We start from the raw sequence: 45,049 nt of genomic DNA on the forward strand, positions 1-45,049 counted from the left end.
TTCGGTTTTTTAGACAGGTGCCCTGCCATGGCCATGCAGGGGGAGCCTGTTTTTTAGTTGTTAGTTTTTGGTTTTTGGTTTTTGGTTTTTGGTTGTTGGTTGTTGGTTGTTGTTAACTGCTTGTTAGCTAGACGAATATAGAATATGGTTTTTAAAATTCCAAGAAAAATATCGATAAAGTGTATTATTTGTTCGATGAAGTGTAGTAAAAATGGGGTGACGTTTTTTGTTTTGCTTGTAATGACTTATTCAAACCCTCCGTCTTATCTCACTGCGTTTCGATAATCCACCTCCCTTCATCTGAAGGGAGGAGCTTTTTGTGAGATTAGCTACGCTGAACCTGAGGGTTTCTTTGCTTTGCTTAGAATGACAGTGGGAAGGTGTTTGTTCTTTTGTCTTGATACAAAAGAAACAAACCTGCCCGAATGCTAAATTAATAATGTGGCAGGCAGGAAATCAAAACTGGTTTTAAGGAAATTACTCCGTTGCTCTTCGTAACGTTCGCTTTTTTCTTGTGGTTATTTAGGAGGGTTTAGTACATTGGGTCCATAACTCCCTTGTTTTGGGATGGTTTATGATATGTTGTGGCTCACTATTTCTGAAAACAGTTGGGCAGGGTTGTGTGGTTTTGGAATTTTATTGAAACAGATGCTTTTTAAGGAAAGTTTAAATTGAGATTTTAAATTATAAAAACAATAACAAAATTTAAATTTATAAAAGGTGTTTGTTCTTTTGTCTTGATACAAAAGAACCAAACCTGCCCGAATGCTAAATTAATAATGTGGCAGGCAAGAAATCAAAACTGTATATTAAGGAAATTACTCCGCTGCTCTTCGTAACTTTCGCTTTTTTCTTAAGGTTATATTGGAGGGTTTAGAACATGTGGCTCATAACTCCCTTGTTTTGGGATGGTTTATGGTGTGTTGTAGCTCACTATTTCTGAAAACAGTTGGGCAGGGTTTTGTGGTTTTGGAATTTTATTGAAACTGATTTGTTTTAAGAAAGTTTAAATTGAGGTTTTATCAAGTTAATAAACTAATTTTAATAACAATAAAAACTCTTCTTTCATTCTCCTTTTCAACTGAAGGGGGGAGCTTTTTGTGAGATTAGCTACGCTGAAGCTTACAGATTCTTCGCTTTGCTCAGAATTACAGGCTTGCCTTAATATGACAGTGGGCAGGGTTTTATTCTTTTGTCTTGATACAAAAGAAACAAACCTGCCCGAATGCTAAATTAATAATGTGGCAGGCAGGAAATCAAAACTGGTTTTTAGGAAATTACTCCGTTGCTCTTCGTAACGTTCGCTTTTTTCTTAAGATTAATTAGGAAGGTTTATAACATGTGGTTCATAACTCCCTTGTTTTGGGATGGTTTATGGTGTGCTGTTGCTCACTATTTCTGAAAACAGTTGGGCAGGTTTATGTGGTTTTGGAATTTTATTGAAACAAACTCCCCTTTTTCATTAACAATCATCTAATATAATTATTAATATATTTATCCTTTTGCAAACATAGGATGACAGGTTGCGTAGAATGACAGTGGGCAGGGTTTTGATGTCTTTAATAAAGGAAGTTGGTTTTGGTGCTATACTGTTCGTAATATTTTTTCCATTTTACGGCCTTTGGCGAGTTCGTCTACCAACTTATCTAAATATCTTACCTGTCTATAAATTTCAAATTCATCATCAATATCTTCAATTCTATAACCACAGATAACTCCTTTAATTAAATGTGCGTTTGGGTGTAATTTTGCTTGTTCAAAGAATGTTTCAAAGCTTGCTTTATTGTGAATAAGTGCTTGGAGACTCTTTTCATCATAACCGGTTAACCATTGAATGACCTGATGAAGTTCTTGTTTTGTCCTCCCTTTTTTTTCGACTTTTGTGACATAATGTGGATAAACGGAGGCAAAGGTCATTGTTGCAATTTGTTTGTTTTTTTCTGCTGTTACTTTCATTGCGTATGGAAGGTTTTGTTGTAAAAATTTTATTGGTTTGTATTGTTAGGCAAGGGAGAGATCATGATGTGGGCTCTGTGCGTTCCTGGGTCCATAAGCCATGGGTGGTTTGGTGCGATGGGTTTTTCTGGCAATCCGGTGGATTTGGCTGTAGCATATGGCACATACACCACATAGCGGTATTGGGCATCTGCCACTTTTGAGGTTTCTGGATCATAAAGCTGATTTGGGCCATAATATATGTGCAAGGTTAATCCTGGTTCCCCCATACTTAGTTTCCCTGAGGCTACCTCTTCTTCCCTAATATCGAATATTTGTGCTGCATTCAATCCTTGTTCTCTTAAATCCCTTCCCCTAGCCATAAATGGTTCGAGGTCTTTGTGGTAACAGGCTGCATTAAAGCCTTCTTTTCTTGGGTCGTCTGCTAGCACAATAAATTCGTTGTCGCCTTCCTTCAGGGTCACAAACTCGCCATCCATATTGTAACCTATTACTTTACAACCGTCCCTACTGGCCTCTGGTGCAGCCATTAATGCTGTTGCTATTAAGGCCTGGTTGGTGTTTATGGCAACAAAAGTGCTGTTGGACTGCTGGGCAGTGCTATCTGTTGGCGTTTCTTCAACAGGGGTTTCTTTGTTGTTTTTGGTTTTATCTGAAGAGTTACAAGAGATCATGATTCCTGCTAATGCCAGTGCTACTATAAGTTGTTTCATTTTTTAGTGTTTTGTGTGTATGTTTTATTTTTCGAATTTTCTTTTTATGGCATTTTCCACACGCAGCAATAAGGCCAATACCGTTAAAGCCAGTAATGTGATGCCCATATACATTGCTACTGCTGTTGCTGGATGGTACCACAACCCCAAAATTCCTATTAAAGACAATAAGGCTCCCAGTTTTATGGATTCCATAGCTGAATAGGTTTGGGCGAAATCCCATCGTTCTTTGTTTTTCATAGAGCTATTTGTACGATAACCATATATGGAGTTTATGTTTTTGGGTGGAAATTTCAACATAACATACCCAGCTAAAATAAAAATAAGCCCAGATACTACTGGAACTAAAAAAAGTGGATTGTTTAAAGGATTGGTCATGAACCGTTTACTTATGTGTGTTTTTGGTTTTTGTTTTGATTACAGCTTTAAAAATACAAACATTTTAAAGCCATAAAACTAGTTTGACATTGTATGTGCTAATATAACAAATTTGTTGGCAAGTGCTGTTGCTTGTATGCTTAAGCTTTAAATTTAGCAATTATTATTGAAACCCAAGGCTGCAAGTTTTACCAAAAAAGGTGTTATGTAAAAGTGACTTTAGTTCTCTTAGCATAAGGCATGGTGGTTTGTTGTGTAAGGTGCTTATTTTGTGATTTACAAGTGAATTTTTTTTGATAGAACCATTAACCTGTTTATATTGAATGATCTCCTATTTAAATTTTCTTTTTTTAAAAGGTTACCGGTTAAATAATTTAAGTAAAGCAGTTGGTTTTATAAAAAAAGCCGGATACTTCCGGCTTTACTAGTTGTTTTTTAAAGACATGTACTATAATGTTTGATTTTCTTTTTATGTATTTTAAAAAAAGGTTCCTTACTCTGGGATATTAAGGGCTTTACAAACTTCTTTATATGATAATTGTTTCCATTGGTTAGCCGTTTTTGCACCTGTTAGTGGAGTGCCACCAGGAATAAGTACATATTTGTATTGCGCATTGATACCTGCACCAGTACCATTTACTTCATCATCGGTTAAGGTTGTGCCATCTGTGCTTTGAATGTTAAAACGGATTTGACCATAATCTGTAAAATGAACGGGTATGAAAGTTCGGATTGTGTTACGTAAAAAATCCTGATAAGGAAGTGTATAAGGCACATTGTCTGTATAGCGGAAAAAACCTAAGACTATGCCTCCATTTTCCAAGAAACTATCGTTAATATTTTCATTTTCAACAAGCATGGTTTTAAAAGTGGTTCCATCTGCAAAGTTCCAATCTTGATCCATCCAGTCGCTGTACATGACATTAGCAGTACCTGGGTCCCCTTGTTCGCCCTGTTCTCCTTGAATTCCCTGTTCACCCTGGATACCTTGTTCTCCATCTTCTACAGAGCATGAGATAATTGCTGTAAAAAGGCATAGACATAATAAAGACTTAATGATGTTTTTTGTTTTCATATTTTTTAGATTTAAAAATGATTATATGTAAATTTTAAATGATTGTGTTTTTTGTTTAATAAATAAAATTTGAAAAGGTTAACAAAAGTAGTAAAATTTGTTTATGCTGAATTTTGGGGATGCTTGAAATATTAAGACATTCCATTTGAATTCCAAAAAAAGAAAACTTAAACCCTATAACCAGACACTGAGTTATTATAAAAGTATTACAAAAAAAACCCCAAGTGTGCCTGTTTACAGAAAGGCTTTCACTTGAGGTTGTTTATAGATTTTTAATTGTGGATTAAGAATCTGGATGCATAAAACGTTGTTTTGCCAACAGTTCTTCTTCGGTTTCCACATGGGCATCGTCTGGAACACAACAGTCCACAGGACATACGGCAGCACATTGTGGCTCGTCGTGAAAACCTTTGCACTCTGTACACTTGTCTGGCACTATGTAGTATATTTCGTCGCTTATAGGTTCCTGGGCCTCATCGGCATCCACTTCCTTACCGTTTGGAAGCACAATTTTTCCGTTTAAACTTGTTCCATCTTTATATCTCCAGTCATCTGCACCTTCATAAATGGCCGTGTTGGGACATTCCGGTTCGCAAGCGCCACAGTTTATACATTCGTCTGTTATAATTATTGCCATAACAATCTTAGTTTTTAATCTTAGGATTTAGGTTATAGTAAAAGATCTTGTTCCATTCTGGTTGAAATTACCTTTACAATCAGATTCAAAACCTTTTATTGCTCATTTGCTTTATGTAAATTTGCAGTTGCAAAAATAACGCCAAAACAATTCATAACCAAACCATATAATGAATTTAGAAGAAAGAATAAAAGCCTTTGCGACTTTAGGGACTTTTTTAGGTCAGTTTTCCAGGGAAAGCTACATTAAAAAAGATTCGGTACCACAAAATGAGCTGTTTTTTGATGGCTTTAAGCACCAGATAAAATTGGCCAAAGAACACAATGGTTGGTTTACCGAAGAACAAGTAGGTTTTGCTTTGGAGAATTGGTCTAAAGCTTTGACATACAATAACATTAAGCAGTTTGCGGATACGTATTGCTTTAAAGATATAAATCCTAAAAAAGTAGCCGTAATCATGGCTGGCAACATTCCCTTGGTAGGGTTTCATGACTTTTTTTGTGTGCTGTTGGTTGGCCACAAGGTTTTGGTAAAACAATCCAGCAACGATAAACATTTGTTGCCGTATCTGGCCATATATTTGGAACAGGTGGCTCCGGGTTTTAAAGGACAGATTGAGTTTACTGAAGAAAAACTTAGGGATTTTGATGCTGTAATAGCCACAGGAAGTGACAATACGGCACGCTATTTTGAGTATTATTTTAAAGGGAAACCGTCCATAATTAGAAAAAACAGGAATTCTGTGGCTGTGTTGACCGGAAATGAAACCGATGCGGAGTTGGAGCGATTATCCCATGATATCTTTAGGTACTATGGTTTGGGTTGTAGAAATGTGTCTAAATTGTTTGTGCCTAAAAATTACGATTTTGACAGTTTTTTTAAGGCCATGTATGCTTGGCATCCCATTATAAACGAAACCAAATACGCCAATAATTACGATTATAACAAAGCCGTGTACCTAATGAGCGAGTTTGATATGCTGGAAAATGGTTTTTTAATGGTAAAGGAAGACAGCAGCTACGCCTCTCCTATTGCCACGGTATTTTATGAACAATATGAAACCCTAGAAGCATTGCAACACAAGCTGGAAACAGATGCCGAAAACATTCAGTGCGTGGTTTCCAAAGGCTTAAATAAGAGTCATTTAGCATTTGGTGAAACACAGCAACCGCAACTTTGGGACTTTGCTGACGGTGTGGATACCATGGATTTTTTGTTGAAAATTTAGTGAAAAAAAACCAGGAATAGCCCCTTATATTTTATAGGAAATTATCACCTTTGTTGTTGAAATGGATGAAGACACTCTTGGTAATTTGATATCCATGGTTTAAAACAGAAACAAATAAATTCCACACTTGTTTTACCTAGGCAGGTTTTGGGAATGTTAAAATACATTTTCTATGAAAAAACATAATTTTAGTGCAGGTCCATGCATCCTACCACAAGAAGTACTTTTAAAAGCATCGGAAGCAGTCATGGATTTCAATAATGATGGTTTATCCTTATTGGAAATTTCCCATAGAAGCAAACCTTTTGTAGATGTCATGGAAAAGGCCAGGTCTTTAGCCTTGGAGCTATTGGGTCTGGAAGGCAAAGGTTATAAAGCCTTGTTTTTGCAAGGTGGTGCCAGCACCCAGTTTTTAATGGTAGCCCTTAACCTATTGGAGAAACGCGCTGGATATTTAAACACAGGTACCTGGAGCGACAAAGCCATTAAGGAAGCCAGGATTTTTGATGATGTGTATGAGGTGGCTTCTTCCAAAAGCGCCAATTACAACTACATCCCAAAAGGATATGAAATCCCTTCGGAGTATGATTATTTTCACTGTACCTCCAACAATACCATTTTTGGCACACAGATGAAATCTTTTCCTTCCTGCGACATTCCTATGGTTTGTGATATGAGCAGTGATATCTTTTCCAGAACCTTAGACTTTACCCAATTTGATTTAATTTATGCAGGAGCCCAAAAAAACATGGGTCCAGCTGGAACCACTCTTGTAGTAGTAAAAGAAGATATTTTAGGAAGAGTATCCAGAAAAATCCCATCCATGATGGATTACAAAGTGCATATAGATAAAGGCAGCATGTTCAATACGCCTCCTGTATTTGCAGTATATGTTTCTATGCTAACCTTGGAATGGTTAAAAAACCTTGGAGGCATTAAAGCCATTGAAAAACAAAACGAAATGAAAGCCAGGGTCATGTATTCTGAATTGGACTTAAATCCCTTGTTTAAAGGATATGCCGTAAAAGAAGACCGATCGCTTATGAACGCCACATTTAATCTAACGAATGACAATTTAAAAGAAACCTTTGAAACCATGCTAAAAGAAGCAGGTATCAGTGGTTTAAATGGTCATAGAAGTGTTGGTGGCTATAGAGCTTCCATGTACAATGCCTTACCTCTGGAAAGCGTTAAAGCTTTGGTGGAAGTTATGAGCGAACTGGAAACAAAAGCATAGCTGTTATTGCAGGCAGTTTTTCATATTATAATTAAAAAAACAAAAAAAGTTTCCCTAATAATAAAAGGGAATGAAACATCAATTTTTCAATGAAAGTATTAGCAAACGACGGAATTTCAAAAAGTGGAATTGAAGCCTTGGAACAAGAAGGTTTTGAAGTGTTAACCACAACCGTAGCACAAGAACAGTTGGTAAATTACATCAATAACAACAACATAGCCGTATTGTTGGTAAGAAGTGCCACCAAGGTACGTAAAGACATTATAGATGGCTGTCCGAGCCTTAAGATTATAGGTCGTGGTGGTGTTGGTATGGACAATATAGACGTGGAGTATGCCAGAAACAAAGGCATACACGTAATAAACACTCCTTCGGCTTCTTCACATTCGGTTGCCGAATTGGTATTTGCCCATTTGTTTGGAGGGGTTCGGTTTTTGCACGATTCCAACCGAAACATGCCTTTGGATGGTGACACCCAGTTTAAATCCCTAAAAAAGAATTATGCGCATGGCGTGGAGCTAAAAGGTAAAACCTTAGGGATTATTGGTTTTGGACGTATTGGGAAAGAAGTGGCAAAAATTGCTTTGGGAATTGGCATGAAAGTGATTGCCAGCGACAAATATGTTGGCAAGTCGAATATTAAGGTGGAGTTTTATAACGGACAGTTTATTAATGTGGAAATTGAAACTGAGCCAACCAAAGAAATATTGAAACATGCCGATTTTGTGACCTTACATGTACCAGCGCAAGATGATTATGTGATAGGAGAAAAGCAATTGGAGATCATGAAAGATGGTGTTGGTATTATAAATGCAGCACGAGGAGGTGTTATAGATGAAGTGGCCCTTGTTAAAGCCTTGGAAAGTGGCAAAGTGGCCTTTGCTGGTTTGGACACCTTTGAAGAAGAGCCTACGCCAGCCATACAAGTATTGATGAACGGTAGAATTTCTTTAACACCACACATTGGTGCTGCCACAAACGAAGCCCAAGACAGAATTGGTACCGAATTGGCAACTCAGATTATCAGCCTGTTAAAGACAGAAAATGCATGATCCTGTTAACAAAAAATCCATAAAAAGCCTATAAGTTTTATTTTTCTTTTAGGCTTTTTTGTATTTTAACCCTTCAATTAAAACCAAATTAAAATGGCAGGAATTTTAGATTTATTACAAAGTGATATGGGTAAAACCATTATTAATGGTGTGGCTGGACAAACCAATCAACCAGAAAGCAAAACCAACGATGTCTTGACCATGGCACTCCCGGTATTAATGCAAGCCATGAAACGCAACGCTACTTCCCAACAAGGTGCAGAAGGGTTGCTAAATGCACTAAACAGCAAACATGATGGCAGTATTTTGGACAACCTTAACGGACTTTTTGAAGGTGGTGTGGATGCCCATGTTATGGACGATGGAAGCAATATTTTAAAACACGTACTAGGCAACAAACAACAGCATGTGGAAAACGCCATAGGCGCCCGTGCAGGTATGGACTCCAGCGCTGTGGCCAACATTCTTAAAGTGGCTGCGCCTTTGCTAATGGGTATGCTGGGAAAACAAACCAGAGAAAAACAAGTGAACAGCGCTTCTGGTATTGAAGATTTACTAGGAGGCTTATTGAGCAGTAACTCCCCTAAAAATGAACAGAGCTTTCTGGAATCTATTTTAGATGCCGATGGCGATGGAAGTGTGGTAGACGATGTTGCAGGTATGGTTTTAGGAGGAAGTAAAAAGAAAGGTGGTCTTGGAGGCTTGCTTGGTGGACTTTTTGGGAAATAATTAAACTAATCCACGATAGGAAAGTCAAACGGAAGTTTGGCTTTTTTTGTTTTAAATAATGATTTAAAAGAAAGCTTGTTACATCGCTTTTAATAAAACTGAGCTTAAAAGCAAATATACTTGAGAATAAACACCATATTCATGCTCTTTTTATCATTAAATGCAAACCTTTTATGTTTTGGGCACATACATAAAAATATACTTATTTAATTTTAGGGGAATAAAAATACTAAATCATGGAAGCAGACAGAGAAAACCCAAAAACCGAACACGAAAAAACCTTATACCAAAACACAACAGATGAGAAAGGGGCTCAAAAAAAAGAGCACTACAACCAATATGGCAAACAAGATTATCAACCTATAGAAAGGTCTAGTAACAACCTAACGGAAACAGATACAGAAGACCAATAATCCATGTCAGCATTTAGGCGAATGTTAAAGCCTTTCAAAATCAAGGAAGTAAGGCATGATTTTTGTATCTTTAAGTATAAAATACAGCGCTATGAAATCTTTACTTTCACTTTTAATTTTCTGTGGCTTTTTGTACAGTTGCAAGTCTGCGCAATCCATGGAAACCCCTTCCAACAAAGAAGAAGTTGCTATTGCCGCCAATGATACAGTGAGCATAGCAAACAACGACTTGGAATACGAAATACTTATTATTGAACCCGGATTTAATTTATGGCTGGAAACACGTGCAAGACCTAGAGGATATTATGAGCAAGACTTTATGGAAACCAGAAACAAACAATATGTTGCTGCCTGGAATGAACGTGCCCAACAACCCTTAAGGTATCCATCTGGACTTTACGACTCACTAATTTATTACGATCCAACAGTAGATTATGGCTATGAAGTAAATTACAAATTGTATAACTATTTTATATACTTTCAGTTAACTTATAAACAACAATTAACTTCATATATTCCTAGAATTTAAAGTATCTTTGCAGCTTTAAAAGTCTGCCATGGAAACTTTCAAAAAAAACTGGGACATACAACAAAACTGGCAACTGATTTTTCCCCTATTGGGACTTGTTGGGTTGCTTTACAGTTCTTTTAAACTTGCCAATGCACTTATAAAAGACATGCATATCCTTATAGTTTTAGCACTTACTGCCATCCTTTTTTTTGTTTTATTGAAGTTCACCCTTTTTTTGTTTAAAAAGTTGGAAAAAAAATGGGATGTTAATTACAAATGGGAACTGATTCGGATTTTTATAGTTTTTGCCATTACTGGAACTTCTTCCCTGTTTGTAGGCAAACCCATTATTAAATTGTTGGGAATTACTAAAGAAAACTTAAATATTGTGGTTTATTGGGTTTTATATATTATTATTGGACTCATTTTTTACCAAATACTCTTGTTGTGTATTGGTTGGCTGTTTGGTCAGTTTAAATTCTTTTGGGAATTTGAAAAGAAAATGCTTCGTAGAATGGGTTTTAAACGATTTTTAGATTAGTGCTGCACTTAAAACAACATATCCTTTTTAGAGTTTTCTCTTTAGTCTTGGTACTGACTGTGTTGGCGCCTTCGGTAGATAAATTACTGCATGCTTTTGATCATTCAACACACAAGCATGAAGTATGTCTGGGAGAAAAACAAGCTCATTTGCACACTTTGGACCTAGACTGTGAATTTCATAAGTTTCAAATAAATACAGCTTTTACGGTTCCAACAAATCAATTTGAACTGCTGGAACAACAAGAAAACCAACAGGTTATACTGTCGCAATATCACTTTATCAGTGATTTTCAAAAACTCCATTTTTCCCTTCGTGGTCCTCCAGTTACTAGTTAATATCCTTCTTAAGCCTGAACTGTTCAGCATTTATTAACTATTAAATTTTTTACATGAAAACAATTTTATACCTATTGTTTTTTGTGAGTATTCCTGTAATACAAGCTCAAAACAGCATACAAGGCTCTCTAACGGACAGCCAAACCAACGAACCCATTGCCTTTGCCAGTATTTATATCCCACAATTGGAAAAAGGAACCATAACCAACGAACAAGGGACATTTACATTGCATAATTTGCCTACAGGACATTACAAAATAGTATGTTCTATAATTGGCTACGAAACCTATTCCAATACCATTTCCATTCCAGCAACAGAGAGTTTGGATATTTCACTATCGGCTTCAGCCATAGAGATGGAAGAGATTATCATTTCAACACCATTCCATAAACTTCAAAGTGAAAACGTAATGAAAGTGGAACAGGAAAAAATGTCTGACTTAAAAGCCAAAGGAGCCGTAACACTTGCGGAAGGGATTACAAACATTGCAGGAGTTGAAAGTATTAGTACTGGATTAAGTATAGGAAAACCCGTGATTAGAGGGCTAAGCTCCAACAGGGTTTTGGTTTATACACAAGGTGTCAGGCTGGAAAACCAGCAATTTGGTGACGAACACGGATTGGGCTTGAACAGTTCTGGCGTGGAAAGTGTGGAAGTAATAAAGGGACCTGCTTCCCTACTCTATGGTAGCGATGCCCTTGGAGGCGTTCTTTACATTAATCCTGAAAAATTTGCTCAAGCAAATACCAACGAAGCCGACCTGGAAGCCACTTATTTTGGAAACACTTTGGGTTATTCTGGCAATGTTGGTTACAAAGAATCCAGCGACAAGTGGAAGTTTCTTATCAGAGGAAGTGTTACGGAACATTCCGATTATGATACAGAGGACTATAGAGTAACCAATTCGCGCTTTAAGGAGCAAGATTTTAAATCTGGTATTGGGTACCAAAGCACACAGTTTAAAACGGAATTCCGTTACAATATGAACCATTCCAAATTAGGGATTCCAGAAACTATTGGAGCGCAGAACACAAACAAAACACCAGAATTACCATATCAAGATATCACAAACCACGTGTTTAGTTCCAAATCCAATATCTATTTTGACAAGTCCAATTTGGAAGTTAATTTAGGTTATATCTATAACGATAGAAAAGAATTTGAAGAACATCATCATCATGGTGAAGAAGATCATGACCATGAAGAAGATCATGACCATGAAGAAGATCATGACCATGAAGAAGACCATGACCATGAAGACGCTTTGGAAGCTGCGCTTCATATGAAGTTGAAAACCTTTAATTATGACCTGAAATACCATTTACCTGTTTATGGTAAATTTGAAACCATAGTTGGCACACAAGGCATGAACCAAGTAAATACCAATTACGGAGAAGAGCAGTTAATACCTGATGCCACCACAAACGACTTTGGTCTTTTTGTTATGTCTCACATCCATTTTGAAAATGCAGACATACAAATTGGAGCCAGATTTGATAACCGAAACATACAAGTGGTAAATGGTTTCACAAAAGATTTTAGCAGTTTCAATGGGGCTTTGGGAGTTAAAACAAAACTGTTTGACAAAATTACTGCCAGATTAAATTTAGCTTCCGGCTTTAGGGCTCCCAATTTAGCAGAATTAACATCTTACGGAACCCACGAAGGTACCAATAGATTTGAAATTGGTGATGAAAACCTAAACAATGAACAAAATTTTCAAACAGATGTTTCATTGGAATTTAAAAACGAACATGTTGAGTTTTATGTAAATGGCTTTTACAATTTGGTTAACGATTACATTTTTCTTCAACCAGATGGCACTTTTATAGATGGCACACCTGTGTACAGTTATGTTCAAGAAGATGCTAGTTTATATGGTGGTGAAATTGGTTTTCATTTCCATCCACATCCACTGGATTGGCTGCATGTGGAGAGTAGTTTTGAAACCGTAACAGGTAAACAAACAAATGACACTTACCTACCCTTGATTCCCGCCAATACGCTAAACAATACTTTACGCGTGGAACTGGACAGTAAATGGATGGAGCAGCTTTATGGTTTTGTAAAGCTTCAATCCACCTTTGCTCAAAATCATGTTAGCCTAAATGAAACCAAAACAGATGGATACAATTTGTTGAGCGCTGGTTTTGGTGCTACACTTCCAGTGTTAAATAACAATTTATCCATTGCTGTTTCTGGAAGCAATTTAACAAACAAGCAGTACATTAATCATTTATCAAGATTAAAATCAGAAGGTATTTACAATATGGGAAGAAATATAAGTGTGAGCTTAACCTATAACTTGTAATACTTTAATAAATTAAACCTTAAAGCCTCTTTAACTTTAAATAAAGGGGCTTTTTTTATTTTTCTATTTCGATGGTTGTTTTAGGTTTTTGTTTAGAGAACACATAGGTATAGAGCCACATCATGGTAAATGAAGGTATAAAATCTATCATTGGCAAGGCCTCTTCAATAAAACTTACAACGGCAGCTATCCTTCCTTTTTTACCAGGATACAATTTGGTCATTAAATATGCCGATAAAGGAGCCCAGATAAAATCGAATGGAGGAAACACATAAGAGACATATCCTAAGAGATCAAAAAAGATGCCTATTATTAAAGTTTTGGTTTTTGAATTTTTTTCGAAAGTCATATAATATATTAATTCATAGCATACTAACAAATAATGTTCCAAACTGAAAGTATAAAAAAAAACTGACATATTAGGACACCATTTCAAACAGGATCATCCTAAAAATAGCACTTTAACGTCTTTTTTAACTTTTAGTTAGCATAGTTTTTAATGGGACACGCTTAGATTTGTCGGTAAAAGTGTAACAAAGTGTCATTTTTATTGTCTTTTAACCAACACCAATCCATAATCATATTATAATGAAATTTGTTTCATTTATACTATTCATTCTATTTTTCAATCTTACCATACATGCTCAAGATAAAAAATCGCTTAACATACAAAGGGCAAGCATAGCACCAAAAATTGATGGTGAATTAAACGATCCGGCTTGGCAAGATGCTGAATTGGCTGAGAATTTCATTCAATTTAGACCAGATGTAGGCGTTTTGGAAAATGAAACTCAAAAGACTGTTGTTCATGTGACTTATGATAACGAAGCCATTTATTTTGGCGCGTATCTGTACGACAATCCAGATAAAATCATGAAACAGTTTCAAAGTCGGGACAATTTTGGTATTAACGATTTTTTTGCTGTGGTATTGAACCCCAATAACGATTCTCAAAACGATACAGAATTTTTTGTCTTTCCTACAGGCAATCAGGCAGATGCCATCCTATCCCCAAACATAGGAGAAGATTTTGGCTGGGACGCAGTTTGGGAAAGTGCCGTGAAAATAGTGCATGATGGTTGGATTGTTGAAATGAAAATCCCTTATTCTGCCCTAAGGTTCTCCAACAAAAAAGAACATGTTTGGGGATTGCAGTTCCATAGGCATTTTAAAACCGATAGATCGCAATACAGTTGGAACCCCATCAACCCAGAAGTTGGCAGTACCAGTTTGTACCACGGCGAAATTATTGGAATTAAAGACATTGAACCTCCTGTAAGACTCATGTTATACCCTTATGCTTCAACCGTTATTAGTAAAAAAGGTGATGAAGATATTACCGATGAATACCATATGGGAATGGACTTGAAATATGGTATTACAGAGAATTTTACATTGGACGCCACACTTATTCCAGATTTTAGCCAAGTAGGTTACGACGATGTAGAGTTGAACTTGGGTCCTTTTGAACAACAATTCTCTGAACAAAGACAGTTCTTTACCGAGGGAGTTGACTTATTTACCAAAGGCAATTTGTTTTATTCCAGACGTGTTGGTAATGCTCCCACAGGCAATCCAACTTTGGAAACCAATGAAATAATTCCTGATTATCCAGACAAAGTAAAAACATTAAATGCTTTTAAAGTGTCTGGAAGGGCCAAAAATGGTTTGGGAATTGGGCTTTTTAATGCCATAACACAAAAAACCTATACAACCGTTAAGGATACGGTTACCAATGGTTCCAGGGAAGTCCTGGTGGAACCTTTGACCAATTACAATATTTTTGTGGTAGACCAACAGTTCAACGGGAACTCATCTGTAAGTTTAATCAATACCAATGTGACACGTAATGGCCATTTTCGCGATGCCAATGTTACGGCAGCACTCTTGGATTTTGCCAATAAGAAAAACACACTTGGTATAGATGCTGCCGTAAAACACAGTTATTTAAATTTGGAAGATGACAACCAAAGTGGTTTTAACACCCAATTTGAAATTGGAAAAATAAGTGGTAACTACCAATATAGCATAGGACACGAACTTGCTGACAAAAATTACGATATCAACGATTTAGGAATAAACTTTAGAAACAATTACAGCATTTTCAGTGCCGATTTTTCCTATAGGATTTTTGAGCCAGTTGGCAATCTAATGAATTTTAGTTATAATTTTTGGGCAAATTACAACATGTTATACAGCCCAAGTACCTATACAGGTAAAAACATTGGAGGAAGCATCTCTTTTCAGGAAAAAAGTATTTTGGGTTATGGCGGACGTTTTAATTATGAAATGGGTAAACAATACGATTATTTTGAAGCCAGAACCGAAGGCCGTTACTTTATTTATGAAAATTGGGTCGATGCCAGTGCCTGGATTTCTTCCAACTACAATAAAAAGTATGCCTATGATGCCAATATAGGTTTTGGGACCATGTTTGAGGAAGGACGCGACATGTTCAATTTTGATTTTGGTATAAGCCCAAGAGCAAGATTTAATGATAGATTTACTTTAATTTACAGTTTGGACTTCAGCAATTCCAATGGTGGTAGAGGTTATATACAAAATATTGGTGACGATATTGTATTTGGACAACGTGACAGAACAACCTTGGTAAATACCATTACCGGAAATTATAACTTTAATGTGTTTCATGCCCTATCTTTATCCTTTAGAAATTATTGGAGTGTGGTAACTTATGAAAATCAACTGTATACTTTGGAAGACAATGGACGTTTAAGTACAGATGATGGTTACACCTTGGACGATGTAAACAATCCAGACGTGAATTTCAACACTTGGAATTTGGATTTTGGTTATTCATGGCAATTTGCTCCAGGAAGCATGCTTACAGCCTTATACAGAAATAGCTTGTTCGATTTTTCAAATGCTTCCAGAGACACGTATTTTAATAGTGTGGGAAATCTTTTTAAACAGCCTATTGATCACAATTTTTCAATAAGAGTGGTTTATTTTATAGATTACAACCATGTTAAAAACATTTTTAACAAGAAACACAGCTGATCATTGTACAGAACAAGCTATTGTATTAAATTCACCTCAACATTACGTTAAATATGATTCAAGCAAAAAATATCCATAAATACTTTAACGATTTACACGTTTTAAAGGGTGTGGATTTAAATATTAAAAAAGGTGAAATAGTCTCCATAGTTGGTGCTTCAGGTGCTGGAAAAACAACCTTGTTACAAATTTTGGGTACTTTGGACAAGCCTGAAATGAAAGACACTTACCAATTTGTAATCAACAACACAAACATCGGTTCCTTAAATGATAAAGCGTTGGCCAAATTCAGAAATGAACATCTTGGGTTTATTTTTCAGTTTCATCAATTATTACCGGAATTTACGGCTTTGGAAAATGTTTGTATTCCTGCGTACATAAAAAAAACCAAGAAACCTGAAGCAGAAACCCGAGCCAAAGAACTGTTGGATTTCTTGGGATTGAAAAATAGATACCATCACAAACCTAACGAACTCTCTGGTGGCGAGCAACAACGTGTTGCTGTAGCCAGGGCTTTAATAAACAATCCGGAACTAATTTTTGCCGATGAACCTTCTGGAAACCTAGATAGTGAATCGGCTGAAAATCTACACCAACTATTTTTTAAACTTCGAGATGAATTTGGGCAAACCTTTGTTATTGTTACGCATAACCAAGAATTGGCAGATATGGCAGATAGAAAACTTACCATGGTTGATGGAAAAATTATATATTAGGGGTTGTAACTAAAAACATTAGACAAAACCAACCGTAATATTTCATGTTATTAATCCTTCTTTCTTGGGTCCTTATTTTAACCTTTGCGATAGTGGTTGGAGTTAGTGTCAATCGGTTATTGAAATTGCAAGAAGTCAATCCCGTTTTGGTTATTTTTCATGGATTCTTTACCTTAACATTATTGGCTGGTTGTTGGGCCATATTTGCAGCCATAGATTGGAAGTTCTTTATCTTTCTATTGATTGTTTTAGTTTGTTTTATTTTTACAAACCATTCATTAATAATCAATTACTTAACTTTATTTAAACAGGAATTTCAAAAAACATCCAATTTTGTTAAAATTATATTAGCCGTAATTTTGGTATTGATTTTAGCACAATCTGCTTCAGCTCCATCCTTATTGGACAACGAATCGTATTACATACAAACCATCGCGTGGTTGAATGAGTTTGGGTTGGTAAATGGCCTTATAAACCTACATCTCTTTTTAGGACAAAATAGTGGTTGGCATATACTACAAAGTGCTTTTAATTTTATTTTTATATATGATCGTTTTAACGATTTAAACGGACTGTGTCTCTTGCTTGCAAATTATTATGCACTTATAAAATTGAACCATTATTTTAAATTTAAAAACAATCCTTTGGATTTGGCAATAGGCCTCTTCCCTATTTTTAATGTCTTTTTGTTTCAGTTTGTTAGTTCTCCTTCACCCGATTTAGCTGTCTATATTATTTCATTATTTCTTTTTTATGGATTTTTAATGAATTACCATGCCTGTAGTAAAAATGGTTTGATATCTTTGGTCATGCTCACTTCTTTTTTGATTCTCATTAAAGTAACAAGTATAGTTTTTGTACTTTTTCCAATGGTAATTTACATAAAACACTATAACCATGTAAAACAATATTCGTTCTTGGTTTGGCTTGTTGCGTTGGCAACTTTAAGCCTTATTGTTACGAAAAACATTTTAATAACCGGAAATGCCATCTATCCAATGGTTGGAATAGGATCTTTAAAAGCCAGTTGGAGTTTGCCGGTACATATTGAGACCTATTTTTATAAGTATGCCAAAGCTTATGGCTATGCTGTAACTCCAGAAGTGTATAGCAATAGCACCTATTTAGATTTAATTAAAACATGGATGTTTCAAACTGGAATGGATGGTGTGTTCAATAAAATCATGATCCTGGTTTTATGCTTGTTTATTATTTTCATAAAGAAATTTAAGAACAATAAAGCCATTCTATTTATTTATGGCATTGCCTTATTGCAACTTGTTGTGTTATTTATAACCTCACCTCAATTTAGGTTTTACATGCCTTTTGTATTTATACTCTCTCTTTTATTGATATCTAAAATCATCACCTCTGAAAGCTTGGCAAAACGTTTTTTAGTGCTTAGTGTTTTAGCCGTTTTGGTTCCATTGGTTTTTAATATCCCAAACCTGAAAACAAGTACTTTTTCCACAAGTTATTTGATTGAGCCACATGGAAATAGTCGGTTTGCTAAAGATTACCAAACCATAAACCTTGGAAACACGCACATTAACACACCAAAGAACATCAATTTTTTCTGGGGAACCGGAAACACACCTCTACCTGCTTTAAACGCTCAACAATTGGAGTATTTTAAAACGAACTTTAAAGTGATCCCTCAGCAAAGAACTGAAGATTTGAAAGATGGTTTTTATTTTAAAACAAAGCATTAAAAAAAATTAAGACCTGTATCACAGGTTTTGCAAGGTTTTCGAACCTTTGGCTTAGAAATTCCTCATGAAATCTTCATTAAAAATCTGTTCCAGTCTGTACAATAATTCGTCTGCATGATTTCTTGAAAAAACCAATGGAGGCTTGATTTTTAAGGCATTGTTATCCTTGCCATCTGTACTCATTAAAATACCAAAATCCTTCATTCTATTGGCTAAATACGTTGCCTTTTCTGGTAAAGGGCGTTTGTGCTTGTCTGTTAATTCAAAGCCTAAAAATAAACCCTGTCCTCTTACATCACCTATTATGGAAAATGTTTTTTGAAGTTTTATCAATTTATCTTTTAAGTAGCTGCCAACTGTGAAAGCATTTTCTTGAAGTTTTTCTTCTTTGATTACCTGTAAGACCTTATTTCCAATAGCGCAAGACACTGGATTACCACCAAAGGTGTTAAAGTATTCCATACCATTTGCAAAAGCATTTGCCACCTCTTGGGTACAAACAACTGCAGCTAGCGGATGCCCATTTCCTATGGGTTTTCCAATGGTTACTATATCTGGAACCACACCATGCAATTGAAATCCCCAAAACGTCTCGCCTACTCGTCCGCAACCTGTTTGTACTTCGTCTGCAATACAAAGACCTCCAGCTTTTCTAACAGACTGGTAAGCCAATTTTAAATAGTTTTCAGGTAATTCTATTTGTCCACCACAACTAATGATGCTTTCACAAATAAAACCAGCTAGTTTTCTTCCTTTTGAATGAATGACATCAATTTGTTCATCTATATGTTTGGCATATGATTCAGCTGTATTTTCGCCTTGATACAAACCTCTAAAGCTATCTGGAAGTGGTACAATATGTGTATGTTCTGGAGCGCTTTGACCTCCTTTGCCATCAAATTTATAGGAACTGATATCTATACAGGCATTGGTGTTTCCATGATAACCTATTTCAACTGCCAACATATCCTTGGCGTTGGTAAAGGCTTTTACCATTCGTAAAGCAAGTTCATTGGCTTCACTACCTGAATTGACAAAGTGGACCACAGATAACTCTTTTGGAAAGGTTGCCAACAAAGCATTTGCAAAATTATTGATATTGTCATGCAAATAGCGTGAATTGGTATTCAATACAGCCATTTGCTCTTGTCCAGCTTTTACAACCTGAGGATGCTCGTGGCCAACATGTGCCACGTTATTTACAGTATCCAGATATTTTCTTCCAGTTGCATCAAATAAGTATACACCAGAACCACGTTCCATCTTTAAAGGTTCTTTATACGATAAGCTCAAACTTTTTCCCAGATGTTTTTTTCTGAAATCAATGATGATGTCATTGGGTGTTTTTGTGTGCTCGTTTAAACCTTCGTATTTAAACAATAGGTTGGGATTGGGACAAATACGTTTCCAGACAGACACTTGATTTGGAAAAGCAACACCAGGAAAATCCTGAGTATAATCCAACATATCCAGCATAATTTGAAAATGTAAATGTGGCGACCAACTGCCATTTTCATTGGTATTGCCAACATAGGCTATCAAATCGTTAGCATGAATTTGCTGCCCTGTTGTAACCAAGGTCATACTGCTTTCAGACAAATGTCCATATAAGGTAAAAAAAGGAATCCCTGAATCTGTTTGGTGTTTTAGGATGAGTGTTGGCCCATAATCCTTATCATTTCCATTGTTGTAAATACTGAATACTTCACCATCAAGAGGCGCATGGATTGGTGTGTTTTCTTTCACCCAAAAATCAACACCCAAATGTGTGGTTCTATATTCTGGACCAGAATTTCCTTCTTTTTTATAGGCATTGGTACTGTAAAAAGGTCGCACTTCCAGATAACCTCCTGCGAACAATGTTTTAGGTTTTTCGTTTTGAAGTCTATTGATTTTAAAACTGCAAAGTTCCAAATCGTTATATTCACTTTCATGTCCCAACCATTTACTGCCTACACTCATATCTAAAGTATAAACCTGATTGAAATTCAAGGTTGGAAAAAATTGGTTTAATGCCACAGCTTGTTTTTTGAACCACTCTAAAAATGCTGTTTCCTTGGGATGCGCTGCAAACCCACAGGCATTACGAAAACTATAGTGTGCCAAGTTCTCATTTATGGCTCTCCATTTTTCTAAAAGGTCCCAAGCTGGTTTTTCGCTAATTGACAAATATTTGTTATTGGGTTCTTTTTGCTTATTTATTGCAGATTTGGTAACACTAATCACCAAACGCATGGCTACCAAATGATATAAGAAAAAAAGCTCTTCTTCCAATAATGGAAACTGACTGTGATAACCAGAAACAATGGGCAAGGCTGCCGAAAGTGCATCAGGTTTGTCCATAATTGCATAGGCTATCGCTACAGCCAAATCGTTTATGGTTTGCGTATAAATGGCATCTCCGTAATCAATAATGGCTACCACTTCTGGATCTATCAGCTTGTTGGAAACCAAAATATTGTTATCATTGGCATCGTTATGGACAACACTTTTTCGAAGCTTTTTATAGTTGTTTTGAAATCCTTCGTATTGCTTTTGAAAATATGCAACAAGATGCTGTTGTGATTTGGAAAACAAGTTGATATGATTAAAAGTCCATGCTGCCTGAGCCAAATCCCAATCAAAAGACCTTTGCGCAATTGGGTGTTTAAAAGTAGATAAAGCACAGGTTATTTTTCCGGCTTCAACCCCTAACCCATAAAGCAACTTGTCTGTAATGGGATTCACTGAAGACCAAAGTCTTCCATCTATCCATGATAGCAACCTAACAGCTCTTTTAAGTCCTTGAACGTCTTCAATAATACGAATGTCATTTCCCAGTAAATCGGGAAAAGCTTTAGGCGAAACCAACTGACTGTTTGCAAGGTGTTGAAATATGGCTTGCTGAAACCTTAAAGGCTCCAAATCTTGGTTTGGTCTGCTAATCTTTAAAATATAGTTTTCCCTCTTCGTTTCAATTAAAAAGTTAAAGTCCAACTCTCCAGGCAGTGTTTTGAACTCCCCTTCAACATTATAAAGGCGTTTAGCAATTTCCTTGGCTTTCATCAATGGAATTTGTATGGTGTTATAATCAACAGACATGGTTTCTATAAAATTGAATTACTCTTAACGAAGGTACTTTTTTTTAAAGGATTATTTCAAAACAGAATCCTCCAATTTTTCATATTTTTAGTGTTTAAAATGTAGGTCTATTGAAGCAAACAGAATTAAAAGAATTTTTAGACGTTAAAGTCTTGGAATACAATCGTCCCGAATTTATTGAAAGCGATCCCATTCAAATTCCTCACTTCTTCAACAAGAAAGAAGATATAGAGATTTCAGGGTTTTTAACTGCTACCATTGCCTGGGGAAATAGAAAAAGCATCATTAACAACGCTAAACGAATGATGGAATATATGGACCATTCGCCATTCGATTTTGTAAAAAACCATCGAGAACAGGATTTGCAATCCTTGTTGCCTTTTGTACATAGAACTTTTAATGGAACAGATTTTATCACGTTTGTGAAAGGTTTGCAGCATATTTACAACAACCATCATGGCTTGGAACAGGTGTTTTCAGTAGCAAACAAACAAACATCTTTACAAGCTGCCATCCATCATTTTAAAAAAGTCTTTTTTGAAATAGAACACCTACCAAGAACCCAAAAGCATGTAAGTGATCCGTTAAAGAATTCAGCTGCCAAAAGAATCAACATGTTTTTGCGTTGGATGGTTAGAACAGATCAAACTGGAGTGGATTTTGGCATATGGAAGACCCTTTCTCCTTCCCAATTATCTTGTCCATTAGATGTGCACTCTGGAAATGTCGCTAGAAAACTGGGTCTATTAAAACGAAAGCAAAACGATGCCAAAGCCCTTAGGGAGTTAGATGAAAATCTTAGAATACTTGATTCCACAGATCCAGTAAAATATGATTTTGCGCTTTTTGGTTTGGGAGTCTTTGAAGGATTTTAACAGATTAAAAAATCAGGTTTCACTGAAACATTTTATATTTAGACCTAAAATCACATTTTAATGAAAAAACAAGTCTTTCTATTAGCTTTTTTTACTATTTCCAACTTACTTTTTTCACAGGGAAACAAAATTCCATTGGATACCATGGTTGTTACCAAGCACTCCATACAAATTAAAGGCCAAGCCTTATCCTATGAAGCAACTGCTGGAACACAACCTGTTTGGGACACTAACGGAGAGCCCATTGCCACTTTATTTTACACATATTATAAAAAAAGCAACAGTTCTCCTGAAAAACGACCTATCATTTTTTCCTTTAATGGTGGACCTGGCTCAGCATCTGTTTGGATGCATATTGCATATACTGGTCCAGTGTTGTTAAATATAGATGATGAAGGCTATCCTGTGCAACCTTATGGTGTTACAGACAATCCGAATGCCATATTGGATGTTGCCGACATTGTTTTTGTGGATCCAGTAAATACAGGTTATTCCCGAATGGTTGAAAATAAAGACGGAAAACTTCCTGACAGAAAAACCTTTTTCGGGATCAATGCAGATATAAAATATTTAGCAGAATGGATGAACACCTTTGTAACCAGACACAATAGATGGGAATCTCCAAAGTATTTAATTGGTGAGAGTTATGGAGGTCCAAGGGTTATGGGTTTATCCAAGGAATTACAAAACAGTCAATGGATGTATTTAAATGGGGTTATTTTGGTCTCTCCTGCCGATTATAAAATATATTCCACCAATCAACCTATATATTCAGCTTTAAACTTACCGTATTTTACGGCAACAGCTTGGCACCAAAAAGCGTTGCCTGCAACACTGCAGCAAAAGGATTTACTGGATATTTTACCTGAAGTTGAGACCTTTGCCATTAATGATTTAATGCCAGCTTTAGCAAAAGGTGGATTTATTTCTTCAGAAGAAAAAGAGCGTGTGGCAGAAACAATGAGTCTGTATTCTGGTTTGGACAAAAAAGCTATTTTAGACCATAATTTAAATGTGCCTACCCGTTTTTTCTGGAAAGAATTGTTGCGTGACAAAGGGTTTACCATTGGAAGATTAGACTCACGTTATCTTGGAATTGATAAAATGACAGCAGGAAATTCACCAGATTACAACGCAGAATTAAGCTCTTGGCTACATTCTTTTACTCCAGCAATAAATTATTACCTTAGGGAAGAACTGAACTTTAAAACAGATGTAAAATATAACATGTTTGGCGACGTGCATCCTTGGGACAGACAAAACGATGAGACTAGGGAAGCTTTGCGTCAAGCCATGGCACAAAATCCGTATTTAAAGGTCTTGGTACAATCGGGTTATTATGATGGAGCCACTACTTATTTTGCTGCAAAATATACCATTGGACAAATGGATCCTAGTGGTAAAATGAAAGATCGCGTTAGTTTTAAAGCCTATAGAAGTGGCCACATGATGTATTTAAGAAATGAAGATTTAAAGTCTTCCACAGATGATATTAGACAGTTTATTAAAGACTCTGCTTCTAAAGGATCTGCTAAGTATTAAACATAAAAAAGCCTGATGAAAAATCATCAGGCTTTTTACTTCTTAAACTGTAAATCTACAATCTAAAATTTTTCTTCTATCCTTTTAACCAAGCGTTGCGCAAAGCTATTTGAGCGTCTGTAGCATTAGGGTTTGGAACCAAGGTTCTTCCTATGGTATAAGATGTTTCCACATTTGTTTTAATCACAACTTCTTCTCCATCTCTATCCAATACAACTTCAATCGCTGTACCTGGTTGCCACATAAACACTTTTTGAAATACTTGATTGGCTGTTTGTAAAGACACTTTTTCACCATCAATGGATTTTATAATGTCGTTTGGTTTCACACCGTTGTCATTCCAAAAGCTATTTTGAGTCACCAAACCATTAAAATAAATGGTTCCACTGTCTTGATTGGCACCAAAAATTAAAGCTCCATTATTTTGCACCAAGTTGGTTTCTACTTTGCTTTCGCCCAGCTCAAGTCCTACTTTGGCAAAAAATGTCTCATAATTGATTGGCACATCTCCAACTACATGCGTGTTTAAGAACTCTCCAACAGATGGATAGGTCATGGTTGTAATTTCAGCAATTAGTTTATCGTCTTCAAATGGTTTGTTTTTACCATATTTATTGGACAATTCTTTCATTAGCGAAAGGATTCCCCTGTTTCCATTACTTTCCTCACGCATTAAGATGTCTATACACATGCCTATTAAAGCACCTTTTTGATACACGTTATAATACTGACTGGCATAAGGTTCGTCTAAAACATTTTCACTCATGATGGTAAAACTCATGGTATCGTTCATTCCTGAAGCTGTTTGTATTTTACCCATGATTTTACTGTAGAATTCTTCTTCGGATACCAAACCTTGATCTACTTGAAATAAGGTGGCAAAATATTCGGTAACACCTTCATACATCCATAAATGCTTGGAAAATGTTGGGTTGTTGTAATCAAAATAATGAACATCTTCTGAATGCACACTTAAAGGCGTTACAATATGGAAAAACTCATGAGATACCACATCTACCATACTTTCGGCAAGTGCTTCAAAAGGCATTCCTTCTGGCATAACCACAACTGTGGATGTATGATGCTCCAGAGCTCCAAATCCTTTAGGGGAATCTGCATCACCACGAGATAAATACAAGTAAATATCGTAACGAGGTGTGCTGTCTATATCACCCAAATATGCTTTTTGTGCCTGCATCATGGTTTTCATGGTTTCACCTATTTGTTTTGCAGTATGCGTTTGGTTAGGTGAAAAAACACTCAAAACAATTTTAATATCTCCAACCTGGAAGGTTTCAACATCCAAGTTTCCATACATCATTGGGTTGTCGGTAATGTCAAAATATCTAGGTGCAAAATAACTGGTAGTAATGGTTTTGCCATCGTCACTTGTTTTTTCTGAGACATTCTGCAAAGCAGAAGTACGAACAAAATCGGCTGGAGCAGTCACATCCAATTTATACTGATTGTTTTTTAAAGAATCGAAATACCCTATAAAACCGTGTAAATTCAACACATAATTATCTGGCTCAATATTTGTACCTGCTGGCGAAAATGGTGTATCACCACCAATACCTCCAGATACCTCCACATCAAAGGTATCGTTAACCCAATAAGTTAGGTAGTCTAGATTGGTTGCATTAGCAATGGTCCAGGAATTGGTGTCAATTTTATTTACAGTTAATTCGTTTCCATTGTAATCAAAAGCTTTTAAGTTTTCAACATACTTTCCAAAATCACTTATGGAATAAGTACCTTGAACAACTTTAGGCAACCTGTAAGTAACCGTTTCTAATGTAAATCGACCTGGATTAATGGTTACTGGAACTTGATCGTTTGTAACTTTTGTTAAATCTATTGAAGTTTCAATAGGATTGCTTACTGCTAAATCGGCAGTGGTTTTTGTGGAAGAGCCACAGGCAACAAGAAATACACTGATGCCAAAAAGGGTTAATAATTTCTTCATGTGAATGGTTTTTTAAATTGTCAGTATGACGCCCAAAAATACAATGTGTTACACTTTTTTACCTTAACTTTTTGTTAAAATACATTTAGACAGATATCTTTAAAGCTACCTGAACTGCTTCCAATTAAAAATCTTTAGAAATTTACGGACTGTTCCCATTGATACTTTTTAACTTTAGACAGATTTAACATAAAAAACTATATTCGTGGCATGCAAAACCCTTTAATAAGCATCTTGACGCCATTTAAAAACACAGCAGCCTTCTTGCCAGAGTGCTTGGCGTCCATTAAAAGCCAAACTTATACACATTGGGAATTATTGATTGTTGATGATGGTTCCACAGATGATGGTTACAAGCTAGTGCGTGAGTATGCCAAACAAGATTCCAGAATAAAGCTTTATAAAAATTCGGGCAGTGGCATTATTGAAGCTCTAAGAATGGGGTTTAGCAAAAGCTCTGGATGTTATATTACGAGAATGGACAGCGATGACATCATGTCTTCTAATAAACTTGAAGTACTTTTAAAGAACCTACAGACCTATGGTAAAAAACATGTGGCTACAGGTTTGGTGTCCTATTTTAGTGAAGAAGGCATAAGTGATGGTTACAATAGTTATGAAAGGTGGTTGAACCAATTAACGCAAACTGGAACCAATTATTCCGAAATTTACAAGGAGTGTGTTATTCCATCTCCTTGCTGGATGATTCACAAAGACGATTTGGTGGCTTGTGACGCTTTTAACCCCAACGATTATCCGGAAGATTACGATTTAACCTTTAGGTTTTACAAATACCAATACAAGGTAATTCCTTGCAATCAATTGTTACACTATTGGAGAGATTATAGTACCAGAACCTCCAGGACCCATGAACATTATGCCCAAAACTATTTTTTGGAAATTAAACTGAACTATTTTTTGGAATTGGACTACAATCCAACCAGACCTTTGGTGCTTTGGGGAGCAGGTTTTAAAGGTAAAAGCATTGCCAAACTCTTAATAGACAAAGGAGTTGACTTTATCTGGATTTGCAATAATCCTAAAAAAATTGGAAAGCACATCTACAATCAGGAACTCTTTGGTTTTACCTATTTAAACAGCATACAAGATGCTCAAAGTATTGTAACCGTTGCCAACAAACAGTCTCAAAAAGCCATTCGGGCTTTTTTTAAAACCCATGATAAAATGGAAATGGAAGATTATTTTTTCTTTTGCTGAAAGAGGTCTTATGGCGTTATGTTTTTCAAGCAGTCCCAATCATCCTAACAAAAATTTGAAACCTGAAATTAGAATTTGGAAATTTATGACAGGATTTTATTTAATTTGTTGTTAAAAGGTTTTCTATTTCATAGTAAACACTATTTTTGTAAATAAACTAATAAGAATGCAGTTTAAACATCCTGAACTTCTTTACGCTTTATTTGCACTGCTTATCCCAATTCTTATTCATTTATTTCAACTTAGAAAATTTAAAAAGCAGGCATTTACCAATGTGGCTTTTTTAAAAAAAGTAACCTCTCAAACTAGAAAAAGCTCCCAATTAAAAAAATGGTTGATTTTATGTACAAGAATGTTGCTTTTAGCAGCCTTAATCCTGGCTTTTGCACAACCTTATACCTCAAAAACCAACCAGCTAAATACCAAAAGAGAAACAGTGGTTTATTTGGACAACTCTTTTAGCATGCAGGCCAAAGGAGAACAAGGGGAACTTTTAAAACGTGCTGTACAGGATCTTTTAAACCATGTGGATCATACAGAAAACCTAACCCTATTTACCAATAACGAAACCTATAAAAACACCAACCTTGGAGCCATAAAAAACCAATTGTTACAACTTGGGTATTCCTCCAATCAGCTAAACTATGATGCTGTTCTGTTAAAAGGCAAGCAATTGTTCAACAACCAATCTGGAAATCTTAAGCAATTGGTGCTGGTTTCAGATTTTCAAACCAAGGCATCATTGTTTAAACCCGTTTTGGATTCTTTAGTGACCATACATGCGGTTCAACTACAACCAGTTAACACCAAAAACCTATCTATTGATAGTTTATACGTTTCCAATAAAACACCTCTAAACATTGAATTGACAGCAAACATTAGCAATCAAGGTCCAGAGCTTAAAAATGTACCAGTTTCCCTATATAGCCATGATAAGTTAATTGCCAAAACATCCATTGATATTGCAGATACAGCAACTGCAAATTTTACGATAACCAATCAAGAGGAAGTTTTGGGAAACATTGTGATTGATGATGTGAATTTAAATTTTGACAATAATTTGTTTTTTAACATCAACAAAGCCAACAAAGCCAAAGTGCTTGCCATTACTGAGACAGATGATGTTTTTTTACAACGTATTTTTACGGATAACGAATTCATTTTTACTTCAGAAGCCGCAACGAAATTGAACTATAGCGATATCGACCAACAAAATTTAATTGTTTTAAACGAGCTGGAACGCATTCCAATTTCTTTAACCACAGCCTTAAAAGCATTTACTGAAAATGGTGGCTTTATAGTTGTTATTCCGTCAGAAAAAATAGATCTGCAATCCTACAACGATTTGCTTTTAACATTTAACACGCGTTTTGAAGCCCTCCTAACCACAGAAAAACGAATTACGAACATCAATTTTTCACATCCACTTTACAAAGATGTGTTCCAAAAAGAAGTTTCCAATTTTCAATATCCTAAAACAGAACACTATTATCCCATGCTTGCCTCAAATGCAACCGTTCCTTTAAAATTTGAAGACGGGAAAGCTTTTTTAAGCAAAAACGGTCAAGCATATATCTTTTCAGCCTCTTTTAAAACTGAACAATCCAATTTTAAAAATTCACCTTTAATCGTCCCAACGTTGTATAATATGGGCAAACAAAGTTTAAAAACCTCAAAGCTCTATCAAGTGATTGGAAGGGAAAACACCTTTGATGTTCCAGTAACACTACAGCAAGATGAAATTTTAACCTTATCCTTAGGTGAAGAAAGCCTTATTCCACAACAGCAATATTTTAATAATAAAGTACAAATAACCACAACCGAAACTCCAGTTGTTTCTGGAACCTACAGTATTACAAACAACTCTGAATTTATTGAACATGTAAGCTTTAATTATGAAAGGGACGAAAGCATTTTACAATATCAAGATCTTTCTACCTTTCAGCATGTTCAGGTTTCAGATTCTGTTTCAGATTTGTTTGATACCTTAAAAAGTGACTCGAAAATTAACGAGCTATGGAAATGGTTTGTTATTTTTGCATTGGTTTTTTTAGCCATCGAAATGCTCATCTTAAAATATTTTAAATGAACGTACTCTTAAAATCAGCCACAATTATTGACTCTAAAAGTGATTTTCACAATCAAACAGTCGATATCCTTATTGAAAATGGTGTGATTTCACAAATTTCAAAAGCCATAAAAAATTCCAAAAACATTAAGGAAATCCATTTAGACAATTTACATGTTTCACAAGGTTGGTTTGATAGTAGTGTTAGTTTTGGTGAACCTGGTTACGAAGAAAGGGAAACCATAGAAAACGGTTTAAGAACAGCTGCGCTTTCTGGGTTTACTTCTGTGGCACTTAACCCTAACACCAATCCAGTAATAGACTGCAATGCAGATGTGTCCTTTATAAAAAGTAAGGCAAAAAAACACGCTGTAAGCCTCTACCCTATTGGTTCTTTAACAAAAGAAGGCAAAGGCATTGACCTGGCTGAACTTTTTGATATGAAACAGGCTGGAGCCATGGGTTTTGGTGATTATAAAACATCTATAGATAACCCAAACTTGCTTAAAATTGCCTTACAGTATGCCAGCAATTTTGATGGATTGGTACTTTCTTTTCCTCAGGAAAACAAAATTTCGGGCAAAGGTGTCATGAACGAAGAATTCACAAGTACCTCTTTAGGCTTGAAAGGCATTCCCAACATGGCAGAGGAACTGCAAGTTGCAAGGGATTTGTTTTTACTGGAATATACCGAAGGGAAACTACATATTCCTACCATTTCCACAGCAAAATCCGTTGAACTTATTCGGGCAGCCAAACAAAAAAAACTAAATGTAAGTTGCAGTGTGGCCATTCATAATTTAATATTAACTGATGAAGCCTTAACCACCTTCAACACCAATTGCAAAGTACTGCCTCCTTTGCGTACGCAAAAGGATATTGATGCCTTGATAGAAGGATTGAAAGATGGTACAATTGATATGGTAACAAGCGACCACAATCCCATGGATATTGAGCATAAAAAAATAGAATTTGATTTAGCAGCTTATGGAACCATTGGTTTGGAATCTGCATTTGGAATTTTAAATACCCATTTTAGCACAAAAAAAACCATTGATTTTTTAACCAGAGGAAAAAATAGATTTGGCATAAACACACAGGAAATAGCCATTGGAAACAAAGCCGATTTAAGTCTTTTCAATCCAAATGGCTCACAAACATTTACAAAGGAAAATATAAAATCCACTTCAAAAAATGCCATTTTTGAAAACCATGAAACCAAAGGACAGGTTTATGGTATTGTATCCAACAACAAACTTGTTTTAAATTAAAGACATGACAGAACAAACCATTCAAGAAGGAAAAACACTTGCTATTGTTAGTTATTTAACCTTTGTAGGCTTAATAATTGCCATAATCATGAACCTTGAAAGAAGGAATCCGTTTACCTTTTATCATGTAAGGCAAATGCTGGGATTAATCATCATGCTTATTTTTTCAAATTTGGTGGAAGCCTATGTAAACAGCTGGTTAGGAACCAGTTTTTGGATTGTAACCTTTGTTTGCTGGTTATTTGGATTGTTTTATGCTGCCAAGGGAGAAGCCAGACCCATTCCTGTTATTGGTGAAAAATTCCAAGAATGGTTTAAAAACATTAATTAATAAAAACTATAGATTTTGAGTTTATCATATATTACAAGACCTTCAAGCTTAAAGGAAAATGCACCACTATTGATCATGTGCCATGGTTATGGAAGTGATGAGAACGATTTATTTTCGTTTGCCTCTGAACTTCCAGACGAACTATTTATCATTTCCCTAAAAGCGCCTTATACATTACAACCTTACGGGAACGCTTGGTATGCCATAAATTTTGATGCAGAACAAAATAAATGGAGCGATGATGAACAAGCCAAATCCTCCAGGGATTTAATTGCGGAATTTATAGATGAAGCATGTGCCAAATATCCAGTAAACAAAGACAATGTCACACTTTTGGGTTTTAGCCAAGGCACTATTTTATGTTATGCAGTAGCTTTAACCTATCCAGAAAAAGTAAAACAGGTTATTGCCTTGAGTGGTTATATCAATGCGAATATTATCCCAGAACATGTCTCTGAAAAGGATTATTCCCATTTAAGCTTTTATTGTTCTCATGGCAATGTGGACCAAGTATTACCTGTAGAGTGGGCAAGAAAAGCTCCTAAATTTTTAGAAGCTTTAAACATTGATCACACCTACTCCGAATTTCCTGTTGGCCATGGTGTGGCACCACAAAATTTCCATGAATTCAGAAAGTGGTTAACTGATAAAATCTAGACTGTTATTGAGTTGGATATAAAAACGAATCGATCAATTTGAATTTTAATTGCTCGTCTTCGGTTATTTCATAACCAATCAATAATTCTCCCCAATATTTTCCATCGGAAAAATTTGCAATGATCCATTTATGGTTTAACAATCTGATGGAATTGATCAGCATTTTTCCACCTGTCATGGACGCATAAGGAATCAAAGGATGTTCCTCTCCTTTCATAACATTAAGTTCGTAAATTTCGTCTTTTATAAAAGGAATAAGTTCAGACACTTTATAGCCTCTATCTTCAAAATAGCTTAGGGCAGCTTCGGTATGGTCTAATTTAAATTCTGAAAGAGCCAGAACCTCGTCCCTTAAATTGGAAATGGTATCGTGATAGACTTGGTTTTTTTCCAAACTCCTTTCATATTTTTTATCGTAACTTTTTATGATATTTTTAGAATTCACATATTGAAATACAACTAGTAAAAGTGTAAAAATAAAGAGGTACATAAATATTCTATTCTTCATTATATGGTAATTTGTAAGTTATCGTAAGCCAAAAAAACGTTTTCCGGCAACTGTTGTTGCACTTCGTCATGAAATCCCAATAAATGACTGATATGTGTTAAATAAGCTTTTTTGGGATTTACTTTTTTTATAAAAGCTAAAGCTTCATCAAGGGTAAAGTGCGACACATGAGGTTCTTTTCTCAATGCATTCACAACCAATACATCCAAACCTTTCAGTTTGTCAACTTCTTTGTCTTCAATGGTTTTCATATCTGTTAAGTAAGCAAACCTATCGAACCTAAAACCAAAAACCTGTAAATTGTAGTGTAAGCCCTTTATAGGAACCACTTTCATATTATGCAGTGAAAAAGGTTTGTTTTTAATTTTGTTAATCAGCACATTGGGAGCTCCGGGATATTTGTTTTCGGTTTCAAAAATATAGTCAAATCTACGCTTTAGTTCCTTTATAACTCGTTTATGGGCATAAATGGGAATATCGCCTTGTTTAAAAAAGAACGGTCTAATGTCGTCCAAACCTGCTGTATGGTCTGCATGTTCGTGAGTGAATAATATCCCATCCATTTTAGTACAGTCTGCCCTAAGCATTTGTTGTCTAAAATCAGGACCACAATCAATAACGTATGTATAGTTGTCCCATTGAATTAAAACAGAAACCCGAAGGCGCTTATCTTTAAAATTTGAACTTAAACAAACAGGATGAGTGCTTCCAATAACTGGGATTCCTTGAGATGTTCCTGTGCCTAAAAATGTAATTTTCAATGCGAATGATTTTGAAACAAAAATAAGGTTATTTTTTTGTTTGACATGGTAATTTAATACCTTTGTCACCAAGATTTAATCCAAATTTACAATGGAAATTAGCTTAAAAGGCGATAAAGAGTTTGAAGAAATACCTTCGATAAAAACAAAAGCCCTTCGTATAAATCTCAACGAGCACATTTACGGAACTTTTGCCGAAATTGGTGCAGGACAAGAAACTGTAAGACAGTTTTTTAGAGCTGGTGGTGCCTCTGGAACCATCGCGAAAGCTATGTCTGCTTACGATAAAGATTTTAGTGATGCCATTTATGGTATGGAAGACGATGGACGTTATGTTACCGAAGCACGTTTACATAAAATGTTGGATCATGAAATAAATCTTATTGAAGAAAGGTTAACCAGAGACAAACATCCCAATAAGCTGTTCTTTTCTTATGCCAATACGGTTACCACAATAGATTTTGCAAAAAAATACAAAGGTCACGGATGGGTAGGGATTAGATACCAAATAGAACCAAACCAAGACTATAACGAAATAACCTTACACCTTCGTTTTAAAGAAAACGATGCTCGATTGCAACAGGAAACCTTAGGGGTTTTGGGGACCAATTTAATTTATGGCGCTTACTATAAATATAACGAACCTAAAAAACTGTTGCGTTATTTATACGATCATTTGGATAAAGACCAACTGGAAATTGATACCATTAACTTTTCAGGACCCGTTTTTGAAGAAGTGGACAACCGTTTGATGAGCTTACAGTTGGTGAAAAACGGAATGACAGATGCCGTAATGTTTGCTCCAGATGGCAATAACGTACTTCCTGCCAGAGTGTTGTACAAAAAAAATATTTTAGCACTACGTGGTAGTTTTAGACCTGTAACAAAGGTAAATATGGACATGTTTCAAAGATCTTACGACATGTTTATTAAAGAGAATAAAGTGGATGTTGAAAAAACCCAAGTGGTTTTTGAAATTACTTTATCCAACCTACGTGCTGAAGGCGAAATAGATGAACAGGATTTTATGGACAGAGCCAAATTGCTTTGTTCTTTAGGGCAAACCGTTTTAATCTCAAATTTCCAAGAATATTATAAACTGGTGGAATATTTCTCTCAGTATACCAAGAGCAGAATGGGACTTGCCATGGGAGTTAACAACCTGGTTGATATTTTTGATGAAAAATACTATCGTCATCTAAGTGGTGGCATTCTAGAGGCTTTTGGTAAATTATTCTTTAAAGATTTGCGCGTGTACTTATATCCTATGTTAAATGATGATGGTTCCATAACCAATAGTGAAAACCTAAAGGTACACCCTAGAATGAAAGAATTGTACAAATTCTTTAAATACAATGGAAAAGTGGTAGACATTACAGACTACGACGAAAGTAACCTGACCGTATTCTCAAGAAAAGTACTTAAAATGATTTCTGATAGCGAAGATGGTTGGGAAAGCATGCTTCCTGAAGGGGTCTCTAAATTAATAAAAGAAAAAAGCTTGTTTGGTTACGAGGCCGAAGAAGTTTTTAGAAATGAATAACCACAACATAAATCATAAAAAAAAAGCGACCTGTAACGGTCGCTTTTTTTTATTTTAATATTTGATCAGAATGTGTTTTGGTCTTTACTTTTAAAATAACATCGTCAATTATACCTTCTTCATCAATAACAAAAGTGGTTCTATGGATCCCGTCGTATTCCTTACCCATAAACTTTTTTGGACCCCAAACTCCGTAAGCCTCTATCACTTTTTTATCTTCATCTGCCAATAAGGGATAAGGAAAGTTATATTTATTTTTAAAATTGCTTTGTCTTTTTTCGCTATCGGCACTTACACCCAAAATGTCGTATCCTGCTTTTTGAAATTTAGCATAATTATCGCTTAAATTACATGCTTCTGCTGTACAGCCAGGTGTGCTAGCTTTAGGGTAAAAAAACAAGACTAATTTTTTTCCTTTGTAATCATTCAATGAAATGCTGTTGCCATCTTGGTCTTTGGCAGTAAAATTTGGTGCTTTATCTCCAGGTTTTAAATTTGTCATAGTATCTTTGTTTAAATTTCAATTTTTGTAAAAATACAACTTATGACCAAGCAAGAAAAGGTAGATTATGTTATAAATAAGTTAAACGAGTTATATCCAACCATTCCTGTGCCTTTAAACCATAAAGACCCTTACACCTTACTCATAGCTGTACTGTTATCTGCACAAAGCACAGATGTACGTGTCAATCAAATTACTCCCTTATTATTTGAAAAAGCCGATAATCCCTATGATATGGTAAAATTAACCGTAGAAGAGATTAGAGAAATTATAAAACCTGTAGGTTTATCTCCCATGAAAAGCAAAGGCATACATGGACTTTCTAAAATACTTATTGAAAAACATGATGGGAAAGTTCCTAAAACTTATAAGGAGCTTGAAGAATTACCTGCTGTTGGACATAAAACAGCTGCTGTTGTTTTATCGCAAGCATTTGGTATCCCAGCCTTTCCGGTAGATACACATATACATAGATTAATGTATCGTTGGGGATTTACAAATGGTAAAAATGTGGTTCAAACAGAAAAAGATGCCAAGCGCTTGTTTCCCAAAGAACTATGGAACGATTTACATCTCCAAATAATTTGGTATGGACGAGAGTATTCTCCGGCAAGAGGTTGGGATTTAAACAAGGACATCATTACCAGAACCATAGGAAGAAAAAGTGTTTTAAAAGCACACCCACAGTATGTGGCTAACTAACTTTGTTTTGTATCCTGATATTATAAAATCCATACTATTTTATGAACATATTAAAAACAAAAAAGTCCTAACGACTAATTAGGACTTTTTCAAAGTTTAGTTGAGAAGTGCTTCAAACTTCATCTTATTACAATTTATAACACTTAAAGCCTTCGAATAATTAAGAAGAAACTGAATGGTTTCCTCTTTTGGGTTCAAATCAATTTGCTTTTGGGGATTTTTTTGAGAGTAAAGTTTTGCCATTAAATATGTTTTATGGGTTTATTTACAATCCTAACGCAGCAAATTTATTTTTATTGTTTAATTGGTTAAAATTATATTATGTTTATCTATTATTTTTCTCATGTTAATTAACGCGTAACGCATTCTCCCTAAGGCTGTATTGATACTTACACCTGTTTTATCGGAAATTTCCTTAAAGCTCATATCTTTGTACATACGCATCATCAAAACCTCCTTTTGGTCTTCTGGCAACTCCTCAATGACTTTTCTAATATCAGATTCCACTTGATCTTTTATAATACTTCGTTCGGCATCCAAGGTGCTGTCGCTCAACACAGAAAAAATATTAAAATCTCCAGTATTGCTAAATTTGGGCATACGCGTGTTTTTTCTAAAATGGTCTATCACCAAATTATGGGCAATGCGCATAACCCAAGGCAAAAATTTACCTTCTTCGTTATATTTTCCTTTTTTTAAGGTTCTTATAACTTTAATAAAGGTGTCCTGAAAAATATCTTCGGCCACATCTTTATCATAAACTTTGGAATAAATAAAGCTGTAAATACGTTGCTTGTGCCTATTAATTAAAACCTCTAGAGCAGGTTCCTCTCCTTGGATGTAGTTACTAACCAAAGTAGCATCAGTGATAAGTTCGTTTTGCATAATCATTACTTTAAACATAAAGAAGCCCTTTATGTCTGGGGTTTAAACTATTTTAAAAGTAATATTATGCTATAGGCTAGACGTGTGATTATAAGTTTAGTAAGTCCCAAATATAACAACAATCATTTGTATTTTGCAAATAAAATTTTATTATTTCTAAAAAAATATTCGATAAGGAACAATTTTTTAGGCTGATTTACTTATAGTATCTTTGCAAAATTATTGCTATAACTATTTATGACAACCGATATTTCCCAAGTAAATCCAAAAGAAAACATCATTATTAAAGGTGCCAGTCTGCACAATTTAAAACATGTAAATGTAATAATCCCCAGAAACAAATTGGTGGTTATAACTGGTTTATCCGGTTCTGGAAAATCCAGTTTGGCTTTCGATACGCTTTACGCTGAAGGACAACGCAGATATGTGGAAAGCTTATCCAGTTATGCACGACAGTTTTTAGGAAGGCTCAATAAGCCTAAAGTGGATTATATAAAAGGTATAGCGCCAGCCATTGCCATAGAACAAAAAGTAAATTCCACCAATCCACGTTCTACCGTTGGAACTTCCACCGAAATCTACGATTATTTAAAATTACTTTTCGCACGAATTGGCAAAACCTATTCGCCAAAATCCGGAAGGGAAGTTAAAAAAGATACGGTTTCCGATGTTTTAAATTTTATTAAAACCTACAACGAACGCGAAAAACTACTTCTCCTTGCTCCTATTCATCTTGAAAAAGGACGAACCATGGAAGACAAGATTAAAGTATTACAGCAACAAGGCTATGCCAGAATAAAAATTGGAAATGAGGTTGTAAGAATTGAAGAAGTCGATACCATCTCCAAGCAAGACACTGTCTTTTTAGTTGTGGACAGGATTATTACAAAAACCGAAGAAGATTTTTACAACCGATTGGCAGATGCCATACAAACAGCCTTTTTTGAAGGAAAAGGCGAATGCTATGTGGAATCTTTAAAAGACAACAAACAACATTTTTTTAGTAATAAGTTTGAATTGGATGGTTTGGATTTTTTGGAACCAAACGTACATTTATTCAGTTTTAACAATCCATATGGTGCCTGTCCCAAATGCGAAGGTTATGGAGACATTATCGGGATTGATGAGGATTTGGTTGTTCCTAACACAGCCTTATCTGTTTATGAAAATGCCATATTTCCTTGGCGTGGCGAAAGCATGAGTTGGTATCGAGACCAATTGGTGAACAATTCGCATAAGTTCGATTTTCCGATACACAAACCTTATTTTCAGCTAACTGAAGAACAAAAACAGCTTATTTGGGATGGCAACAGCTATTTTGAAGGTCTAAACAGCTTTTTTGCTGAACTTGAAGCCAAGGCCTATAAAATACAAAACCGTGTCATGTTGTCTCGCTACAGAGGAAAAACCAAATGCAAGGCATGTAAGGGAAAACGTTTAAGACCAGAGGTGGAATACATAAAAATTGGTGGAGCTACCATTACCGATTTGGTAGATTTGCCTCTTAACAAATTAACGGATTTCTTTGACAAACTGGAATTAAACGATTACGATTTAAAAATAGCCGAACGCCTGCTTAAAGAAATCAATAACCGTTTGTTGTTTTTAGAAAATGTTGGTTTAAATTATCTTACATTAAACCGAAAATCAAACAGCCTTTCTGGTGGTGAGAGCCAGCGTATAAACTTAGCCACATCGCTTGGGAGCAGTTTGGTTGGCTCCATGTATATTCTTGACGAACCAAGTATTGGCTTGCATCCTAAAGACACCGAAAGATTGATTGGCGTTTTAAAATCGCTTAGAAATCTTGGGAACACAGTAATTGTGGTGGAACACGATGAAGACATTATGAAGGAAGCCGATGAAATTATTGATATTGGTCCAGAAGCAGGAACCTTTGGTGGTGAAGTTGTTGCAGCTGGAACCTATCAAGATATTTTGGCATCCAATTCTTTAACAGCCCAATATTTAAATGGCAAACTAGAAATCAAAGTTCCTGAAAAACGTAGGACCTCCAAATATCATGTGGATATTTTGGGTGCTAGGGAAAACAACTTAAAAAACATTGATGTTACCATTCCTCTTGGCATGTTAACCGTTATTACTGGTGTATCAGGAAGTGGCAAAAGTACTTTGGTTAAAAAAATAGTATATCCTGCATTACAAAAAAAACTTACCGATTTTGGTGATAAACCTGGACAGTTTTCAGAATTGACTGGAAATTTCAGCAATATCAAACAGATTGAATTTGTAGATCAAAATCCCATTGGTCGTTCGTCAAGATCAAATCCTGTGACTTATATCAAGGCATACGACGATATAAGAGCGCTTTTTGCCAATCAAAAATTAAGCAAAATTAGAAATTATCAAGCCAAGCATTTTTCATTCAATGTAGATGGAGGACGTTGTGAAACCTGTAAAGGCGAAGGCGAAGTAACCATAGAGATGCAGTTTATGGCAGATGTGCATTTAACTTGTGAAACCTGCAACGGCAAACGTTTTAAAAAGGAAGTGTTGGAAGTTACATTTAAAGACAAATCCATAGATGATGTCTTAAACCTGACCATTGATGATGCCATTGCCTTTTTTGAAAAACATGAACAAACAAAAATACACACCAAACTGCAACCTTTACAAGACGTTGGTTTGGGCTACGTAACTTTGGGGCAAAGCTCTTCTACCCTTTCTGGTGGTGAAGCACAACGTATTAAATTGGCATCGTTTTTAGGCAAAGGATCCAAAAGTGACAATGCCTTGTTTATTTTTGATGAACCTACAACCGGATTACACTTTCACGATATACAAAAACTCTTAAAATCTTTTAATGCCTTGATTGATAAAGGGCATTCCATCTTAGTGGTAGAACATAATCTGGAATTGATAAAATGTGCAGACCACATTATCGACCTAGGACCTGAAGGTGGCGAAAATGGAGGTTATTTAGTGGCTTCGGGAACACCTGAAGAAATTGTGGCTAACAAAGAATCTATTACTGGCAAGTATTTAAAAGAAAAACTCTAATAAAACATAAAAGCAAAAAAGACCACAGCTATGGCTACTAAAAATAGTATAGGAAAAAACATCATTGTTATCATGCTTCCTTTAAAAAAACTTTTAATCCAACTTTGCTGATAAAATCGTTTTAAGGCCATGATGAAATAAATAAATATTGAAAATACCAAAATGGTGTCTATCCAATCTGGAATATCTTTTATCAAGTTAATACCAACAAGAATGCTAAAAACCGTAAATATAAAGGCAAAAAAGTAAAAGCTAAACACCAATTGGTGCGCATAACGACCACTTTTTCTGTAAAATAGTTTTAACAGCAAAGCAAACAGAGGCAATACAAAAAACATGGCAATGGGAACCGTATCATAAAAAGTTTGAAGGATGCTGCCTCCTTGTTTGGACTTCAGAAACTTGAGCCATTGTGCGTACAAACGCTTTTTAAAAGCACTATCCGTTTCTTGCATTCCCATGGATTTTAATATTTCTTTATCTGGTGCATTGATTTTTATCAAAGAATCTGTTTCTGCAGAACCAAGACTGATATTGTTTTTTTGGTTGCTGAAATCTTCACCATTAACCAAAGAATCTATTTGTTGTTCTGTCATACCAGAATAAATGGACATTTTTTGAAGTGTGGCACGAGCTTTCTCCCTATCCAACGAATCCCTGGTTATTTTTGCTTGGACTTCTTCATCTGTTAAGTCCTTTTTGTTTGTATTTTCCTCAAAAACTTCTGAAAGACCTTTATCTATTTTCCTAGCTTGTTCATTGGCATTAAAGGAAAATAAAAAGAAAAATACAATAGCTATAAACAAATACATTTGTGCTGGATGCAAATACAGTAACCTTTTACCTTCCACAAACTTTCTAGCCAAAAAACCAGGTTTGAGCATTAAGGGAATGAAACTTTTAAAAAAACGAGCATCGAAAGAAAAATAATTGCTTATGGTGTTATAAAACAACACGCCTAAGGTTAACTCGTCGTTTTGCTTTTGTCCGCAATGAGGACAATAAGAAAACTCACTTTCAAATGGATTTTCACAGTTTTTGCATGTGGTTTGCTTGGATGACATGAGTTCTTAATGTTTTTATAAAAGTATGAAAAGTGTTATTTTAAAAACAAATTTCTAATTGGAATCTTTTATTTCTTTTTCCAAATGGTCCAAGTATAAAATGCCATTTAAATGATCTATTTCATGCTGAAAAATTACTGCTGTAAAACCTTCAACCGTTTCAGTATGCTTTTTGTTCTCCATGCTATCATAGGTTATTTCAATGGAGTAAGCTCTACTGTTTAAGGTTTCAGTTCTATTAGGAATGGACAAACAACCTTCGGTGAATGTTTGTTTTTGTTCAGAATATAAGATGATTTTAGGATTTAAATACACTTCAAACGGAAATTCCTCTTTATCAAACCTTTGAACCCAAATAATATTCTTTAAAATTCCCACTTGTGGTGCTGCAATTCCAACCCCTAAAGACACGCTGTCCCTAACAGTTCTAAATAATCTATTTACAAAATTTTGTAAAACAGGATCCTTGGGGTTTGCATGAACTGGAGAACTTTTTGTTCTTAAAAGAAGGGAGTCTTGTTTGGAGTCTATTTTAAATACTCGCATAGGAACTGAACTATCTGCTTGCATGATAATGGCTCGTTCTTCTTTTGAAAACGAGAAACCGTCTTCTGTTCCAAGGTTTTTGGTTCCTGAACAAGTGCATATAAGCAGAATTAAAGCACACAATATCAAATATTTTATGGGTTTCATTATCTCTATTTTACGACATTTTAATTTCTTTCAAAAAGCAAAAGTTTAGTATCTTTTGTCCAACGTGTTTATCTGGATCCATCTATCCATGGTACTGTGTTACATTCGTCATTTTTGATACTGGAATCCATAAAAAAAAATGCAAAATTGATTTTAACGGTTGTTTTATGTTTTAATTTTTCCAGTTTCAAATACAAAAAGCTCTAATTTAAATAATATTTTTTAAGTAGCCCTATGAAAGGTATTTGAAATGAATAATAAAACACAAACAACAACACACTGTTTTATAGAGGCTTATAAAGCTCTTCCTATTTGTTAACATTTTTTGGCATGTTGTTTGTTTTATACTTAACACGTTTCAAATTAAATCTAACAATTATGAAAAAATTTATGTTTTTAATAACAGCTTTGGTTCTAGGCGGACTGACTGTTAGCGCAACAACTACCAACAAACCAAACCAAATAGATAATACAACAACTTTGAGAGGTTATGGTAATTCTTTCATATTTGTTGAAAATGGCATTGAATTTTCGGTGTTTCCTGATGGTCAGTTCGATTTTTACATGCCATCTTACGGTCCAAAAGTCAATGTATATGCCCCAGGTATAAGCATCAGTTTCAATTCTGGATATGATTACAATCCATTTTTACAATACGATAAATTTGGAGCCATCATCCAAGTGGAACACGTTCCTATTTATTATGATTTTTATGGTCGTGTAAGTCAAATTGGCAATGTATTTATAACATATAATGGTTTTGGGTATGTATCTAGAATTGGAGGCCTTTACATTCACTACAATTCTTATAGAAAATTTTCGCATTACACAGGCTACATCAATGTATTTAACCCATATTATGTTTATAGACCTTGGCACAATTATTACAGAGTTCCAGCTTATAACCATTGTGTGGTTTACCACAGACCATACAGAAAATATTACAACCCTGTAAGATACACCTATTATAAGCCTTATGTCAATAATTACAGACGTACAACTGCTGTAGCAAGCAGAAGAGGCCAAAACATTACCAGAAGAAGTGAGTTGGCCACAAGACCAAATCATGCAAATAGCATACCTAGACGTGATCTTGGGGCTCAGTCTCCAAAAGCAAACACACAGACAGGTATAATACCTAGAAGACAAAATACCGTTAGTCCTAGAGAAAATTCCATAACTAGTACACCTAGACCAAGGAATCAAGTGGCTACAAAACCTAGACAAGCTTCCAAACCAATAAAAACACGTAAGGATGCTCAAATTGTAAAGCCTAGGACCAACAATCAAGTTGTTACCAAACCTAGAACACAAAGCAGGAATTTAAAAACAAGACCTGTGGTAAAAAATAATAAGATTGAAAGAAAACCAAAGTCGTCAAACAATCGTACATATAATAAAGCACAAAAAAACAGACAAGTCGCTTCAAATACAAGAAGCAAAAGATAATTAGTTTTTGGTTGGTTAGTTTGGAAAGTCCTGCAACCCGTTTGCCTCAAAGCAACGTTGTGGGATTTTCCTTTTTTTAAGAAGTATGCTTGTTTTTTCTGAAAATTTTATTCAACAGTATGGAAATGTCATCAGACAAATGCAATGCATAAACCACAAAGCCGTAAAACATAGTTATGAGCAAGCTTTTAAGAGCTATGTTTAAAACGGGATGAAACTTAAAATCCCAGAAATAAAAGACACCCAAACAAACTAAAAGAAGTAAAACTACCTTTATGGTATTTGCCGAAAAAGGCAATATCTTAAATTTAAAATACACAAAAAGGATTTTTGAGATGTTATAGATTAAAATAGCAATAAAAGTTGCAAATGCAGCTCCATTAATACCATATAAAGGAATAAAAACCATGTTCAAAACTATGGTTAAAACAGCCAGAAGAACACCCAAAACCAAAACCATTCTATAATAATCGCTATTAAAAAGTATGGCGTTGTTGTTTCCCAATAAACTGTCTGACAACTTTGTTAAACCAATTATAAAAACAACGATCAAACCGTCAACATAACTCTCATTGATGAGTTTGTAAAGCTCATTGATGTTCAAAATAATCATTAAAAAAATAAATCCACTGATGATAAATAAGGTCAAAGAACTTTTCTGATAAAGAATTTTTAGATCTATTTTGTTTTTCTCGTTTAAAAGTTTGGCTGTTAAAGGGTTTACAATTTGATACATTGAGCGATAAGGTACACCAATAACTGTAGCAATGTAAATGGCAACACCATAGTAAGCCACATTTTCAATGGCTTCGTAGCGATTGATCATGAATTTATCAATTTCCAATATCACATTGGCCACAGAGCCTGCCACAATAATTAAGGTCGTATATTTTAAAATTCTTGAAACATTGGGAATCCTTTCAAATTTTAATTTAGGCAATCTTAGACTAAAAGCATACAGTTTCATGATTAGCATTCGTAATGTATAAACGCCCACCACACTGTAAATAAACTGATTTACACTAAGGTAACCAGCATGAAGCATTAAAAGCAATAAGGTTGTACATAGTCTATGAAATACTTCTTTCATGAAATTGCCAAAAACCGTTTGCATTTGCACCTTGGACCAGGCATAAAACACTTCAAAATAGGCAAAAGTAATGGCCGCAATATAAATAAGCCAGACATAGTCTACCACAATTTTATTATCTGCAGCCAACCAACTACTAATATAAGAAAATGCAAAATGTCCAATAAGACCAAAAGGAATAATAACAAGCAAAGGCAAAAACAACATAAGGGTTAAAAAGCTGTTTTGTGATTGTTTGGTTTTAAAAGAAGAATAAAACTTTACAATGGTATTGTGCACTCCAAAAGCCATTAAAGGCATCATAATGTTGGCTGTGGAAAGCAAATAACTTACCAACCCAAAATATTCATCGCTTAAAAAGGAAGTATATAAAAACAAGACATTAATGGCCCCAATACCAAAACCAAGGTAAGTAACAATTGTGTTTTTAATGGATTGGTTGACAACTACTCCCATAAAATCAATTTAGATAAAGATTCCGTTAGGTTTTTTCTACTATATTTTTGCAAGCCAATGGCATGTGCTTGCAGTGTACCTTCTTGAAACGCTCCATAATACTTTATAAGTGTTTTTTTAAGGGCTTCATGGTCGTGATAATTAAAATATACTCCTGTATTTGTTTCCTTAATCAGGGTTTCAATATCCGATGCTTCGGGCCCCAAGGCTAAAATTGGTCTGTTTGATATCATATACTCAAACAATTTTCCTGGAATAATGCATTTGGTTTCTTCAGAATCCACTTCAATCAACAATAATATTTGAGATTTTTTTTGAAACTCAATTGCCTTATTATGTGTAACATAGCTATGATTATATACATAATTACTTAAACCAAAAGAATCTATGGATGCAAGCACATCTTCACTAACAGAACCAACAAAATGCAATTGTAGGTCTTTGGCAAAATCCTTGTTTTCATCAACAAGTTCTTTTAAAACTTGCCATAAAACCTTTGGATTTCGTTTAGCCAACAACGAACCTATATGAGCCAAACTAAAAAATGTATCCAAAGGAGGGTTGGAAACAGTATGTGTATCGTAGCCGTTGGTGATAACAGCAATAGGCTTGCTGGTAACCTGTTCAAATTCCTTTTTGGTAACACTACTGGTTACAATAATCTGATTGGCAGATTGCAGCACTTTCTTCTCTAAGGCTTTGTGCTTTTGTTTAGCAAACTTGGTCAGTTTTAATTGCTTGTGGTAACCAATGGTTGTCCAAGGGTCCCTAAAATCTGCAATCCACTTTACTCCTGC

General features: G+C 35.2%; 38 protein-coding genes and 1 pseudogene. 23 read left to right on the forward strand and 16 right to left on the reverse strand.

The genetic code is table 11. The features are described from left to right. Positions 1–1,584: 1,584 nt before the first annotated feature. From AACY93_RS08965 to AACY93_RS08985, 5 genes are all read right to left on the reverse strand, one after another. Entirely contained in the window at positions 1,585–1,956 is a 372-nt protein-coding gene (locus AACY93_RS08965; protein WP_286854343.1) for a DUF2200 domain-containing protein, read from the reverse strand. 29 nt (positions 1,957–1,985) lie between these two features. Continuing rightward, the gene (locus AACY93_RS08970) at positions 1,986–2,669 is read right to left on the reverse strand and encodes a hypothetical protein (protein WP_286854342.1); all 684 of its coding nucleotides are present in this window, start codon (positions 2,667–2,669) and stop codon (positions 1,986–1,988) included. A 24-nt stretch (positions 2,670–2,693) separates the two neighbouring features. Next, complete coding sequence (locus AACY93_RS08975) at positions 2,694–3,047, reverse strand: SdpI family protein (RefSeq protein ID WP_286854341.1); 354 nt, start codon at positions 3,045–3,047, stop codon at positions 2,694–2,696. Positions 3,048–3,540: 493 nt separating this feature from the next. Continuing rightward, positions 3,541–4,122, reverse strand: coding sequence for a hypothetical protein (locus AACY93_RS08980; RefSeq protein ID WP_286854340.1), 582 nt, complete (start codon positions 4,120–4,122; stop codon positions 3,541–3,543). A gap of 283 nt (positions 4,123–4,405) precedes the next feature. Next, positions 4,406–4,759 (reverse strand): 4Fe-4S dicluster domain-containing protein, encoded by a 354-nt coding sequence (locus AACY93_RS08985; protein WP_007651094.1) that lies wholly within the window; start codon positions 4,757–4,759, stop codon positions 4,406–4,408. A 169-nt stretch (positions 4,760–4,928) separates the two neighbouring features. Here AACY93_RS08985 and AACY93_RS08990 point away from each other — a divergent pair, with 169 nt between their 5' ends. The 9 genes from AACY93_RS08990 to AACY93_RS09030 all read left to right on the forward strand — a co-directional run bounded on the left by AACY93_RS08990 (position 4,929) and on the right by AACY93_RS09030 (position 13,120). Next, entirely contained in the window at positions 4,929–5,987 is a 1,059-nt protein-coding gene (locus AACY93_RS08990; RefSeq protein ID WP_339611757.1) for an acyl-CoA reductase, read from the forward strand. Between the two features lie 172 nt (positions 5,988–6,159). Continuing rightward, entirely contained in the window at positions 6,160–7,224 is a 1,065-nt protein-coding gene (gene serC, locus AACY93_RS08995) for a 3-phosphoserine/phosphohydroxythreonine transaminase (RefSeq protein WP_286854336.1), read from the forward strand. 89 nt (positions 7,225–7,313) lie between these two features. Beyond that, the gene (locus tag AACY93_RS09000) at positions 7,314–8,276 is read left to right on the forward strand and encodes a D-2-hydroxyacid dehydrogenase (protein ID WP_287005495.1); all 963 of its coding nucleotides are present in this window, start codon (positions 7,314–7,316) and stop codon (positions 8,274–8,276) included. A 93-nt stretch (positions 8,277–8,369) separates the two neighbouring features. Further along, complete coding sequence (locus tag AACY93_RS09005) at positions 8,370–9,005, forward strand: DUF937 domain-containing protein (RefSeq protein ID WP_287005497.1); 636 nt, start codon at positions 8,370–8,372, stop codon at positions 9,003–9,005. A 236-nt stretch (positions 9,006–9,241) separates the two neighbouring features. Beyond that, a complete protein-coding gene (locus AACY93_RS09010; protein WP_286854333.1) occupies positions 9,242–9,418 on the forward strand; it encodes a hypothetical protein in 177 nt (58 codons plus the stop codon). A gap of 91 nt (positions 9,419–9,509) precedes the next feature. Beyond that, positions 9,510–9,947, forward strand: a complete 438-nt coding sequence (locus AACY93_RS09015; RefSeq protein WP_287005499.1) for a DUF6146 family protein — start codon at positions 9,510–9,512, stop codon at positions 9,945–9,947. A 28-nt stretch (positions 9,948–9,975) separates the two neighbouring features. Beyond that, positions 9,976–10,470: a DUF6787 family protein gene (locus AACY93_RS09020; protein ID WP_287005501.1), complete on the forward strand. Its 495-nt coding sequence runs from the start codon at positions 9,976–9,978 to the stop codon at positions 10,468–10,470. Then, positions 10,470–10,808 (forward strand): hypothetical protein, encoded by a 339-nt coding sequence (locus AACY93_RS09025; RefSeq protein ID WP_287005502.1) that lies wholly within the window; start codon positions 10,470–10,472, stop codon positions 10,806–10,808. Before AACY93_RS09020 ends, AACY93_RS09025 begins: the two co-directional genes overlap by 1 nt. A gap of 53 nt (positions 10,809–10,861) precedes the next feature. Next, positions 10,862–13,120: a TonB-dependent receptor gene (locus tag AACY93_RS09030; protein ID WP_287005504.1), complete on the forward strand. Its 2,259-nt coding sequence runs from the start codon at positions 10,862–10,864 to the stop codon at positions 13,118–13,120. A gap of 55 nt (positions 13,121–13,175) precedes the next feature. Here AACY93_RS09030 and AACY93_RS09035 read toward each other — a convergent pair whose 3' ends face one another. Continuing rightward, positions 13,176–13,469, reverse strand: a complete 294-nt coding sequence (locus AACY93_RS09035) for a hypothetical protein (protein WP_007651115.1) — start codon at positions 13,467–13,469, stop codon at positions 13,176–13,178. A gap of 239 nt (positions 13,470–13,708) precedes the next feature. Here AACY93_RS09035 and AACY93_RS09040 point away from each other — a divergent pair, with 239 nt between their 5' ends. From AACY93_RS09040 to AACY93_RS09050, 3 genes are read left to right on the forward strand one after another with little or no spacing between them, the layout of a single operon-like run. Continuing rightward, positions 13,709–16,141, forward strand: a complete 2,433-nt coding sequence (locus tag AACY93_RS09040) for a DUF5916 domain-containing protein (protein WP_287005506.1) — start codon at positions 13,709–13,711, stop codon at positions 16,139–16,141. Between the two features lie 53 nt (positions 16,142–16,194). Next, positions 16,195–16,857, forward strand: coding sequence for an ABC transporter ATP-binding protein (locus AACY93_RS09045; protein WP_287005508.1), 663 nt, complete (start codon positions 16,195–16,197; stop codon positions 16,855–16,857). A 44-nt stretch (positions 16,858–16,901) separates the two neighbouring features. After that, positions 16,902–18,569, forward strand: coding sequence for a hypothetical protein (locus tag AACY93_RS09050; RefSeq protein WP_287005509.1), 1,668 nt, complete (start codon positions 16,902–16,904; stop codon positions 18,567–18,569). Between the two features lie 51 nt (positions 18,570–18,620). Here AACY93_RS09050 and AACY93_RS09055 read toward each other — a convergent pair whose 3' ends face one another. Then, positions 18,621–21,650 carry an aminotransferase class III-fold pyridoxal phosphate-dependent enzyme gene (locus tag AACY93_RS09055; RefSeq protein WP_287005510.1) on the reverse strand — a complete coding sequence of 1,010 codons (3,030 nt, stop codon included), beginning with the start codon at positions 21,648–21,650 and terminating at the stop codon, positions 18,621–18,623. Between the two features lie 110 nt (positions 21,651–21,760). On the opposite strand from AACY93_RS09055, the gene AACY93_RS09060 reads away from it, so the two are divergent. Both AACY93_RS09060 and AACY93_RS09065 read left to right on the forward strand, forming a co-directional pair. Further along, on the forward strand, positions 21,761–22,525 hold the full coding sequence (locus AACY93_RS09060; protein ID WP_287005512.1) for a TIGR02757 family protein: 765 nt from the start codon (positions 21,761–21,763) through the stop codon (positions 22,523–22,525). Between the two features lie 60 nt (positions 22,526–22,585). Further along, positions 22,586–24,067: a carboxypeptidase gene (locus tag AACY93_RS09065; RefSeq protein ID WP_287005514.1), complete on the forward strand. Its 1,482-nt coding sequence runs from the start codon at positions 22,586–22,588 to the stop codon at positions 24,065–24,067. Positions 24,068–24,143: 76 nt separating this feature from the next. Here AACY93_RS09065 and AACY93_RS09070 read toward each other — a convergent pair whose 3' ends face one another. Continuing rightward, entirely contained in the window at positions 24,144–26,033 is a 1,890-nt protein-coding gene (locus AACY93_RS09070; RefSeq protein WP_287005515.1) for a peptidase M61, read from the reverse strand. 210 nt (positions 26,034–26,243) lie between these two features. Between AACY93_RS09070 and AACY93_RS09075 the strand changes: the two genes are divergently transcribed. The 5 genes from AACY93_RS09075 (at position 26,244) to AACY93_RS09095 (ending at position 31,578) form a co-directional block, all read left to right on the forward strand. Then, the gene (locus AACY93_RS09075; RefSeq protein ID WP_287005516.1) at positions 26,244–27,251 is read left to right on the forward strand and encodes a glycosyltransferase family 2 protein; all 1,008 of its coding nucleotides are present in this window, start codon (positions 26,244–26,246) and stop codon (positions 27,249–27,251) included. A 166-nt stretch (positions 27,252–27,417) separates the two neighbouring features. Further along, positions 27,418–29,340: a BatA domain-containing protein gene (locus AACY93_RS09080; RefSeq protein WP_287005518.1), complete on the forward strand. Its 1,923-nt coding sequence runs from the start codon at positions 27,418–27,420 to the stop codon at positions 29,338–29,340. Next, entirely contained in the window at positions 29,337–30,590 is a 1,254-nt protein-coding gene (locus AACY93_RS09085) for a dihydroorotase (RefSeq protein ID WP_287005520.1), read from the forward strand. The genes AACY93_RS09080 and AACY93_RS09085 overlap by 4 nt, the downstream gene beginning before the upstream one ends. 4 nt (positions 30,591–30,594) lie before the next feature. Next, entirely contained in the window at positions 30,595–30,921 is a 327-nt protein-coding gene (locus AACY93_RS09090; RefSeq protein ID WP_286854319.1) for a hypothetical protein, read from the forward strand. Between the two features lie 15 nt (positions 30,922–30,936). After that, a complete protein-coding gene (locus AACY93_RS09095; RefSeq protein ID WP_287005521.1) occupies positions 30,937–31,578 on the forward strand; it encodes an alpha/beta fold hydrolase in 642 nt (213 codons plus the stop codon). A gap of 4 nt (positions 31,579–31,582) precedes the next feature. Here the strand turns inward: AACY93_RS09095 and AACY93_RS09100 are convergent, their stop codons facing one another. After that, positions 31,583–32,086 carry a hypothetical protein gene (locus AACY93_RS09100; protein WP_040492403.1) on the reverse strand — a complete coding sequence of 168 codons (504 nt, stop codon included), beginning with the start codon at positions 32,084–32,086 and terminating at the stop codon, positions 31,583–31,585. After that, complete coding sequence (locus tag AACY93_RS09105; RefSeq protein WP_286854317.1) at positions 32,086–32,847, reverse strand: MBL fold metallo-hydrolase; 762 nt, start codon at positions 32,845–32,847, stop codon at positions 32,086–32,088. Before AACY93_RS09105 ends, AACY93_RS09100 begins: the two co-directional genes overlap by 1 nt. Positions 32,848–32,938: 91 nt before the next feature. On the opposite strand from AACY93_RS09105, the gene AACY93_RS09110 reads away from it, so the two are divergent. Further along, positions 32,939–34,390, forward strand: a complete 1,452-nt coding sequence (locus AACY93_RS09110) for a hypothetical protein (RefSeq protein ID WP_007651140.1) — start codon at positions 32,939–32,941, stop codon at positions 34,388–34,390. Positions 34,391–34,439: 49 nt separating this feature from the next. On the opposite strand, the gene bcp is transcribed toward AACY93_RS09110, so the two are convergent. Beyond that, positions 34,440–34,892, reverse strand: coding sequence for a thioredoxin-dependent thiol peroxidase (bcp, locus tag AACY93_RS09115; RefSeq protein ID WP_007651142.1), 453 nt, complete (start codon positions 34,890–34,892; stop codon positions 34,440–34,442). A 42-nt stretch (positions 34,893–34,934) separates the two neighbouring features. On the opposite strand from bcp, the gene nth reads away from it, so the two are divergent. Then, on the forward strand, positions 34,935–35,594 hold the full coding sequence (gene nth, locus AACY93_RS09120; RefSeq protein WP_007651144.1) for an endonuclease III: 660 nt from the start codon (positions 34,935–34,937) through the stop codon (positions 35,592–35,594). Positions 35,595–35,894: 300 nt separating this feature from the next. On the opposite strand, the gene AACY93_RS09125 is transcribed toward nth, so the two are convergent. After that, the gene (locus tag AACY93_RS09125) at positions 35,895–36,479 is read right to left on the reverse strand and encodes a sigma-70 family RNA polymerase sigma factor (protein ID WP_007651147.1); all 585 of its coding nucleotides are present in this window, start codon (positions 36,477–36,479) and stop codon (positions 35,895–35,897) included. Between the two features lie 237 nt (positions 36,480–36,716). Here AACY93_RS09125 and uvrA point away from each other — a divergent pair, with 237 nt between their 5' ends. Further along, positions 36,717–39,500 carry an excinuclease ABC subunit UvrA gene (gene uvrA / locus AACY93_RS09130; protein WP_287005527.1) on the forward strand — a complete coding sequence of 928 codons (2,784 nt, stop codon included), beginning with the start codon at positions 36,717–36,719 and terminating at the stop codon, positions 39,498–39,500. Here uvrA and AACY93_RS09135 read toward each other — a convergent pair. Both AACY93_RS09135 and def read right to left on the reverse strand, forming a co-directional pair. Beyond that, positions 39,497–40,564, reverse strand: coding sequence for a DUF3667 domain-containing protein (locus AACY93_RS09135; RefSeq protein WP_287005529.1), 1,068 nt, complete (start codon positions 40,562–40,564; stop codon positions 39,497–39,499). The genes uvrA and AACY93_RS09135 overlap by 4 nt on opposite strands. Positions 40,565–40,618: 54 nt before the next feature. Next, on the reverse strand, positions 40,619–41,257 hold the full coding sequence (gene def, locus AACY93_RS09140; RefSeq protein ID WP_286854312.1) for a peptide deformylase: 639 nt from the start codon (positions 41,255–41,257) through the stop codon (positions 40,619–40,621). A gap of 378 nt (positions 41,258–41,635) precedes the next feature. Here def and AACY93_RS09145 point away from each other — a divergent pair, with 378 nt between their 5' ends. Beyond that, complete coding sequence (locus AACY93_RS09145; RefSeq protein WP_286854311.1) at positions 41,636–42,706, forward strand: hypothetical protein; 1,071 nt, start codon at positions 41,636–41,638, stop codon at positions 42,704–42,706. A 76-nt stretch (positions 42,707–42,782) separates the two neighbouring features. Here AACY93_RS09145 and AACY93_RS09150 read toward each other — a convergent pair whose 3' ends face one another. Further along, entirely contained in the window at positions 42,783–44,252 is a 1,470-nt protein-coding gene (locus tag AACY93_RS09150; protein WP_286854310.1) for a polysaccharide biosynthesis C-terminal domain-containing protein, read from the reverse strand. Then, a pseudogene (locus tag AACY93_RS09155) lies at positions 44,243–45,049 on the reverse strand (glycosyl transferase family 1); the annotation flags it as partial. The pseudogene AACY93_RS09155 and the gene AACY93_RS09150, both read right to left, overlap by 10 nt.

Source organism: uncultured Xanthomarina sp. (assembly GCF_963971605.1).
Classification (GTDB): domain Bacteria; phylum Bacteroidota; class Bacteroidia; order Flavobacteriales; family Flavobacteriaceae; genus Xanthomarina; species Xanthomarina gelatinilytica.

Excerpts from the sequence above, each read along its gene's own strand:
- AACY93_RS09005 (WP_287005497.1), top strand. The coding sequence starts at position 8,370 with ATGGCAGGAATTTTAGATTTATTACAAAGTGATATGGGTAAAACCATT.
- AACY93_RS09075 (WP_287005516.1), top strand. The coding sequence starts at position 26,244 with ATGCAAAACCCTTTAATAAGCATCTTGACGCCATTTAAAAACACAGCA.
- AACY93_RS09080 (WP_287005518.1), top strand. The coding sequence starts at position 27,418 with ATGCAGTTTAAACATCCTGAACTTCTTTACGCTTTATTTGCACTGCTT.
- uvrA (WP_287005527.1), top strand. The coding sequence starts at position 36,717 with ATGACAACCGATATTTCCCAAGTAAATCCAAAAGAAAACATCATTATT.
- AACY93_RS08975 (WP_286854341.1), bottom strand. The coding sequence starts at position 3,047 with ATGACCAATCCTTTAAACAATCCACTTTTTTTAGTTCCAGTAGTATCT.
- AACY93_RS09020 (WP_287005501.1), top strand. The coding sequence starts at position 9,976 with ATGGAAACTTTCAAAAAAAACTGGGACATACAACAAAACTGGCAACTG.
- AACY93_RS09030 (WP_287005504.1), top strand. The coding sequence starts at position 10,862 with ATGAAAACAATTTTATACCTATTGTTTTTTGTGAGTATTCCTGTAATA.
- AACY93_RS09035 (WP_007651115.1), bottom strand. The coding sequence starts at position 13,469 with ATGACTTTCGAAAAAAATTCAAAAACCAAAACTTTAATAATAGGCATC.
- AACY93_RS08965 (WP_286854343.1), bottom strand. The coding sequence starts at position 1,956 with ATGAAAGTAACAGCAGAAAAAAACAAACAAATTGCAACAATGACCTTT.
- AACY93_RS09085 (WP_287005520.1), top strand. The coding sequence starts at position 29,337 with ATGAACGTACTCTTAAAATCAGCCACAATTATTGACTCTAAAAGTGAT.
- AACY93_RS09100 (WP_040492403.1), bottom strand. The coding sequence starts at position 32,086 with ATGAAGAATAGAATATTTATGTACCTCTTTATTTTTACACTTTTACTA.
- AACY93_RS09050 (WP_287005509.1), top strand. The coding sequence starts at position 16,902 with ATGTTATTAATCCTTCTTTCTTGGGTCCTTATTTTAACCTTTGCGATA.
- AACY93_RS09070 (WP_287005515.1), bottom strand. The coding sequence starts at position 26,033 with ATGAAGAAATTATTAACCCTTTTTGGCATCAGTGTATTTCTTGTTGCC.
- AACY93_RS09065 (WP_287005514.1), top strand. The coding sequence starts at position 22,586 with ATGAAAAAACAAGTCTTTCTATTAGCTTTTTTTACTATTTCCAACTTA.
- AACY93_RS09090 (WP_286854319.1), top strand. The coding sequence starts at position 30,595 with ATGACAGAACAAACCATTCAAGAAGGAAAAACACTTGCTATTGTTAGT.
- nth (WP_007651144.1), top strand. The coding sequence starts at position 34,935 with ATGACCAAGCAAGAAAAGGTAGATTATGTTATAAATAAGTTAAACGAG.
- AACY93_RS09045 (WP_287005508.1), top strand. The coding sequence starts at position 16,195 with ATGATTCAAGCAAAAAATATCCATAAATACTTTAACGATTTACACGTT.
- AACY93_RS08970 (WP_286854342.1), bottom strand. The coding sequence starts at position 2,669 with ATGAAACAACTTATAGTAGCACTGGCATTAGCAGGAATCATGATCTCT.
- AACY93_RS09010 (WP_286854333.1), top strand. The coding sequence starts at position 9,242 with ATGGAAGCAGACAGAGAAAACCCAAAAACCGAACACGAAAAAACCTTA.
- AACY93_RS09000 (WP_287005495.1), top strand. The coding sequence starts at position 7,314 with ATGAAAGTATTAGCAAACGACGGAATTTCAAAAAGTGGAATTGAAGCC.
- AACY93_RS08990 (WP_339611757.1), top strand. The coding sequence starts at position 4,929 with ATGAATTTAGAAGAAAGAATAAAAGCCTTTGCGACTTTAGGGACTTTT.
- def (WP_286854312.1), bottom strand. The coding sequence starts at position 41,257 with ATGAAACCCATAAAATATTTGATATTGTGTGCTTTAATTCTGCTTATA.
- AACY93_RS09015 (WP_287005499.1), top strand. The coding sequence starts at position 9,510 with ATGAAATCTTTACTTTCACTTTTAATTTTCTGTGGCTTTTTGTACAGT.
- AACY93_RS09135 (WP_287005529.1), bottom strand. The coding sequence starts at position 40,564 with ATGTCATCCAAGCAAACCACATGCAAAAACTGTGAAAATCCATTTGAA.
- bcp (WP_007651142.1), bottom strand. The coding sequence starts at position 34,892 with ATGACAAATTTAAAACCTGGAGATAAAGCACCAAATTTTACTGCCAAA.
- AACY93_RS09055 (WP_287005510.1), bottom strand. The coding sequence starts at position 21,650 with ATGTCTGTTGATTATAACACCATACAAATTCCATTGATGAAAGCCAAG.
- serC (WP_286854336.1), top strand. The coding sequence starts at position 6,160 with ATGAAAAAACATAATTTTAGTGCAGGTCCATGCATCCTACCACAAGAA.
- AACY93_RS09150 (WP_286854310.1), bottom strand. The coding sequence starts at position 44,252 with ATGGGAGTAGTTGTCAACCAATCCATTAAAAACACAATTGTTACTTAC.
- AACY93_RS08980 (WP_286854340.1), bottom strand. The coding sequence starts at position 4,122 with ATGAAAACAAAAAACATCATTAAGTCTTTATTATGTCTATGCCTTTTT.
- AACY93_RS09125 (WP_007651147.1), bottom strand. The coding sequence starts at position 36,479 with ATGCAAAACGAACTTATCACTGATGCTACTTTGGTTAGTAACTACATC.
- AACY93_RS09145 (WP_286854311.1), top strand. The coding sequence starts at position 41,636 with ATGAAAAAATTTATGTTTTTAATAACAGCTTTGGTTCTAGGCGGACTG.
- AACY93_RS08985 (WP_007651094.1), bottom strand. The coding sequence starts at position 4,759 with ATGGCAATAATTATAACAGACGAATGTATAAACTGTGGCGCTTGCGAA.
- AACY93_RS09040 (WP_287005506.1), top strand. The coding sequence starts at position 13,709 with ATGAAATTTGTTTCATTTATACTATTCATTCTATTTTTCAATCTTACC.
- AACY93_RS09110 (WP_007651140.1), top strand. The coding sequence starts at position 32,939 with ATGGAAATTAGCTTAAAAGGCGATAAAGAGTTTGAAGAAATACCTTCG.